The 55,783-nt window shown below is 63.6% G+C and carries 54 protein-coding genes, 1 other RNA gene and 1 pseudogene (2 of these 56 running past the window's edge); 22 read left to right on the plus strand and 34 right to left on the minus strand.

All coding sequences use genetic code 11. The features are described from left to right. From gcvP to ACFY9W_RS12820, 10 genes are all read right to left on the minus strand, one after another. Positions 1–1,168, minus strand: the start of a protein-coding gene (gene gcvP / locus ACFY9W_RS12775; protein ID WP_391130587.1) for an aminomethyl-transferring glycine dehydrogenase. Its footprint begins 1,706 nt before the window's first position; only the first 1,168 of its 2,874 coding nucleotides appear in the window; it begins with the start codon at positions 1,166–1,168; its stop codon lies off the left edge, out of view. 194 nt (positions 1,169–1,362) lie between these two features. Continuing rightward, on the minus strand, positions 1,363–1,746 hold the full coding sequence (gene gcvH / locus ACFY9W_RS12780; protein WP_391130590.1) for a glycine cleavage system protein GcvH: 384 nt from the start codon (positions 1,744–1,746) through the stop codon (positions 1,363–1,365). Between the two features lie 51 nt (positions 1,747–1,797). Continuing rightward, positions 1,798–2,880, minus strand: a complete 1,083-nt coding sequence (gene gcvT, locus ACFY9W_RS12785) for a glycine cleavage system aminomethyltransferase GcvT (RefSeq protein ID WP_391130593.1) — start codon at positions 2,878–2,880, stop codon at positions 1,798–1,800. 124 nt (positions 2,881–3,004) lie between these two features. After that, on the minus strand, positions 3,005–4,627 hold the full coding sequence (locus tag ACFY9W_RS12790; protein WP_391130596.1) for an ABC transporter permease subunit: 1,623 nt from the start codon (positions 4,625–4,627) through the stop codon (positions 3,005–3,007). 162 nt (positions 4,628–4,789) lie between these two features. After that, the gene (locus ACFY9W_RS12795) at positions 4,790–5,791 is read right to left on the minus strand and encodes an extracellular solute-binding protein (protein ID WP_016712606.1); all 1,002 of its coding nucleotides are present in this window, start codon (positions 5,789–5,791) and stop codon (positions 4,790–4,792) included. A gap of 212 nt (positions 5,792–6,003) precedes the next feature. Continuing rightward, the gene (locus tag ACFY9W_RS12800; RefSeq protein WP_391130598.1) at positions 6,004–7,221 is read right to left on the minus strand and encodes a 2-octaprenyl-3-methyl-6-methoxy-1,4-benzoquinol hydroxylase; all 1,218 of its coding nucleotides are present in this window, start codon (positions 7,219–7,221) and stop codon (positions 6,004–6,006) included. A 9-nt stretch (positions 7,222–7,230) separates the two neighbouring features. After that, entirely contained in the window at positions 7,231–7,713 is a 483-nt protein-coding gene (locus ACFY9W_RS12805; protein WP_391130601.1) for a DUF4442 domain-containing protein, read from the minus strand. After that, positions 7,710–8,909 carry a 2-octaprenyl-6-methoxyphenyl hydroxylase gene (gene ubiH, locus ACFY9W_RS12810; RefSeq protein ID WP_391130604.1) on the minus strand — a complete coding sequence of 400 codons (1,200 nt, stop codon included), beginning with the start codon at positions 8,907–8,909 and terminating at the stop codon, positions 7,710–7,712. Before ubiH ends, ACFY9W_RS12805 begins: the two co-directional genes overlap by 4 nt. Further along, a complete protein-coding gene (gene pepP / locus ACFY9W_RS12815) occupies positions 8,906–10,240 on the minus strand; it encodes a Xaa-Pro aminopeptidase (RefSeq protein ID WP_391130607.1) in 1,335 nt (444 codons plus the stop codon). The genes ubiH and pepP overlap by 4 nt, the downstream gene beginning before the upstream one ends. Before the next feature lie 21 nt (positions 10,241–10,261). After that, complete coding sequence (locus ACFY9W_RS12820) at positions 10,262–10,816, minus strand: UPF0149 family protein (protein ID WP_391130610.1); 555 nt, start codon at positions 10,814–10,816, stop codon at positions 10,262–10,264. 181 nt (positions 10,817–10,997) lie between these two features. Between ACFY9W_RS12820 and ACFY9W_RS12825 the strand changes: the two genes are divergently transcribed. From ACFY9W_RS12825 to ACFY9W_RS12840, 4 genes are all read left to right on the plus strand, one after another. Beyond that, positions 10,998–11,180, plus strand: coding sequence for a TIGR02449 family protein (locus ACFY9W_RS12825; RefSeq protein ID WP_029886233.1), 183 nt, complete (start codon positions 10,998–11,000; stop codon positions 11,178–11,180). Continuing rightward, positions 11,177–11,497, plus strand: a complete 321-nt coding sequence (locus ACFY9W_RS12830; protein ID WP_284353039.1) for a cell division protein ZapA — start codon at positions 11,177–11,179, stop codon at positions 11,495–11,497. Before ACFY9W_RS12825 ends, ACFY9W_RS12830 begins: the two co-directional genes overlap by 4 nt. A 17-nt stretch (positions 11,498–11,514) precedes the next feature. Continuing rightward, a non-coding RNA gene (ssrS, locus tag ACFY9W_RS12835) (6S RNA) lies at positions 11,515–11,694 on the plus strand. An 87-nt stretch (positions 11,695–11,781) separates the two neighbouring features. Continuing rightward, on the plus strand, positions 11,782–12,390 hold the full coding sequence (locus ACFY9W_RS12840; protein WP_391130614.1) for a 5-formyltetrahydrofolate cyclo-ligase: 609 nt from the start codon (positions 11,782–11,784) through the stop codon (positions 12,388–12,390). An 18-nt stretch (positions 12,391–12,408) separates the two neighbouring features. Here ACFY9W_RS12840 and ACFY9W_RS12845 read toward each other — a convergent pair whose 3' ends face one another. Continuing rightward, positions 12,409–12,561 carry a hypothetical protein gene (locus ACFY9W_RS12845; protein ID WP_391130617.1) on the minus strand — a complete coding sequence of 51 codons (153 nt, stop codon included), beginning with the start codon at positions 12,559–12,561 and terminating at the stop codon, positions 12,409–12,411. 180 nt (positions 12,562–12,741) lie between these two features. Between ACFY9W_RS12845 and ACFY9W_RS12850 the strand changes: the two genes are divergently transcribed. Then, positions 12,742–13,191: an EVE domain-containing protein gene (locus ACFY9W_RS12850; RefSeq protein WP_391130620.1), complete on the plus strand. Its 450-nt coding sequence runs from the start codon at positions 12,742–12,744 to the stop codon at positions 13,189–13,191. A gap of 166 nt (positions 13,192–13,357) precedes the next feature. On the opposite strand, the gene ACFY9W_RS12855 is transcribed toward ACFY9W_RS12850, so the two are convergent. After that, complete coding sequence (locus ACFY9W_RS12855; protein WP_016712618.1) at positions 13,358–13,762, minus strand: flagellar basal body-associated protein FliL; 405 nt, start codon at positions 13,760–13,762, stop codon at positions 13,358–13,360. A 168-nt stretch (positions 13,763–13,930) separates the two neighbouring features. On the opposite strand from ACFY9W_RS12855, the gene ACFY9W_RS12860 reads away from it, so the two are divergent. Then, entirely contained in the window at positions 13,931–14,908 is a 978-nt protein-coding gene (locus tag ACFY9W_RS12860) for a zinc-binding dehydrogenase (protein ID WP_391130623.1), read from the plus strand. A gap of 115 nt (positions 14,909–15,023) precedes the next feature. On the opposite strand, the gene ACFY9W_RS12865 is transcribed toward ACFY9W_RS12860, so the two are convergent. From ACFY9W_RS12865 to trxA, 7 genes are all read right to left on the minus strand, one after another. Then, positions 15,024–15,674: a gamma-glutamylcyclotransferase gene (locus ACFY9W_RS12865; RefSeq protein WP_391130626.1), complete on the minus strand. Its 651-nt coding sequence runs from the start codon at positions 15,672–15,674 to the stop codon at positions 15,024–15,026. 246 nt (positions 15,675–15,920) lie between these two features. Continuing rightward, on the minus strand, positions 15,921–16,889 hold the full coding sequence (locus ACFY9W_RS12870; protein WP_391130628.1) for a 2Fe-2S iron-sulfur cluster-binding protein: 969 nt from the start codon (positions 16,887–16,889) through the stop codon (positions 15,921–15,923). Beyond that, positions 16,889–18,355: a 4-hydroxy-3-polyprenylbenzoate decarboxylase gene (gene ubiD / locus ACFY9W_RS12875; RefSeq protein ID WP_016489755.1), complete on the minus strand. Its 1,467-nt coding sequence runs from the start codon at positions 18,353–18,355 to the stop codon at positions 16,889–16,891. The genes ACFY9W_RS12870 and ubiD overlap by 1 nt, the downstream gene beginning before the upstream one ends. A gap of 215 nt (positions 18,356–18,570) precedes the next feature. After that, positions 18,571–18,885: an addiction module antidote protein gene (locus ACFY9W_RS12880; protein ID WP_391130631.1), complete on the minus strand. Its 315-nt coding sequence runs from the start codon at positions 18,883–18,885 to the stop codon at positions 18,571–18,573. Next, positions 18,882–19,202 (minus strand): type II toxin-antitoxin system RelE/ParE family toxin, encoded by a 321-nt coding sequence (locus tag ACFY9W_RS12885; RefSeq protein WP_391130634.1) that lies wholly within the window; start codon positions 19,200–19,202, stop codon positions 18,882–18,884. The genes ACFY9W_RS12880 and ACFY9W_RS12885 overlap by 4 nt, the downstream gene beginning before the upstream one ends. A 206-nt stretch (positions 19,203–19,408) precedes the next feature. Next, complete coding sequence (rho, locus tag ACFY9W_RS12890) at positions 19,409–20,668, minus strand: transcription termination factor Rho (protein ID WP_003253661.1); 1,260 nt, start codon at positions 20,666–20,668, stop codon at positions 19,409–19,411. 227 nt (positions 20,669–20,895) lie between these two features. Beyond that, positions 20,896–21,225 carry a thioredoxin TrxA gene (gene trxA / locus ACFY9W_RS12895; RefSeq protein ID WP_086978520.1) on the minus strand — a complete coding sequence of 110 codons (330 nt, stop codon included), beginning with the start codon at positions 21,223–21,225 and terminating at the stop codon, positions 20,896–20,898. A 253-nt stretch (positions 21,226–21,478) separates the two neighbouring features. Here trxA and ppx point away from each other — a divergent pair, with 253 nt between their 5' ends. Next, entirely contained in the window at positions 21,479–22,981 is a 1,503-nt protein-coding gene (gene ppx, locus ACFY9W_RS12900; RefSeq protein WP_391130639.1) for an exopolyphosphatase, read from the plus strand. Here the strand turns inward: ppx and ppk1 are convergent. Next, positions 22,968–25,217, minus strand: coding sequence for a polyphosphate kinase 1 (gene ppk1, locus ACFY9W_RS12905; protein ID WP_391130643.1), 2,250 nt, complete (start codon positions 25,215–25,217; stop codon positions 22,968–22,970). The two genes, ppx and ppk1, sit on opposite strands and share 14 nt — an antisense overlap. Positions 25,218–25,430: 213 nt before the next feature. Between ppk1 and ACFY9W_RS12910 the strand changes: the two genes are divergently transcribed. Further along, entirely contained in the window at positions 25,431–26,075 is a 645-nt protein-coding gene (locus ACFY9W_RS12910; protein ID WP_391130646.1) for a VTT domain-containing protein, read from the plus strand. A gap of 501 nt (positions 26,076–26,576) precedes the next feature. Here ACFY9W_RS12910 and ACFY9W_RS12915 read toward each other — a convergent pair. Then, positions 26,577–27,203 (minus strand): annotated as a pseudogene (locus ACFY9W_RS12915) (sterol desaturase family protein); the annotation flags it as partial. A gap of 112 nt (positions 27,204–27,315) precedes the next feature. Here ACFY9W_RS12915 and elbB point away from each other — a divergent pair. Continuing rightward, positions 27,316–27,984, plus strand: coding sequence for an isoprenoid biosynthesis glyoxalase ElbB (elbB, locus tag ACFY9W_RS12920; protein ID WP_391130648.1), 669 nt, complete (start codon positions 27,316–27,318; stop codon positions 27,982–27,984). Positions 27,985–28,111: 127 nt separating this feature from the next. Here elbB and ACFY9W_RS12925 read toward each other — a convergent pair whose 3' ends face one another. Further along, the gene (locus tag ACFY9W_RS12925) at positions 28,112–28,564 is read right to left on the minus strand and encodes a YaiI/YqxD family protein (protein WP_391130651.1); all 453 of its coding nucleotides are present in this window, start codon (positions 28,562–28,564) and stop codon (positions 28,112–28,114) included. Positions 28,565–28,732: 168 nt separating this feature from the next. Between ACFY9W_RS12925 and ACFY9W_RS12930 the strand changes: the two genes are divergently transcribed. Further along, positions 28,733–31,588 carry a class I adenylate cyclase gene (locus tag ACFY9W_RS12930; RefSeq protein WP_391130654.1) on the plus strand — a complete coding sequence of 952 codons (2,856 nt, stop codon included), beginning with the start codon at positions 28,733–28,735 and terminating at the stop codon, positions 31,586–31,588. A 130-nt stretch (positions 31,589–31,718) separates the two neighbouring features. Here ACFY9W_RS12930 and rnk read toward each other — a convergent pair whose 3' ends face one another. The 3 genes from rnk to cyaY all read right to left on the minus strand — a co-directional run bounded on the left by rnk (position 31,719) and on the right by cyaY (position 32,834). After that, positions 31,719–32,129: a nucleoside diphosphate kinase regulator gene (gene rnk, locus ACFY9W_RS12935; RefSeq protein ID WP_391130657.1), complete on the minus strand. Its 411-nt coding sequence runs from the start codon at positions 32,127–32,129 to the stop codon at positions 31,719–31,721. A 146-nt stretch (positions 32,130–32,275) separates the two neighbouring features. After that, positions 32,276–32,500, minus strand: coding sequence for a DUF1289 domain-containing protein (locus ACFY9W_RS12940; protein WP_391130660.1), 225 nt, complete (start codon positions 32,498–32,500; stop codon positions 32,276–32,278). 1 nt (position 32,501) lies between these two features. Next, on the minus strand, positions 32,502–32,834 hold the full coding sequence (cyaY, locus tag ACFY9W_RS12945) for an iron donor protein CyaY (protein WP_012274777.1): 333 nt from the start codon (positions 32,832–32,834) through the stop codon (positions 32,502–32,504). A 306-nt stretch (positions 32,835–33,140) separates the two neighbouring features. On the opposite strand from cyaY, the gene ACFY9W_RS12950 reads away from it, so the two are divergent. From ACFY9W_RS12950 to ACFY9W_RS12975, 6 genes are read left to right on the plus strand one after another with little or no spacing between them, the layout of a single operon-like run. Further along, positions 33,141–33,353, plus strand: a complete 213-nt coding sequence (locus tag ACFY9W_RS12950; protein ID WP_391130663.1) for a lipoprotein — start codon at positions 33,141–33,143, stop codon at positions 33,351–33,353. A 9-nt stretch (positions 33,354–33,362) separates the two neighbouring features. Then, a complete protein-coding gene (lysA, locus tag ACFY9W_RS12955; RefSeq protein ID WP_391130666.1) occupies positions 33,363–34,610 on the plus strand; it encodes a diaminopimelate decarboxylase in 1,248 nt (415 codons plus the stop codon). 4 nt (positions 34,611–34,614) lie between these two features. Continuing rightward, the gene (gene dapF, locus ACFY9W_RS12960; protein WP_391130669.1) at positions 34,615–35,445 is read left to right on the plus strand and encodes a diaminopimelate epimerase; all 831 of its coding nucleotides are present in this window, start codon (positions 34,615–34,617) and stop codon (positions 35,443–35,445) included. 13 nt (positions 35,446–35,458) lie between these two features. Next, positions 35,459–36,169, plus strand: coding sequence for a DUF484 family protein (locus ACFY9W_RS12965; RefSeq protein WP_391130672.1), 711 nt, complete (start codon positions 35,459–35,461; stop codon positions 36,167–36,169). Further along, entirely contained in the window at positions 36,169–37,068 is a 900-nt protein-coding gene (gene xerC, locus ACFY9W_RS12970) for a tyrosine recombinase XerC (protein ID WP_391130675.1), read from the plus strand. The genes ACFY9W_RS12965 and xerC overlap by 1 nt, the downstream gene beginning before the upstream one ends. After that, positions 37,065–37,760 carry an HAD-IA family hydrolase gene (locus ACFY9W_RS12975; RefSeq protein WP_391130678.1) on the plus strand — a complete coding sequence of 232 codons (696 nt, stop codon included), beginning with the start codon at positions 37,065–37,067 and terminating at the stop codon, positions 37,758–37,760. Before xerC ends, ACFY9W_RS12975 begins: the two co-directional genes overlap by 4 nt. A 180-nt stretch (positions 37,761–37,940) precedes the next feature. Here ACFY9W_RS12975 and sutA read toward each other — a convergent pair whose 3' ends face one another. The 3 genes from sutA to glnK all read right to left on the minus strand — a co-directional run bounded on the left by sutA (position 37,941) and on the right by glnK (position 40,417). Next, positions 37,941–38,270 (minus strand): transcriptional regulator SutA, encoded by a 330-nt coding sequence (sutA, locus tag ACFY9W_RS12980; protein WP_201207493.1) that lies wholly within the window; start codon positions 38,268–38,270, stop codon positions 37,941–37,943. A 429-nt stretch (positions 38,271–38,699) separates the two neighbouring features. Then, the gene (locus ACFY9W_RS12985) at positions 38,700–40,031 is read right to left on the minus strand and encodes an ammonium transporter (protein ID WP_391130681.1); all 1,332 of its coding nucleotides are present in this window, start codon (positions 40,029–40,031) and stop codon (positions 38,700–38,702) included. A gap of 47 nt (positions 40,032–40,078) precedes the next feature. Beyond that, on the minus strand, positions 40,079–40,417 hold the full coding sequence (gene glnK, locus ACFY9W_RS12990) for a P-II family nitrogen regulator (RefSeq protein ID WP_002555808.1): 339 nt from the start codon (positions 40,415–40,417) through the stop codon (positions 40,079–40,081). A gap of 382 nt (positions 40,418–40,799) precedes the next feature. Between glnK and ACFY9W_RS12995 the strand changes: the two genes are divergently transcribed. After that, positions 40,800–41,060: an accessory factor UbiK family protein gene (locus tag ACFY9W_RS12995; RefSeq protein ID WP_391130684.1), complete on the plus strand. Its 261-nt coding sequence runs from the start codon at positions 40,800–40,802 to the stop codon at positions 41,058–41,060. A gap of 25 nt (positions 41,061–41,085) precedes the next feature. Then, on the plus strand, positions 41,086–41,514 hold the full coding sequence (locus tag ACFY9W_RS13000) for a TOBE domain-containing protein (RefSeq protein ID WP_391130687.1): 429 nt from the start codon (positions 41,086–41,088) through the stop codon (positions 41,512–41,514). A 118-nt stretch (positions 41,515–41,632) separates the two neighbouring features. On the opposite strand, the gene ACFY9W_RS13005 is transcribed toward ACFY9W_RS13000, so the two are convergent. Next, a complete protein-coding gene (locus ACFY9W_RS13005) occupies positions 41,633–43,627 on the minus strand; it encodes a DUF4034 domain-containing protein (protein WP_391130690.1) in 1,995 nt (664 codons plus the stop codon). A gap of 255 nt (positions 43,628–43,882) precedes the next feature. Here ACFY9W_RS13005 and ACFY9W_RS13010 point away from each other — a divergent pair, with 255 nt between their 5' ends. After that, on the plus strand, positions 43,883–45,373 hold the full coding sequence (locus ACFY9W_RS13010; RefSeq protein WP_391130693.1) for a YifB family Mg chelatase-like AAA ATPase: 1,491 nt from the start codon (positions 43,883–43,885) through the stop codon (positions 45,371–45,373). Here ACFY9W_RS13010 and ACFY9W_RS13015 read toward each other — a convergent pair. From ACFY9W_RS13015 to ACFY9W_RS13025, 3 genes are all read right to left on the minus strand, one after another. Next, positions 45,370–45,807 (minus strand): DoxX family membrane protein, encoded by a 438-nt coding sequence (locus ACFY9W_RS13015; protein ID WP_391130696.1) that lies wholly within the window; start codon positions 45,805–45,807, stop codon positions 45,370–45,372. The genes ACFY9W_RS13010 and ACFY9W_RS13015 overlap by 4 nt on opposite strands. Positions 45,808–46,131: 324 nt before the next feature. Then, positions 46,132–46,500, minus strand: a complete 369-nt coding sequence (locus tag ACFY9W_RS13020) for a response regulator (protein ID WP_391130699.1) — start codon at positions 46,498–46,500, stop codon at positions 46,132–46,134. Beyond that, positions 46,497–47,483: a response regulator gene (locus ACFY9W_RS13025; protein WP_391130701.1), complete on the minus strand. Its 987-nt coding sequence runs from the start codon at positions 47,481–47,483 to the stop codon at positions 46,497–46,499. The genes ACFY9W_RS13020 and ACFY9W_RS13025 overlap by 4 nt, the downstream gene beginning before the upstream one ends. A gap of 239 nt (positions 47,484–47,722) precedes the next feature. Between ACFY9W_RS13025 and ACFY9W_RS13030 the strand changes: the two genes are divergently transcribed. Beyond that, positions 47,723–52,774 carry an AAA family ATPase gene (locus tag ACFY9W_RS13030; RefSeq protein ID WP_391130704.1) on the plus strand — a complete coding sequence of 1,684 codons (5,052 nt, stop codon included), beginning with the start codon at positions 47,723–47,725 and terminating at the stop codon, positions 52,772–52,774. A gap of 116 nt (positions 52,775–52,890) precedes the next feature. On the opposite strand, the gene ycaC is transcribed toward ACFY9W_RS13030, so the two are convergent. Both ycaC and ACFY9W_RS13040 read right to left on the minus strand, forming a co-directional pair. Beyond that, a complete protein-coding gene (gene ycaC / locus ACFY9W_RS13035) occupies positions 52,891–53,517 on the minus strand; it encodes an isochorismate family cysteine hydrolase YcaC (protein WP_060498171.1) in 627 nt (208 codons plus the stop codon). A 72-nt stretch (positions 53,518–53,589) separates the two neighbouring features. Further along, positions 53,590–53,952, minus strand: a complete 363-nt coding sequence (locus tag ACFY9W_RS13040; protein WP_391130708.1) for a helix-turn-helix domain-containing protein — start codon at positions 53,950–53,952, stop codon at positions 53,590–53,592. A gap of 137 nt (positions 53,953–54,089) precedes the next feature. Between ACFY9W_RS13040 and ACFY9W_RS13045 the strand changes: the two genes are divergently transcribed. Continuing rightward, complete coding sequence (locus tag ACFY9W_RS13045) at positions 54,090–55,061, plus strand: DJ-1/PfpI family protein (protein WP_391130711.1); 972 nt, start codon at positions 54,090–54,092, stop codon at positions 55,059–55,061. Positions 55,062–55,330: 269 nt separating this feature from the next. Further along, positions 55,331–55,783 carry the 5' end (the start) of a monovalent cation:proton antiporter-2 (CPA2) family protein gene (locus ACFY9W_RS13050; protein WP_391130714.1) on the plus strand. Its footprint extends 1,335 nt past the window's final position, so the window shows 453 of its 1,788 coding nt (coding positions 1–453); the start codon lies at positions 55,331–55,333; its stop codon lies beyond the right edge, outside the window.

Genomic DNA, 55,783 nt, shown 5'->3' on the forward strand with positions numbered 1-55,783 from the left:
TGTCGAAAAAATGCTGGTTGATGCGTTTGATGCCTTTGGCCTCAAGGCCGGCAGCCAGAATGAAGGTCAGCCGATGCACCCGCTGGGCGATGCGTTGCAGGCCCTCCGGGCCGTGGTACACCGCGTAGAAGCCAGCAATGTTGGCCAGCAGAACCTGGGCCGTACAAATGTTGGAGTTGGCCTTCTCGCGGCGGATATGCTGCTCACGGGTCTGCAAGGCCATGCGCAGCGCCGTGTTGCCACGGGCATCACGCGACACACCAATGATGCGCCCAGGCATGGCCCGCTTGTAGTCGTCGCGACAGGCGAAATAGGCCGCGTGGGGGCCGCCGTAGCCCATCGGCACGCCAAAGCGCTGGGTAGAGCCCAGCACCACATCGGCGCCCAGCTCGCCAGGCGGCGTCAGCACTACCAGGCTGAGCAGGTCGGCGGCCACGCAGGCCAGTGCCTGCTGGCCATGCAACTGGTCGATCAGTGGGCGCAGGTCGCGCACCTCGCCATGGGTGTCAGGGTATTGCAGCAAAGCGCCAAATACCGAGTGTTTGCCAAGGTTGTCCACCGTGTCGACGATCAGCTCGAAGCCAAAGCCCTCGGCCCGGGTCTTCAGCACCGACAGGGTCTGCGGGTGGCAGTGCTCGTCGGCAAAGAAGGCGTTGCTCTTGTTGCGCGCCACCCGCTTGGCCAGGGCCATGGCTTCGGCAGCGGCGGTTGCTTCATCGAGCAGCGACGCATTGGCCAACGCCAGCCCGGTGAGGTCGATGACCATCTGCTGGAAGTTCAGCAGCGCCTCCAGCCGGCCTTGGGCGATTTCGGGTTGGTACGGCGTGTAGGCGGTGTACCAGCCGGGGTTTTCCAGCACGTTGCGCAGGATGACCGTAGGCGTGATGGTGCCGTGGTAGCCCATGCCGATCAGGCTGGTCCACACCTGGTTCTGTTCGGCATAACCGGCCAGCTTGGCCAGGGCAGCCTGTTCGTCCAGCGCTGGCGGCAGGTCGAGGGCGCGATTGAGGCGGATGTCGGGGGGAACGGTCTGCTCGATCAGCTCGCTGCGGCTGGCGACACCCAGCACGTTGAGCATGGCCTGCTGCTCGGAAGCATCCGGGCCCAGGTGGCGACGCAGGAAAGGGTTGAGCTCTTGCAGTTGATGCAGGGATGGCGACTGGGACATGTCGACGCTCTCTTCCTAGACCGGGTCTCATGGAGACTTATAAGTCTAGGAAGGATTGCCGATTCTGCGGGGAAACTTGCTTTGCCTGTACCGGCCTCTTCGCGGGCATGCCCGCTCCCACAGGTCAAGCACAGGCCCAAAGCTGGCGCTATCCCTGTGGGAGCGGGCGTGCCCGCGAAGCAGGCGACGCGGTCTTATTCGCCGATCGCAGCCTTGTAGGCAGCAGCATCCAGCAGCTTGTCCAGCTCGGCCTTGTCGCTTGGCTTGAGCTTGAAGATCCACGATTCATAAGGTTCTTCGTTAAGCAGTTCCGGGCTGTCAGCCAGCTCATCGTTCACCGCGATCACTTCGCCACCCACCGGGGCATAGATGTCCGAAGCGGCCTTCACCGACTCGACCACACCGGCTGCGTCGCCAGCGCCAAACACCTTGCCAACTTCGGCCAGTTCAACGAATACCACGTCACCCAGGGCTTGCTGGGCGTGGTCGCTGATGCCTACGGTCACAGTGCCATCGGCTTCCAGGCGAGCCCATTCATGGCTTTCGGCAAAACGCAGATCGGCGGGGATATTGCTCATGTCTTGAATTCCTCGATTGGCTCAGCGGTACGCCCGCCGGTTAAAAATTGTTCAGATCAAAATCTTGCCGTGGCGCACGAAGGTCGGCTTGACCACCCGCACCGGGTACCACTTGCCGCGGATTTCCACCTCGGCCCTGTCACCGGTAGCCATGGGCACGCGCGCCAGCGCAATGGACTTGCTCAGCGTAGGAGAGAAACTACCACTGGTGATCTCCCCTTCGCCAATGCCTGATACACGCACCACCTGATGGGCACGCAATACGCCGCGCTCCTCCAGCACCAGGCCGACCAGTTTTTCCTGCACGCCGTTCTCGATTTCCGCCAGCAGGCCGGCGCGCCCGATGAAGTCGCGCTCAGCCGGCTCCCAGGCGATGCTCCAGCCCAGGTTGGACGTCAACGGCGTGTGGGCTTCATCGATATCCTGACCGTACAGGTTCATGCCGGCTTCCAGCCGCAGGGTATCGCGGGCGCCAAGGCCACTGGGCGCGATGCCGGCGCCAACCAGGTCGTTGAAGAAGGCTACGGCCTGCTCACCCGGGAAGATGATTTCCAGGCCGTCTTCGCCGGTATAGCCCGTGCGGGCGATGAACCAGTCGCCTTCGTTGACGCCTTCGAACGGGCGCAACTCGCGGATCAGCGCAGCGCGGGCGGGGCTGAGCAGGGCCGCAACCTTTTCACGGGCATGCGGCCCCTGGATGGCAAGGATGGCAAGGTCGGGGCGGGGCTGGAAGGCCACGGCGAAACCGGCCCTCTGTTGCTGTAGCCAGTCGAGCACTTTGGCCCGGGTGGCAGCATTGGTAACCAGGCGGTAGCCGCCTTCTGTGCGGTAGACCAGCAAGTCGTCGATTACCCCACCCTGCGCGTGCAGCAGCGGGCTGTACAGTGCCTTGCCGACGTCGTCGAGGCGGGCCACGTCGTTGGCCAGCAAGCGCTGTAGCCAAACGCAGGCATCGGTGCCCTCGACGTCGATCACGGTCATGTGGGAAACATCGAAAACGCCGCAGTCTCTGCGCACCTGGTGGTGCTCCTCGACCTGCGAGCCATAGTGCAGGGGCATGTCCCAGCCACCGAAATCGACCGTCTTGGCGCCTAGCGCCAGGTGCAAGTCGTACAAAAGCGTGCGCTGTCCCATGGGTTTCTCCTTCCGGGCGTGGCGAAGCGGCGGCGGTCGATGACGTTGCTCGTCAGCTCTTCTTGTTTAACACCCGTCGCGCGAATGCCGCGCATTGTAGCCGCAAGGTGGCAAGCTGGCACCCTCAGTCACTGTGACCGGGTCGACGTGCCGAACGGCGGATCAGGCCGATGACCGGCAGCAACCCCACCAGCACCAGCGTCAACGCCGGCAGCGATGCGCGCGCCCATTCGCCCTCGCTGGTCATCTCGAACACCCGGACCGCCAGGGTGTCCCAGCCGAACGGTCGCATCAGCAAGGTGGCCGGCATTTCCTTGAGCACGTCGACGAACACCAGCAACGCAGCGCTCAGGGCGCCGGGCACCAGCAGCGGCAGATACACCTTGAAAAACAATCTCGCGCCACCGACACCCAGGCTGCGGGAAGCCTCGGGCAGTGACGGGCGGATACGCTCCAGGCTGTTCTCCAGCGGCCCATAGGCCACCGCGATGAAGCGCACCAGGTAGGCCAGCAGCAACGCCGAGAGGCTCCCCAGCAGCAGCGGCTTGCCTGCCCCACCCAACCAGCTGGACAGCGGGATGACCAGCTGGTTATCGAGGTGGCTGAAGGCCAGCATGATTGCCACCGCCAGCACCGAGCCTGGCAACGCATAGCCCAGGTTGGCTAGCCCGACACCGGCACGGATCGCGCCGGTCGGCGCCTGGCGCCGGGCAAAAGCCAGCAGCAGCGCCACGCACACGGTGACCAGCGCCGCCATGCCACCCAGGTACAAGGTGTGCAGCACCAGGCCGACATAACGCTCGTCCAGGTCATGCCGACCGCGTTGCCAGCACCACGCCAGCAACTGCAGCAGCGGGATGACGAAGGCGCAGGCGAACACCAGCAGGCACCAACCGCTGGCCAACAGTGCCTTGACCCCGCGCAGGTGGTACAACGCCTGCCCCCGCGGCCGCTCGTTGCCGCTGCGGCTGGCCCCCCGGGCACGGCGCTCGCCGTACAGCACCAGCATCACCGCCAGCAACAGCAGGCTGGCCAGCTGGGCGGCACTGGACAGGCTGAAGAAGCCGTACCAGGTCTTGTAGATGGCGGTGGTGAACGTGTCGAAGTTGAACACCGCCACCGCGCCGAAGTCGGCCAGGGTTTCCATCAGGGCCAGGGCGATACCGGCACCGATCGCAGGCCGCGCCATGGGCAGGGCCACACGCCAGAATGCTTGCAAGGGTGACAGCCCGAGTACCCGCGCTGCCTCCATCAGGCCCTTGCCCTGGGCCAGGAAGGCCGTGCGCGCCAGCAGGTAGACGTAGGGGTAGAACACCAGCACCAGAACGATGATCACCCCACCGGTGGAGCGCACCCGCGGCAGGCGCATGGGCCCGAACACTTCGCGCAGGGCACTTTGCACCGGGCCGGCGAAGTCCAGCAGGCCGACGAAGACAAACGCCAGCACGTAGGCCGGGATGGCGAACGGCAACATCAGCGCCCAGTCCAGCCAGCGTCGGCCGGGGAACTCGCAGAGGCTGGTGAGCCAGGCGAGACTGACCCCCAGCACGGTGACACCGATGCCGACGCCCACCACCAGGGTCAGGGTATTGCTGAGCAGGCGGCTCATCTGGGTGTCGAGCAGGTGCGACCAGATCTGCGTGTCGATCGACTGCCAGGACAACAGCAGCACGCTCAGGGGCAGGAGTACCAGGGCGGCGATCAGGGAGACCGGGAGGTACCAGCGGCGTTGGGGGGTGTGGGGCAAGTTGAGTGTCTCTGTGGCTGAATTGCGACCGCTTTGCGGTCGTTCGCGGGCATGCCCGCTCCCACAGGGCTCGCACAGTAATTGAATCCTGTGCAGTTCCTGTGGGAGCAGGCGAGCCCGCGAAAGGGCCCGTGCAGGCCCCAAAAGCTTAAAGCCTGACGCTTAGTTGTAGCCAGCCCGATCCATCAGGCGGATGGCTTCAGCCTGGCGCTTGCCGGCAATTTCCACTGGAATGGTGTCGGCCTTGAAGCTGCCCCACGCCGCCACTTCCTCCGAGGGCTTGACCTTCGGGTTGGCCGGGAATTCCTGGTTGATGTCGGCGAACAGCTTCTGCGCCTCCTCGCCAGTCATCCACTCCACCAGCTTTTTCGCCGCTTCCGGGTGCGGTGCGTGCTTGGTCAGGCCAATGCCCGACAGGTTCACGTGCACGCCACGGTCACCCTGGTTTGGCCAGAAAATCTTCACCGGCAGCTTCGGGTTCTGCTTGTGCAGGCGGCCGTAGTAGTAGGTATTGACCACGCCCACGTCGCACTGGCCGGCCTCGATGGCCTGGATCACCGCGTTGTCGTCGGAGAACACATCGGTAGACAAGTTGTTGACCCAGCCTTTGACGATTTGCTCGGTCTTGGCCTCGCCATGGGTTTCGATCAGGGTGGCGGTAAGCGACTGGTTGTACACCTTCTTCGCCGTGCGCAGGCACAGGCGGCCTTCCCACTGTTTGTCGGCCAGGGCTTCGTAGGTGCTCAGTTCTTCGGGTTTGACCCGCTCGGTGGAGTAGATGATGGTGCGCGCGCGCAGGCTCAGGCCGGTCCAGTCATGGGACGAGGCACGGTACTGCGACGGGATGTTCTGGTCGATGATGTCGGACTTGATCGGCTGCAGGATGCCCATTTGCTCGGCCTGCCACAGGTTGCCGGCGTCGACGGTCAGCAGCAGGTCGGCCACGCCGTTGTCGCCCTCGGCCTTGATGCGCTGCATCAGCGGGGCTTCCTTGTCGGTGATGAACTTGATCTTGACGCCGGTCTTGGCGGTATAGGCATCGAACACCGGCTTGATCAGCTCGTCGATGCGCGAGGAGTACACCACCACTTCGTCCGCCGCCTGGGCGGTGCCGCCGAACAGGGTCAGGGCCAGGGCGGCCAGTAGGGGCTTGCGTGGCAACATGTGAAGCACTCCTCGGATCGTTTGAGAGGTGCAAATGGTAGTGAATCCCATTTTCTGGCTCATCTACCTAGCCGTTACCGGATGTTGCAGAGGGTTAACAGCCGTAAGGTTCCTGTGGGAGCGGGCATGCCCGCGAAACAGGCGGCGCGGTGTATGGCACCGGCTTTGCCGGTGTTCGCGGGCATGCCCGCTCCCACAGGAACCCAGTTACCTCACGCCTTTGCCAGCTCCGGAAGGTCCCCGGTCAATCCGAGAGCCTGGCGCACGAACACCGCCTTGGCCTCCGGCATCTGCTCTACCAGTTTCAACCCACTGTTACGCAACCAGCGCAACGGCAACGGGTTAGCCTGGAACAACCGCTCAAAACCTTCCATTGCCGCCATCAGCGCCAGGTTGTGCGGCATGCGTCGCCGCTCGTAACGGCTCAACACTTTCACATCTGCCAGCCGTTCACCACGCTCGCAGGCATTGACCAGCACTTCGGCCAGCACTGCGGCATCGAGGAAGCCCAGGTTCACGCCCTGCCCGGCCAACGGGTGAATGGTGTGGGCCGCGTCGCCGATCAAAGCCAGGCCTTCATCCACATAGCGCTTCGCATGGCGCTGGCGCAGCGGCACACACACCCGCGGGTCGGCCTGCAACACATCGCCAAGGCGCCCTTCGAACGCCCGTTCCAGAGCCTTCAGGAAGGCTGCTTCATCCAGCGCCATCAACTGCTCAGCATGTTCCGGGGTAGTCGACCACACAATCGAGCACCAGTCCTGCTGGCCATCGCGGCTCAACGGCAGGAAGGCCAACGGCCCCTCATCGGTAAAGCGCTGCCAGGCCGTGGCCTGGTGCCCGGCACTGCAACGCACACTGGTGACGATGGCGTGGTGAAGGTAATCCCACTCGCGGGTCTCGCAACCGGCCAGGCGTCGCACGGCCGAGTTGGCGCCATCGGCCGCGATCACCAGCGGCGCACGCAACTGGCGGCCATCGGCCAGGGTCAGCAGCCATTCATCGCCGGAACGGCGCAGCTGCTCCAGCCGGGCATTGGGCAACAGGCCTATGTCACTGTCGTGCAGACGCTCCAGCAAGCCGTCCTGCACTACCCGGTTCTCGACGATATGGCCGAGCACCTGGGCATGCACGCTGGCCGCCGAGAAGTGAATCTGCCCGGTGCCGCTGCCATCCCACACATGCATGTCGGAGTACGGCGTGGCACGCCGCCGGGCAATACCATCCCAGGCGCCAAGGCGCTCCAGGATGCGCTGGCTGGCCGCAGACAGCGCGCTGACACGCGGCTCGAACGGGGCCTGGGCATCGAATGGCTTGACCGTGAGCGGCCCGCCATCGAGCAAGAGGATTTGCAGGCCACTGTGGCGCAACGCCAGGGCCAGTGCGCTGCCGACCATACCGGCACCGACAATCAACAGATCTGCGCGCATTTCCATGCCTTACGCCAGCCTCGCTTGCGGCTTGAGCCGCACGTATAGGGTTTTATCGACCCGCGCCACCAGCTCGCCGGCACCGTCGCGGATATCGACCTGCAAACGCGGCAGGCACTTCTTGCCGGTGGCGGTTTGCTGGCGGATGTCAGCCAGCAGCGCGTCATCGACGTGGAATTCGGCATACACCGGGCCTTTGCCAGGCGAGATGAAATCGATGCTGGCGGCTTTGTCCCAGACGATGTAGTCGCGGCCCAGTTGCTCGATCAGCAGCAACATGTAGAACGGGTCAACCATCGAATACAGGCTGCCACCAAACTGCGTACCAACATAGTTGCGGTTCCAGCGGGTCAGCTTCATCGCCACCTTGATGCTGCGCAGGTCCGGGCTGATGGACTGCACGCGGATGCCAGCGCCCAGGTACGGCGGGTAGAGGTTCAGTATCCAGCGCAACATGCGCGCACGGCGTGCCAGTTTACGCGGGTTGCTCATGCCTGGCCCCGCATGTCGGGACGGGTACCCAGGCCCATGGCCTGGCGAGCGAACCAGCTTTTGGCCGGCGGCAGCAGGTCGAGCCCGAGCAAGCCGAGGTTGCGCCCGACCGCCAGCAACGGCTGGTTGCTGCCGAACACCCGCGTGACCTGGTCGGAAAAACCGATGGTCATGGCCTGGTCCAGGCGCTGGCGCTGGTGATAGGCCTGCAACGTGGTCAGGTCACCGGGCTGCTGCGGGCCAGCCAGCAGCGCATCGGCCAGCGACTGCACATCGCGCAGCGACAGGTTGAAGCCCTGGCCGGCAATGGGGTGCAGGCTGTGTGCGGCATTGCCCAGTACGACCAGGTGCGGCCGCACCTGCTCCTGGGCCTCGATCAGTGAAAGCGGGTACAGGTGCCGTGCGCCGACCTGGCGCAAAGCGCCCAGGCGATAGCCAAACACGCCCTGCAGCTCACGCAGGAAGCTGCGTTCGTCGATGTCGGCGAGGCGCCGCGCATCCATGCCCTGGCGGGTCCACACCAGTGCACAGCGGTTATCCGGTAGCGGAAGCAGGGCCATGGGGCCTTCTTCGGTGAAACGCTCGAACGCCTGGCCGCCGTGGGCCTCACCTGGGGTGATGTTGGCGATCAACGCGCTCTGCTGGTAAGGCGTGTGACGCACGTGAATGCCCAGTTGCTCGCGCAGGCCGGAGCGGCCGCCATCGGCCAGTACCGCCAGGTCGCACTCCAGCTGGGTATCGTCGTTCAGGCGCAGGCGGTAACCACCTTCGATCGCCTGCATCGAGGTCACTTCTGCCGGGCAGCGCCAGCTCACTACCTCACTGTCCAGCCCTTGCCACAAGCATTGGCCCAACCAGGCGTTTTCCACCACGTAGCCCAACGCAGGCACACCCTCTTCCAGGGCATCCAGGCGGGTGGCGCCGAAGCGGCCACGGTCGGACACATGAATTTGCCGGATCGGTTCGGCGCGGCGGCCGATGGCCTGCCACAGGCCCAACTGCTGATAGATCTGCTGGGTACCGAACGACAACGCCGAAGAGCGCGCATCGTAGCTGGGCTGGAAGCTGTCGCCAGGGGCGAACGGCTCGATCAGCAGGATCTTCCAGCCGCGCGCCTTGGCCCCGGCCTGCAGGGCCAGCGCCAGGCTGGCACCCACCAGGCCACCGCCGATGATCGCCAGGTTTACCCGGTTCATGCCACATCCTTGCGGGCGGCCTGCATCAGCGCCTCGATCTCGGCGACCGTGCGCGGCACGCCTGAAGTCAGGATTTCACAACCTTGCCGGGTAACCACCACGTCGTCCTCGATCCTTACACCAATGCCGCGCCACTTTTTGGCCACAGCCTGATTGTCGGCACCAATGTAGATGCCCGGTTCGACGGTCAGCGCCATGCCGGGCTCCAGCACCCGCCACTCGCCGCCCACCTTGTACTCGCCCACATCGTGTACATCCATGCCCAGCCAGTGCCCGGCACGGTGCATGTAGAAGGCGCGATAGGCCTCGCTGTCGATCAGCGCCTGCACCTCACCGCTGAGCAGGCCCAGTTCCACAAGGCCTTCGGTAATCACCCTCACGGTCGCCTCATGGGCGTGATTCCAGTGCTTGCCCGGGGCGATTTCGGCAAAGGCCGCCGCCTGGGCCTTGAGTACCAGCTCGTAGATGGCCTTCTGCTCTGGCGAAAAGCGCCCGCTGACCGGGAACGTGCGAGTGATGTCGCTGGCGTAGCAGTCGATTTCGCAGCCGGCGTCGATCAGCACCAGGTCGCCATCCTTGAGCGGGGCGTCGTTCTGCTGATAGTGCAGGATGCAGCCATTGCGCCCGGCCGCGACGATCGAACCATAAGCCGGCATCTTCGCGCCGCCCTTGCGGAACTCGTAGTCCAGCTCGGCTTCCAGGCTGTATTCGTGCAGCCCGGCGCGACAGGCCTGCATGGCCCGCACATGGGCCCGCGCCGAAATGTCTGCAGCCGCGCGCATCACTTTCACTTCTGCTGCCGATTTATACAGGCGCATGTCGTGCAGCAGGTGATCCAGCGCAACGAACTCGTTCGGCGGCTGGGCGCCCAAACGGGCCTTGGAGCGGATCACGTTGATCCAGTCCATCAGCCGACGGTCGAACTCGGCATTGCTGCCCATGGCGCTATAAACCCGCTCGCGGCCTTCGATCAGGCCCGGCAGGATCTCGTCGATATCGGTGATGGGGAAGGCATCGTCGGCGCCGAAGTCGCGCACCGCGCCTTCCTGGCCGGCCCGCAGGCCGTCCCACAGCTCACGTTCGGGGTTGCGCTCCCGGCAGAACAGCACGTACTCACCGTGCTCGCGCCCGGGAATCAAGGCAATCACCGCCTCAGGTTCCGGGAAGCCGCTGAGGTACTGGAAGTCGCTGTCCTGGCGGTACACATGCTCGACGTCGCGGTTGCGGATGGCAACTGCGGCGGCGGGCAGGATGGCGATACTGTTGGGGACCATCTGCGCCATCAGCGCCTTGCGCCGACGGGCATACTCGCCCTTGGGAATGTGGCTCATGGGCAGACTACCCCCGGTTGATCAATGCAGCGATGGCTTGGGCGCGGCTTCGGCCGGTCTGGCCAGCTCGGAGAACAGCAGCAGAGGCGCCACACGCAGGTATTCCATGACTTCCATGTAGTCGCTCTCGCCGTCTTCGGATTCTTCGAGCGCTTCCTGCACCTGGGAAATGGCCACCAGGTCTTGCAGCACGTCCTTGGCCTCGTCGGACAAGTCCTTGCCGCCGGCATTCAGGCCGAAACCGGTGATGAAACCTTGGCACCACTGGCCCAGCGCGGTGGCGCGGTCGCTCAGTGCGGCGTCATCGGTAGGCAGCAGCAGGACGATGGCCATGTCGTCGCTGGTGAGCTCGCCCTTGACCATTTCCTGCAGGCCGACCAGGGCGTTGCGTACGGTGTCACCGGGCTCGGTTTCCAGCAGCTGGGCGGCATCGGCCAGCCAGCCGTCGGCGTCAAAGCCGGCACCGGCGCAGCTGCGGCCGATCAGCAGGCCGTGCAGTTCGGCCGGGGTGACAGGGTGGCCATTGCTCGAAAGCAGCATGGCGAAGGCAATGTAAGGCGATTGGGTATTGGGCATGGGCAGCTAGGCGCCAGACGGCGCAATGACTAGAATGGAGGCCTTGTATCCTAGCACCGGCAGGCGCGCCAAGACCATCGGCACTGGCCGTCGGCAGCCAGGGAGAGGCATCATCGCCAGGTGACTCAACGACGGAGCGAATCGAGTGCAACCTACGCAAGAGAACGACCTGCAGGCACTGATGAGCCGATTCGAGTTGCTGATCGAACGCGTCGAGCAACTAAAACGGCAAAATGCACTCCTAGTAGCTCAGGAAAAATCCTGGCGCGAAGAGCGCGCCCACCTCATCGAAAAGAACGAGATCGCCAAGCGCAAAGTCGAGTCGATGATTTTACGCCTCAAGGCTCTGGAGCAAGACTCATGAGTTCAAGCAATAGCGTCACCGTGCAGATCCTCGACAAGGAATACTCGATCATCTGCCCGCCGGAAGAGCGCAACAACCTGGTCAGCGCCGCGCGCTACCTGGACGGCAAGATGCGCGAGATCCGCAGCAGCGGCAAGGTGATCGGCGCCGACCGCATCGCGGTGATGGCGGCATTGAACATTACCCACGAAATGCTGCACCGCCAGGAAGACCGCGCCGATGCCCCGGTCAGCGGCACCAACCGCGAACAGGTGCGCGACCTGCTGGATCGCGTGGACAAGGCTTTGTCCGACGACACGGATACCAAAATCGGTTGAGATTGGTATACTGGCGCCACTCCCTGGTGGATGCGCCAGTCGGTTATGTCCCTGAGCCGATACGCACAACCACGGGGGTTGCACGCTGGGGCCGGTGTGCATGTCCGCCCGACGGAAAGCCTTAACGCCCCCTGCAATCTCCACCTTGAACTTTCGGGTTCAAGGGCTACACCGACAGCGGTCTGATCGGGGAGCCTGAATTTTCTTGCCCGCCTGTTCCGGCGGGCAATTCGTTTTGGCCAACTGCCTTGAAGTTGGCCAGCACTCCTGGGATCGCCCGTGCCATGACCGACACCGCGCCGCTCACCCGCCCCCAGCTTCGTCGCCTGCTTCGCAATGCCCGCCGCGCCCTCAGCCCTGCCCAGCAACGCCAGGCAGCCCTTGGCCTGTACCGCCAGTTGGCACAGAACCCGCTGTTCCGCCGCGCCCGGCACATTGCCCTGTACTTACCCAACGACGGTGAAATCGACCCTTGCCTGCTGCTGCGCGAAGCCCAACGCCGCGGCAAGCGCACCTACCTGCCCGTGCTGCACGCCTGGCCGCGCACGCGCATGGTGTTCCAGCGCTTCGAGCAAGGTGAAAAGCTCAAGCCCAATCGCTTCCGCATTCCCGAGCCGGTCACCGACCGCAAGCGCCAACGGCCAGTATGGGCGCTGGATCTTATCCTGCTGCCGCTGGTCGGTTTTGATGAAGTGGGCGGGCGCTTGGGTATGGGCGGCGGTTTCTATGATCGCAGCCTGGCCTACCAGGGGCGTCGCAAAACCTGGAAGAAGCCTTTACTGATGGGGCTGGCCCATGAATGCCAGAAGGTCGAACGGCTGGCACAGGCCAGTTGGGATGTACCGCTGCAGGGGACGGTCTCGGACCGTGGCTGGTACCTGGCGCCGCGTTGAGCAGCACCAGAGGGGGCATCAACGTTGCGGCTGGCTGGCGTCGGCCGGCATCTGATAGGCGTTGTCCAGCTTGCGCTCCCAGAACCCCTGCGCATAACCGGTAGTGACCACACCCAGGCCAAAAATGAACACCAGGATCCACAGCAGATCCGGTTTTTTACGTTGATACATGGAAGATTGCCCCCCAAGGCAAACTGTTCAGTGCACGGCGACTTTCTGGGTGCCGCCGGCGCATTGCGCTTTAAACGGGGCGCATTTTCCGACAACCTGCGTCCGCACGCAAACCTTGACGCCAACCGGCTGTCGGTTTCGTGCAACAGGTTATTTCAAACCTTTTCAGGAGCAGCATCCATGGCCTACTGGCTGATGAAATCCGAGCCCGACGAGCTCTCCATCGAAGCCCTCGGCCGCCTGGGCGAAGCGCGCTGGGACGGCGTGCGCAACTATCAGGCGCGTAATTTCCTGCGGGCCATGAGCGTTGGCGACGAATTTTTCTTCTACCACTCCAGTTGCCCGCAACCGGGCATCGCCGGCATTGCCCGAATCATTCGCGCAGCCTACCCCGACCCGACCGCGCTGGACCCGCAAAGCCACTATTACGATGCCAAGGCCACGGCCGAGAAGAACCCGTGGAGCGCAGTGGATGTGGCCCATGTGCAAACCCTGCCACGGGTGCTTGAACTGGGCTGGCTGAAGCAGCAGTCCGGCCTGGCCGAGTTGCCATTGGTGCAGAAAGGCAGCCGCCTGTCGGTGATGCCGGTGACGCCGGAGCAATGGGCGGTGATTGTGGCGTTGCGCTGAAATAACAGAATAACGCGGCCTTGTGGGAGCGGCCTTGTGTCGCGAAAGGGCTGCAGAGCAGCCCCGGCAATTTATGCGGTGTGGCCGAAATCCCTGGGGCCGCTGCGCGGCCCTTTCGCGACACAAGGCCGCTCCCACAAGGACCGCGTTAACCTAGGTTGACGGGTTACTGCACAATCAGGTTATTGAACAGCAGGTCTTCAACAATCGGCTTGCCCTCTTCCGCTTCCAGCACCTGCTGCACCTGCTTCAGCGCTTCCTGGCGAAGGTGCTCCTTGGCCTCGACGTTGCTCATGCTGTCTACCGTCTGCTGGGTGAACAATGCCACCAGCTGGTTGCGAATCAGCGGTTCGTGGTGCTGCACTGCCTTGGCCGCTTCGTCCCCCGTCACCCTCAGGGCCACGTCGGCCTTGTACACGCGCAGCCGTGGGCCGCCGTCGAGGGCATAGTTGCCGACAAAGGGCGGGCTCAGGCTGATGTAGGCGACCTTGGGCGCCCCTTCCTTGGCTTCCTCGGCCATGGCCGCAGCCGGCAGCAGCAGCGCCAGTACCATCAAGATCCACGCTTTCACGAATTCGCTCCTCATTACAGTTGGCGCCAGCTTAACCAGCATGCTGCACAAACCCAAGCCCGGACTTGTGCCGCCACTTATGCCCCCACATCAGGGCGGGCCATGCTCGTTGACCCGGCAGGTGGCCCTCCTACACTTATCGGCCACTACCCGCAAAGGAATAGCCCGATGAAAGCTGTGTTGTGCAAAACCCTGGGCCCGGCGCGCAACCTGGTGCTGGAAGACGTGCCCAGCCCGCTGCCGAAGAAGAACGAGATCCTGCTGGATGTGCAGGCCGCCGGGGTCAACTTCCCCGACACCCTGATCATCGAAGGCAAGTACCAGTTCCAGCCGCCGCTGCCGTTTTCCCCTGGCGGCGAAGCCGCGGGCGTGGTGGCCGCAGTCGGGGAAAAGGCCGGCGCGTTCAAGGTGGGTGACCGAGTCATGGCGCTGACCGGCTGGGGCGCGTTCGCCGAGCAGGTGGCGGTGCCGTTCTACAACGTGCTGCCGATCCCGGCGAGCATGGACTTTACCACCGCGGCGGCGTTCGGCATGACCTACGGCACATCCATGCATGCCTTGCGGCAACGCGGCCAGCTGCAAGCGGGCGAGACATTACTGGTGCTGGGCGCTTCCGGTGGCGTCGGCCTGGCTGCGGTGGAAATCGGCAAAGCCATGGGCGCACGGGTGATCGCAGCGGCCAGCAGTGCCGAGAAACTGGCCGTGGCCAAAGCGGCCGGGGCGGATGAGCTGATCGACTATAGCCAGGCCAGCCTGCGCGAAGAGATCAAGCGGCTGACCGGTGGCCAGGGTGTGGACGTCATCTACGACCCGGTCGGTGGCGAGTTGTTCGAGCAGGCAGTGCGCGGGCTGGCCTGGAATGGCCGGCTGCTGGTAGTGGGCTTTGCCAGTGGGGCCATCCCGCAGTTGGCGGCCAACCTGGTGTTACTCAAGGGCGCAGCGGTGCTGGGAGTGTTCTGGGGGGCGTTTGCACAACGTCAGCCGGAAGATAACGCGGCCAACTTCAGGCAGCTGTTTGCCTGGCATGCCGAAGGCAAGTTGAGGCCGCTGGTGTCGCAGACTTATCCACTGGCTGAGGCCGGGGCTGCCATTGAAAAACTGGGGCAGCGGGAGGCTGTGGGCAAGTTGGTGGTGCTGGCGAAGTAAGACAGTTCTGGCCCTTTCGCGGGCAAGCCCGCTCCCACAGGGATCGCACCAACCTTGAGAAATGTGCAGTACCTGTGGGAGCGGGCTTGCCCGCGAAGAGGCCGGTACAGGTTACTCACACTTCGCGCAGGTTATGGCAACGGCGGAACCGCGCCTCCAGGTTGCGATCGGGCATCTGGTGGCTGCGCAGGGCATTCAAGGTCTGTTCAACATAATCGCGCGTGGTGCCATAGCGCCCCTTGGCACTGGCCAGGATCTGGCTGAGCAAGGTATCCGGCAGGTTCCCTGCATAGCAAGGCAAATGCCGCTCCAGCACAAAGCCCAGGGCCTGTACCTTGCTGCCATCGCCAAGGCGGCAGCTGAGCCAGTGCGGCCGGTAGGCCGGGTACGGCATCTCCCTCTGCCACAGGGCCATCAGTGAGTCATCCAGGTTGCTTTCATCCAACCGATAGGCAAAACCGCTGCAAGAGCCACCCCGGTCCAGGCCAAACACCAGCCCAGGCGTTTCCGGAGTGCCACGATGTTCGTGCGACCACAGGTACAAACCGCGGTGATAACCATGTACCCGCGCGCGCTGGCGTTCCACCGAGTTGCACTCGGGCCGCCAGATCAACGAACCATAGGCGAACAGCCACACTGGCCCACCCTGATGGCGTGACATCGTCGTTTTCACGGAGTTGTACAACTGGTCACGCGTGTGTTGCTGACCAAAGTCGAGTGCCGGAGGGTATGAAACTTCCCAAGACATACTTTCGAGTGCCGACATAAGCTGCCGCCATTATCCCTGTGAACTACGGATGTAGCGCGATTCGATTACCGTGCGGCTCAAGACCGCGGCGCCTCGGGCGCTTGCAGTAACCATAGGACAAATACGCAGAAATACTCAAGCCCTCGCGGCAGTGTTTCATGCGAGGTTCCGACGATTGGGAAGTACTGTTTCAGCAACAGTGAAAGTTATTAGCCAAGGCGGTAATAATTACCGCCTTATACCCACACCTTCAAACTTCGGTTATTAACCGCGTGGTGCGTAGGCAAACACATCCGCACGCATACGGTGCGCATCCATCCCGGCTTCAACCAAGGCATCGAGCGTGGCGTAGATCATGTTTGGCGAACCGCTGGCGTAAACATGCACGGTATTGAGGTCGGCGATGTCTTCACAAACCGCCTCATGCAGCATGCCGCAACGGCCTTCCCAACCGCACAGGTCGCTGACCACCTGATGCAGGAACAGGTTGGGCAGGCGCTGCCATTCGTCCCAGTGCTCGATCTGGTAGAAATCTTCGGGCCGGCGCACACCCCAGTACAGGTGCACCGGGTGCTTGAAGCCACTGGCCCGGCAATGTTCGACCAGGCTGTGCATCTGGCCCATGCCGGTGCCCGCCGCGATCAGCACCAGCGGGCCGTCGGGCAGCTCGGCCAGGTGGGTGTCGCCAAAGGGCATTTCGATGCGCGCCAAACCGTCACGCCTGAGTTGGTCGATCAGTTGCAGCGCACTGGGCTCACGCGCCAGCACATGCAGCTCCAGCTCACGCCCGGCATGGGGTGCGGAGGCCAACGAGAAGGCCGCCTGCTTGCCGCCCTCGCGCTCGATCATCAGGTACTGACCGGCGTGGTAGCGCGGTAGCTTGCCGGCAGGCGCACGCAGGCGCACCCGCCAGACGTCGCCACCGACGTCGACGCACTCACTGACGCTGCACGCCAGCTTGCGCACCGGCAGCTCGCCCAGGGCGAGCACACCATCCCAGAGCAACACACAGTCCTCCAGCGGTTCGGCAATGCAGGTGAACAACTCGCCATGGTCGCGGACTTGGCCGTCCTGGCGTACCCGGCCTTCAACCAACAACGCGGCGCAGACATGGCAATTGCCATTGCGGCAGCTGTTCGGGCAGTCATAGCCCAGCCGCCGCGCTCCATCCAGGATCCGTTCCCCGGGTTCGAGCGCCAGCACCGCCCCGGACGGCTGCAACGTTACCTGCATCAATCTATTCCCAACTGATCCCACAGCTCATCGATACGGCGGGTGACGGCTTCGTCCTTGACGATGACCCGCCCCCATTCGCGTGTAGTCTCGCCCGGCCACTTGTGCGTGGCATCCAGGCCCATCTTCGACCCCAACCCCGAAACCGGCGACGCGAAGTCGAGGTAATCGATCGGGGTGTTGTCGATCATCACCGTATCACGCTTGGGGTCCATGCGCGTGGTGATGGCCCAGATCACATCGTTCCAATCGCGGGCGTTGATATCGTCATCGGTGACAATAACGAACTTGGTGTACATGAACTGTCGCAGGAACGACCACACACCCAACATCACGCGCTTGGCGTGGCCCGGGTACTGCTTTTTCATGGTAACCACGGCCATGCGGTACGAACAGCCTTCCGGCGGCAGGTAGAAGTCGGTGATTTCCGGGAACTGCTTCTGCAGGATCGGCACGAACACTTCGTTCAGCGCCACACCCAGGATTGCCGGCTCATCTGGCGGCCGGCCGGTGTAGGTGCTGTGGTAGATCGGCTTTTGCCGGTGGGTGATGCGCTCGACGGTGAACACCGGGAAGCTGTCCACTTCGTTGTAGTAGCCGGTGTGGTCGCCATATGGCCCTTCCGGGGCCATTTCACCCGGGTGGATCACGCCTTCCAGAATGATTTCGGCGGTGGCTGGCACCTGCAGGTTGCTGCCACGACACTTGACCAGCTCGGTGCGGTTGCCACGCAGCAGGCCGGCGAAGGCATACTCGGAGAGGGTGTCCGGCACCGGGGTCACGGCACCGAGGATGGTCGCCGGGTCAGCGCCCAGGGCCACGGCCACCGGGAACGGCTGGCCAGGGTTTTTCTCGCACCACTCGCGGTAGTCCAAGGCACCGCCACGGTGGCTGAGCCAGCGCATGATGACCTTGTTGCGGCCGATGACCTGCTGACGGTAGATGCCCAGGTTCTGGCGATCCTTGTTCGGGCCGCGGGTCACGGTAAGGCCCCAGGTAATCAGGGGCGCCACGTCGCCTGGCCAGCAGTGCTGGATCGGCAGCGCGCCGAGGTCGACGTCGTCACCCTCGACCACCACTTCCTGGCACACCGCGTCCTTGACCACTTTCGGCGCCATCGACACGACCTTCTTGAAGATCGGCAGCTTCGACCACGCATCCTTCAGGCCCTTCGGCGGCTCCGGCTCCTTGAGAAAGGCCAGCAGCTTGCCGATTTCGCGCAGTTCATCGACCGATTCGGCGCCCATGCCCATGGCTACGCGTTCCGGGGTGCCGAACAGGTTGCCAAGCACCGGGATGTCGAAGCCGGTGGGCTTTTCGAACAGTAACGCCGGGCCCTTGGCACGCAGGGTGCGGTCGCAGACCTCGGTCATTTCCAGGACGGGGGAGATCGGAACCTGGATGCGCTTGAGCTCGCCGCGCTGTTCCAGGCCACGGATGAAGTCGCGCAAGTCGCGATACTGCATGCAGGAGCCTCGTGTTGGCCGTATCGGTCGGGGGTGCAGAGTGTAGCGCCGTTCGGGCTTTGTTTGGGGGCAAAAATGCATTGGGGCCGCTTCGCAGCCCTTCGCGGGCATGCCCGCTCCCACAAGGATCGCACTGAACCTGTGGGAGCGGGCATGCCCGCGAAGGGGCGCGAAGCGGCCCCAATCAATTCCGGCCTGAAACGCTTACTTGCGCTTCACCGATTATGCGAAACCACCTTCGACAGCCCGATGCCAAGCGCTTGCAGCACCTTCAACACGGTCGACAACTTAGGGTCGCCGTCCGCTGCCAATGCCCGATAAAGGTTGGGACGAGCAAGCCCTGTAGCCTGAGAAAGGTTGCCCATGCCGCCGCGCGCTTCAGCCACACGCCGAACCGCCGTCAGAAATCCTGCAGCGCCACCCGGCTCATCGATTTCCTCAAGCGCCACGGCGAGATAGTCGATAGCGAAAGACTCGTCGGTGCGGAGCATTTCGAGAACACTTTCTTCATGTGGGCGTGTGCCGGTCATAGCATTACCTTTTGACTGCGCCATAGTGATCTGGCTTGATCAATATCGGCCTGCTGGCGGTCTTTCGAACCACCACCTAGCAGGAAAATTATCCTCCGCCCAATGGTGGCGTAATAGACGCGGTAGCCTGGCCCGAAATTCAGTTTCATCTCGAACACGCCATCACCCACCGGCTCGGTCACGCCAAAATGGCCCTGCGCAGCCCGGTCGACCCTTGTCGTGATTCGGGCTTTCACCCTTGTGTCGCGAATAGTGTCCAACCAAGCCTGATAGAGATCCACACCATTGGTGGACAGAACGTGATGAACTGCGTACATCCATAATGTACCTTAAAAGAGACAAATCCGTGTCATTTTTATCCATCCGGGTATTGGAGCTGGTCTTAGGCGCAAGGCAGGGAGCAAAGGGGGATGGCTGCCCGCAGGCAGCATGGTGGCCTGCCTTCAGGGTGCTGGCGAACGGTGTTTTGTGACAAACAGCAAAAAGCCGGGTTTCCCCGGCTTTTTGCATGCCCCTGCGAAGCTTACTTACGCTTCATCGACAGGAAGAACTCGTCGTTGGTCTTGGTCTGCTTGAGCTTGTCGACCAGGAACTCGATGGCGGCAATTTCGTCCATCGGGTGCAGCAGCTTGCGCAGGATCCACATGCGCTGCAGTTCGTCATCGGCGGTCAGCAGCTCTTCGCGGCGGGTACCGGAGCGGTTGATGTTGATGGCCGGGAACACGCGCTTCTCGGCGATACGACGGTCCAGTGGCAGCTCCATGTTGCCGGTGCCCTTGAACTCTTCGTAGATCACTTCGTCCATCTTCGAGCCGGTTTCGACCAGCGCGGTGGCGATGATGGTCAGCGAGCCGCCTTCCTCGATGTTACGCGCAGCACCGAAGAAACGCTTTGGCTTCTCCAGGGCGTGGGCGTCGACACCACCGGTCAGCACCTTGCCGGAGCTCGGGATCACGGTGTTGTAGGCACGCGCCAGACGGGTGATGGAGTCCAGCAGGATCACCACGTCCTTCTTGTGCTCGACCAGGCGCTTGGCCTTCTCGATCACCATTTCGGCAACCTGCACGTGGCGGGTTGGCGGCTCGTCGAAGGTGGAGGCGACCACTTCGCCGCGCACGGTGCGCTGCATTTCGGTCACTTCTTCCGGGCGCTCGTCGATCAGCAGGACGATCAGGTGGCACTCGGGGTTGTTACGGGTGATGTTGGCCGCGATGTTCTGCAGCATGATCGTCTTACCGGCTTTCGGCGGAGCAACGATCAGGCCACGCTGGCCTTTGCCGATCGGGGCGCACAGGTCGATGACGCGGCCGGTCAGGTCTTCGGTGGAGCCGTTACCGGCTTCCATCTTCAGGCGCTTGTTCGGGAACAGCGGCGTCAGGTTTTCGAACAGGATCTTGTTCTTGGCGTTCTCCGGGCGGTCGAAGTTGATGGTATCAACCTTCAACAGGGCGAAGTAACGCTCCCCTTCCTTCGGCGGGCGGATCTTGCCAACGATGGTGTCGCCGGTACGCAGGTTGAAACGACGGATCTGGCTAGGCGAGACGTAGATATCGTCCGGGCCGGCCAGGTAGGAGGCATCAGCCGAGCGCAGGAAACCGAAACCATCCTGGAGAATCTCCAGCACGCCGTCACCCGAGATCTCTTCGCCGCTCTTCGCGTGCTTCTTCAGCAGGGCGAAAATCACGTCCTGTTTGCGCGAACGGGCCATGTTTTCGATGCCCATCTGTTCGGCCATTTCCAACAGATCGGTAATCGGCTTTTGCTTGAGTTCAGTCAGGTTCATAAGGGGAGTGACGTAATCATGTAAGAAGGGAGAATTAAGCTTCTGGCTTAATGAGGCCGCGCCGCTAGATGGCGACAGGATCGCGTACTGATTCGAATTAGGGATGCTTCGGCGACGGCGTGTAGAGGGCACTGGAAAAGCAGTGCGAGGCCGAATGTAACACTTGCTTTTTTCTGCGTCTAGTGCTCTGAAAAAGAAAAGCCCCGCATTTGCGGGGCTTTTTCACATCACAGGTGGGCGTCGAGGAACGCGGCCAGCTGCGATTTGGACAGTGCGCCAACCTTGGTGGCTTCGACGTTGCCGTTCTTGAACAGCATCAGCGTCGGGATACCACGCACGCCGTGCTTGGCCGGGGTTTCCTGGTTCTCGTCGATGTTCAGCTTGGCGACGGTCAGTTTGCCCTTGTAGGTTTCGGCGATGTCGTCCAGTACCGGAGCGATCATCTTGCATGGACCGCACCATTCAGCCCAGTAGTCAACCAGTACAGCACCTTCGGCCTTCAGTACATCGGCTTCGAAGGAGGCGTCGTTGACGTGTTTGATCAGATCGCTGCTCATGGATATCTCCAGGGTCGTAAGCAAAAAACGTGGCCCATCATAGCCGCACGCGCCGTCTACAGGAAGCCGCGGACGATTGAGTGTAACTATAGTTGTGCAAGACGCCGCGAATCGAAACTGTCACACAGCCGTCATAGAATCGAATGGCACATTGCCTTGCATCAAGGCCAGCACAACGGCTGTGTGTCACGCGTTGGCGACAGCCTGCTATCGTGGCACGATTGCCAGGTTAACGACCGAGAACAACCAGATCATGCCGCATACCATCGCGAAGAACCTGTCCCTGATCGCCGCCATCGACCTTGGCTCCAACAGCTTTCACATGGTCGTGGCCAAGGCCCACCATACCGAAATCCGCATCCTCGAGCGGCTCGGCGAGAAGGTTCAGCTGGCCGCCGGCATCGGCGAGGACCGCCTGCTTAGCGAAGAAGCCATGGAACGGGGGCTTGAATGCCTCAAGCGCTTCGCCCAGCTGATCAACGGCATGCCGGCAGGTGCCGTGCGCATCGTGGGCACCAACGCCCTGCGCGAAGCGCGCAACCGCAACGTATTCATCCAGCGCGCCGAAGCCATCCTCGGCCACCCGGTGGAGGTGATCTCCGGCCGTGAAGAAGCGCGCCTGATCTACCTGGGCGTGTCGCACACACTGGCGGATACCCCCGGCAAGCGCCTGGTGGCCGACATTGGCGGCGGCAGTACCGAATTCATCATCGGCCAGCGCTTCGAGCCGCTGCTGCGCGAAAGCCTGCAAATGGGCTGCGTCAGCTTCACCCAGCGCTATTTCCGCGACGGCAAGATCACCCCTGCCCGCTATGCCCAGGCCTACACCGCCGCCCGCCTGGAGCTGATGAGCATCGAGCATGCCCTGCACCGCCTGACCTGGGACGAGGCCATCGGCTCGTCAGGCACCATCCGCGCCATCGGCGCCGCCATCAAGGCCGGTGGTCTGGGCAATGGCGAGGTCAACGCCGAGGGCCTGGCCTGGGTCAAGCGCAAGCTGTTCAAGCTGGGTGAGGTCGACAAGATCGACTTTGACGGCATCAAGCCGGACCGCCGCACCATCTTCCCGGCGGGCCTGGCGATTCTCGAAGCCATCTTCGATGCCCTGGAACTGCAGCGCATGGACCACTGCGACGGCGCCCTGCGTGAAGGCGTGCTGTTCGACCTGCTGGGCCGCCACCACCACGAAGATGTGCGCGAGCGAACGCTCAATTCGCTGATGGAGCGCTACCACGTGGACCAGGGCCAGGCCGCACGCGTCGAGCGCAAGGCCCTGCACGCCTTTGACCAGGTGGCTGACACGTGGCAGCTGAAAGATGGCAACTGGCGCGATCTGCTGGGCTGGGCGGCGAAAGTGCACGAAGTGGGCCTGGATATCGCCCACTACCACTACCACAAGCACGGCGCCTACCTGATCGAGCACTCCGACCTGGCGGGCTTCTCCCGCGAGGACCAGCAGATGATGGCCTTGCTGGTGCGCGGCCACCGCCGCAATATCCCCAAGGACAGGTTCGCCGAGTTCGGCGATGAAGGCGTACAGCTGATCCGCCTGTGCGTGCTGCTGCGCTTCGCCATCCTGTTCCACCACATCCGCGGCAACCAGCAAATGCCAAAGGTGGAGCTAAAGGCCGGAGACGACAGCCTGGATGTGGCCTTCCCGGAAGGCTGGCTGGAGCAGAACCAGCTGACCCAGGCCGACTTCGCCAACGAGGCGGAGTGGCTGGCCCGGGTCGGCTTCGTCCTCAGCGTACGTTGAGCAGCGGGTTGCTCAGGCGCTCCAGCAGGGTCGCCTGGGCACTGCGCGGGTTCTGGTTGCCCGTCGGGGTGCTGCGCACGTAGCGCCCGTCTGGCTGCAAGGTCCAGGCGTGGGTGTTGTCGGTCAGGTAGCCTTCCAGCTCCTTCTTCACCCGCAGCAACAGCTTCTTGCCTTCCACCGGGAAGCAGGTCTCCACACGCTTGTCGAGGTTGCGCTCCATCCAGTCGGCGCTGGACAGGTAGATCTGCTCTTCGCCGCCATTGAGGAAGTAGAACACCCGGGTGTGCTCCAGGAAGCGGCCGATGATCGAGCGCACCTGGATGTTGTGGGAAACCCCCGGAATGCCTGGGCGCAGGCAGCACATGCCACGCACGACCAGGTCGATCTTCACGCCCGACTGGCTGGCCTTGTACAGCGCCTTGATGACCTTGGCGTCGGTCAGTGAGTTGAACTTGGCAATGATGTGCGCTGGCTTGCCATCGAGGGCGAACTGGGTTTCCCGCGCGATCATGTCGAGCATGCCCTTCTTCAGGGTGAACGGCGCGTGCAGCAGCTTTTTCATGCGCAGGGTCTTGCCCATGCCGATCAACTGGCTGAACAGCTTGCCGACGTCTTCGGTCAGGGCGTCGTCAGAGGTCAGCAGGCTGTAGTCGGTATACAGGCGGGCGTTGCCGGCGTGGTAGTTACCCGTGCCCAAGTGCGCGTAACGCACGATCTCACCCTGCTCGCGGCGCAGGATCAGCATCATCTTGGCGTGGGTCTTGAAGCCGACCACGCCGTAGATCACCACCGCACCGGCTGCCTGCAGGCGACTGGCCATCTGCAGGTTGGACTCTTCGTCGAAGCGTGCGCGCAATTCGATCACCGCGGTGACCTCCTTGCCGTTACGCGCTGCGTCCACCAGGGCATCGACGATTTCCGAGTTGGCCCCGGAGCGGTACAGCGTCTGGCGCACGGCCAGTACGTGCGGGTCCTTGGCAGCCTGGCGCAGCAGGTCGATCACCGGGGTGAAGGACTCGAACGGGTGCATCAGCAGGATGTCCTGCTTGCCGATCACGCTGAAGATGTTGTCGGCGTTCACCAGCAGCTTGGGAATCGCCGGGGTGAACGGCGTGTATTGCAGCTCCGGGTGGCTGTCCAGGCCGGTGATGCTGAACAGGCGGGTGAGGTTGACCGGGCCATTGACCTGGTACAACTCGCTTTCGCTGAGGCTGAACTGCTTGAGCAGGTAGTCCGACAGGTGTTTCGGGCAGGTGTCGGCCACTTCCAGGCGCACGGCGTCGCCGTAGCGGCGCGAGAACAGCTCGCCGCGCAGGGCGCGGGCCAGGTCGTCGACCTCTTCGGAGTCCAGCGCCAGGTCGGCGTTACGGGTGAGGCGGAACTGATAGCAGCCCTTCACCTTCATGCCCTGGAACAGGTCGTCGGCGTGCGCGTGGATCATCGACGACAAGAACACGTAGTTGGCGCCTGGGCCACCTACCTCTTCCGGCACGCGGATAACCCGCGGCAGCAGGCGCGGGGCCGGGATGATCGCCAGGCCCGAGTCGCGGCCGAAGGCGTCCACACCTTCAAGCTCGACGATGAAGTTGAGGCTCTTGTTCACCAGCAGCGGGAACGGGTGGGTCGGGTCGAGGCCGATCGGGGTGATGATCGGGGCGATTTCGTCGCGGAAATAGCGGCGCACCCAGGTCTTGAGCTTGGGCGTCCAGTAGCGGCGGCGGATGAAGCGGATCTGGTGTTTTTCCAGCTCCGGCAGCAGCACGTCGTTGAGGATCGCGTACTGGCGCTCTACCTCGATGTGCACAAGCTCGCTGATGCGGGCCAGCGCCTGGTGCGGCTGCAGGCCATCGGCACCGGCCTGTTCACGGGCGAAATTGATCTGCTTCTTCAGGCCGGCGACGCGGATCTCGAAGAATTCGTCGAGGTTGCTGGAGAAAATCAACAGGAACTTGAGGCGTTCGAGCAGCGGGTAGTTCTCGTCCAGTGCCTGTTCCAGCACGCGGATGTTGAACTGCAGCTGCGAGAGCTCGCGATGAATGTACAGGCTGCTGTCGTCCAGGCCAGGGACGGCGATTGCCGGAGCCGGCGCGGGTGCAGGGGCTGCGGGCTCGTTCGCCAGCTCCGCTACAGGCTCGGGCTCGGGTGCCGACGGCAGGTCTGGCGGGGTTTGCACAATCTCTTCGGGGAGCTCTTGAGCATCCTTGATCACGACAGGGGTGAGCACTTCATTATTCATCTGGCGTTCCTGAGGACGTTAACGCCCTATCATCTATTGAGCGGCAAGATAAGCGCCCATTATGACGCCTGTGTTACACACCAGGGCAAGCCATGGTGCGTGGCTTCTGGCATTGTCTGTGTAGGAATTGTTCACGTCGAGACACATTTGGACACTTTCACGAACGCGCGCGAAGGGGTAGGCTGCGCGTTCATTTCGCCAGCACCTCAGAAAATGCTTCAACAATTCCTGCAGGATTTCGGCTACTTCGCCCTTTTTCTAGGCACCTTCTTCGAAGGCGAGACCATCCTGGTGCTTGCGGGATTCCTTGCGTTCCGTGGTTACATGGACATCAAGCTGGTGTGCCTGGTGGCGTTCTTCGGCAGCTATGCCGGTGACCAGTTGTGGTACTTCATGGGCCGCCGCCACGGCCGCAGGATTCTGGCGCGCAAGCCGCGCTGGCAGGCGATGGGCGACCGGGCGCTGGACCATATCCGCCGCCACCCCGACATCTGGGTGCTGAGTTTCCGGTTCGTCTATGGCCTGCGCACGGTGATGCCGGTGGCCATTGGCCTGTCTGGCTACCCGCCGCGGCGTTACCTGCTGCTCAACGGGATGGGTGCGGCCATCTGGGCAATAGCCTTGGGCGCCGCCGCCTATCACTTCGGCGCCATTCTTGAAGGCCTGCTGGGCAACGTCAAGCGTTACGAGCTATGGGTGCTCGGTGGCCTGGTGGGGGTGGGCGCCCTGTTGTGGCTGCGCCGGCGCTTTCGCACCCTGCGCGCGGAGCGCAAGGCGGCGAACCAGGCCCAGGCCCCAGAGGCTGAGCAGGCTGTAGACCACGAGCAGGACCCAGCCCAGCGGCGCGACCACCGCTAGGCCCGATGCGCCGGCCAGGTACAGCGCCGGCGCACCCAGCACCAGCCGCGCCATTTCAAGGCGCGCACCCCAGGGCCGGTTTTCCAGCAACGCGCCCAGCACGAACAAGCCAAACGCCATGAGCGACCAGCCGAGCACCAAGGCGGCGGCCGGCACACGTTCGGCCACATCCATCAGGTAGCTGCCCAACGCCACGTAAAGCACGAACTGCACCGCCACGTAGGCTTGCTGGGCACGGCCCAGGGCAACCCCGAACTTGCGAAACAGCGCCAGGTCCTGCTTGGCCTGCGGGTAGCGTGCAGCCACATCGGCCGGGCGCCAGCCGGTGGGCATGAACCAGATGCGCAGCTTGTCCCACAGGCTGCTGGTGCGCCAGGCGTCATGCCAGAGCTGGGCATAGAACTGCAGGTTGGCCCACAGCGGGTTCCAGCTGGCCAGCGGTGTGGTCACCCCGAACACCACGGGTTCGGCAGGGTCTTCCTCCTTGAAGGTACCGAACAGGCGGTCCCAGAGAATGAACACGCCGCCGTAATTACGATCCAAGTAAGCAGGATTCTGCGCATGGTGGACACGATGGTTGGAGGGCGTGATCAACACCCACTCAAGCCAGCCAAGCTTGGGAATGTGCCGGGTGTGTACCCAGAACTGATACAGCAGGTTGAGCGAGGCCACAGTGATGAACACCAGTGGTGGCACGCCCAGCAGCGCCAACGGCAGGTAGAAGACCCACGAGAAGATGAACCCGCTGCTGGTCTGGCGCAACGCCGTAGTGAGGTTGTACTCCTCACTCTGATGGTGCACCGAATGCGCAGCCCACAGCACATTGCGTTCATGGCCCAGGCGGTGCAGCCAGTAATAGCAGAAGTCGTACAGCACGAAGGCCAGCAGCCACACCCACCAGGCCTCGGGCGGCAGGCGCAACAGCGCCAGGTGTTCGAATGCCAGGGCGTAGGTCACCAGCCCCACGCCTTTGGTCAGCAACCCGGTGCTGGTCGACAGCGCGCCGGTGCTAAGGCTGTTGATCGAGTCGGCCAGGGTGAAGTTGCGCTGACCGCGCACACGGTCGGCCACCAGCTCCACGGCGATCAGCACGAAGAAGAACGGCACGGCCAGCAGTATCAGGTCCATGGGTACGGCCTCAGGCGTTATCCACCAAGATTAGGCTGCGCCCGCAGCAACCCCTATGGCGACATCTGCCAAACTAGAGGACATTTAGCGCCTCGACACTGGAGTAGTGAACATGACAAAAAAAGTAGCGGTGATTCTTTCCGGCTGTGGCGTGTATGACGGCGCCGAAATCCACGAAAGCGTGATCACCCTGCTGCGCCTCGACCAGCGCGGTGCGCAGGTGCAGTGCTTCGCGCCGAACATTGCGCAGATGCATGTCATCAATCACCTGACCGGCGAAGAAATGCCGGAGTCGCGCAATGTGCTGGTGGAATCGGCGCGCATTGCCCGCGGGGAGGTCAAGGACATCCGCGAAGCCAAGGCAGAAGACTTCGATGCGTTGATCGTGCCGGGTGGTTTCGGGGCGGCGAAAAACCTGTCCAACTTTGCCGTGGAGGGCGCCAATTGCAGCGTCAACCCGGACGTACTGGCCTTGGCTGAAGCCTTTGCCGACGCCTGCAAGCCGGTGGGCCTGATCTGCATTTCACCTGCCCTGGCGGCGAAGATCTATGGGCCGGGGGTGGTTTGCACCATCGGTAGCGACGCAGGCACCGCAGCGGCCGTGGTGAAAATGGGTGGCACCCATGAAGAGTGCGATGTACACGACATTGTCGAAGACACCCAGCGCAAGCTGGTGACCACCCCGGCCTACATGGAGGCCAAGTCGATCAGCGAGGCGGCTGGCGGCATCTACAAGCTGGTCGACCGGGTGCTGGAACTGACCCACGCCGAGGACAAGTAGCACTTTGGGCCTGCTACGCAGGCCATCGCCGGCAAGCCAGCTCCCACCTGGACCGCGTTGAATTCAAGCCATGCGCTATCCCTGTGGGAGCTGGCTTGCCGGCGATGGGCTGCAAAGCAGCCCCGCTTCAGGCCTTGGACAGCCGGGCAATGATCCGGTCCAGCGCATTGGCAAACGCCTGCTTGTCGCGCTCGCCATAGGCCGCCTGCCCTCCCCCCACCTGGCCTTGCTCACGCAACTCGGTGAACAGGTTGCGCGCCGCCAGGCGGTCGCCCATGTTGCGCTCGTCGAATTCGCGGCCGCGTGGGTCCAGTGCCGCCACGCCCTTTTTCACCAGGCGGTCAGCCAGCGGCACATCACTACAGATCACCAGTTCGCCTGGCACTGCGTGTTCCACCAGGTAATCGTCAGCCGCATCCATGCCACTGGGCACAACAATCAGCCGCACAATCGCGAACGCCGGCTTGGCCACGGCCTGGCCCGCCACCATCACCACTTCGAACTTGCGCTTGAGGGCGAACTTGACGATCAGATCCTTGGCCGCCTTGGGACAGGCGTCGGCATCGATCCATACACGCATCGGGTTATCTCTTGGTGAACTCAAGGCCCCATCATGCCTCAAGCCAGGTGAAAGCTGGAGCCACCAGGCAGCGCTGGTAAAATGGCGCCAATAATTCAATTACCGCTTATCCGACCCCGCCACTCAGGCTAAACTCGCCACAGCTTTACTGGCCTGCCCGAGCGCGTAATGAACCACCCCCACGAAATCCGCCCAGACCTGGACGAAGGTATCGACCGCAAGGTGCTGTCGACACTGCGCGCGCGCTTCCTGCAACTGAACCAAGGGCGACTGCAGCGGGCAATGGAAGGCCTGTCGACGCGCCAGCAACAGGTTCTGACGCTGCTGCCGCTGCTGTTCCACGTGAACCACCCGCTGTTGCCGGGTTACGTCTCGGGCAGCACCCCAGCCGGTGTATCGGGCTACGAGCCAGGCACCGAGCTGGTTATCGAGGCCCAGCGCCTGGCCCGTTCGTTCACCTACAAGGCCCGCCTCGGCAACCCACCCCGCCCGATCCACGGCCTGTTCCTGATGGGCAGCCTGGGCTCGCTGGCCCAGGCCGAGCACAGTGACATGGACCTGTGGGTGTGCCACGCGCCCGGCTTGCCTGAGCCATTGCTGGATGAGCTGCGTCGCAAATGCCAATTGCTGGAGGACTGGGCGGCCAGCCTGGGCGCCGAGGCGCACTTCTTCCTGATCGACACGCAAGGCTTTGCCCAGGGTCGGCGCGATGGCCAGCTGGGCTCCGACGACTGCGGCACCACCCAGCACTACCTGCTGCTGGACGAGTTCTACCGCACCACCCTCTGGCTGGCCGGACGCACGCCGCTCTGGTGGCTGGTCCCCGCCTACCAGGAACACAACTACCACGCCTACACCCAGACCCTGCTGACCAAACGCTTCATCCGCAGCCAGGACGCGCTCGACCTCGGCAACCTCGCGCATATACCGCCGGGCGAGTTCGTCGGTGCCGGCCTGTGGCAACTGTTCAAGGGTATCGATTCACCCTACAAGTCGCTGCTCAAGCTGCTGCTGACCGAAGCCTATGCCAGCGAACACCCCGCCGTGCAATGCCTGAGCCTGGACTACAAGCAGGCAGTGTTTGCCAACCAGCTCGACCTCGACGAGCTGGACCCGTATGTGATGGTGTACCGGCGCATCGAGCGCTACTTGCTGCAACGTGGGGAGCACGCGCGCCTGGAGCTGGTTCGGCGCAGCCTGTACCTGAAGGTGAACAAGAAACTCAGCGACCAGGGCCGTAATCAGGGCTGGCAGCGCCGCCTGTTGCAGCGCCTGGCTGACGAGTGGGGCTGGGACGAACGTCAGTTAGCGCTGCTGGACAGCCGCAGCCAATGGAAAGTGCAGCAGGTGGCAGCCGAACGCCGCGAACTGGTGGCGGAGCTGAACCATAGCTATCGCTTCCTCAGCGAGTTTGCGCGCACCCAGAACGCCAGCAGCCGCGCCGACCAGCGCGACCTCAATGTGCTGGGCCGGCGTTTGTATGCGGCCTTCGAGCGCCGTGCAGGCAAGGTGGAAGTGATCAACCCCGGTATTGCCCCGGACCTTGCCGAAGGCACCCTCACCCTGGTCCAGGCGCCCAACCGCAAGGAACCCGGCGGTTACCACTGGGAGCTCTACACCGGCAACCTGAATACCCACGAGGTAGACCACTTCAGCCCGATCAAACGCTGCCGCGAGCTGCTTGAACTGCTGGCCTGGGCGCATCGCAATGGCGTGATCGACAGCAGCACGCGCCTGGCGCTGCACCCGGGCATCAGCGACCTCACCGAGTACGAGCTGTTCAACCTGCTGGGCTGCCTGCAACAAAGCATCCCCCTGCCCTTGCCGATTGTCAGCGAAGTGCGCCTGCTGCAACCCAGTGTTGCCGACGAGGTGCTGTTGCTGGTCAATGTCGCCGTCGACCCACTGCGCCACCACCGCGACCTGAACATCCTGATGACCACCGAGCGTACCGACGCGCTGAGCTATGCCGGCGTGCGCGAGAACCTGGTGCTGACCCTGGACCAGGTCACGCTGAACAGCTGGAACGAGGTGCTGGTGCAGCGCTACGACGGCGAGCACGCGCTGCTGCGTTGCCTGCGCGACTTCCTCAACGGCCCGGTACTGCGCGGCCACCGCCCCCGGGTGCGGGTGGGTTGTTTCTGCCAGAGCCGCGCCCAGGCCATCGGCCAGCGTGTCGAGGAAATTTTCGACACCGTGCAGCTGCTGCTGGACCAGGGCCTGAACCACCGCTACCTGTTGCAGGTGGCCCAGCACACGCATGTGCTGGAGCTATTGGCCGGGCATGTCAGCCTGACCACCCTGGCCGACCATGACGCGCTGCTGGAGCACCTGGGCGAAGAGCGCACGGCCTACAGCCCGCTTTACCTGGATGCCAACGCCCTGCTGGACCACGACCTGCGCCTGGTCCTGGAGCAAGGCCGCCCGGCGTGCATCCAGGTGTTCTATCGCCTGCAAGGTGGCTGGGCCGAACTGTATGTGCTGGATGAATACAATGCCTTGTGGCAGCAGCGCCTGCCCCTGCATGACGAAGCGCACCTGCTGCTGCCGCTGCAGCGTTTTCTGCGTTCGGTGGTGATGCGCCGTGATGCGCGGTTGCCGCTGGACAACCAGCGCGCAGCCTCACTGGACATCCATTACGCACAGCTGGTGCCATCCGGCCCTGGCAAGGCCCGCAGCATCGAGCCGTGCCTGGCCCCGGCCGAGGGTAGCAACCAGCCTTATTACGAGGTGCAGGCCATCATTCAGGCCGGTGTGGCGGGTGCGGCACATGTGACGCTGTACTGCGACCAGCAGGAGTATTCCGAACTGGAGCATGGTGAGCAGTTGTACGCGGTGGTGGCCCGGCAGATCATCGGCCAGCGCCGTGGTGCCGGGCGGTACCGGTGCTACATCACCGACCTGGACTTGTCCGAACTGCTGGATGACCGGCTGGGGGCGACGCAGGTGTACCTGAGCTACAAGCGGGTGCTGGAGCAGGCGTTGAATGAGGGGTTGGAGCAGGTTCTGGCAGAAGGGTCCTGAATTGCCGGAGGTGCTTTGCACCTCATCGCCGGCAAGCCAGCTCCCACATGGATTGCACAAGGCCCAAGGGCAACGCTGTACCTGTGGGAGCTGGCTTGCCGGCGATGGGCCGCAAAGCGGCCCCAAAATCTCACAGGTCGAAATCGCCAGCGGCTTCCGGCTGGTATTCGACCTCCAGCAGCTTCAGCTTGAGGGTCTTGCCCCCCGGCGCCGGCCAGTCGATCTGCTCGCCCACCGACAGCCCCAACAGTGCACAACCAATCGGCGCCAAAATCGAAACCTTGCCTTCCGGCCCGGCATCCTTCGGGTACACCAACGTCAGGTGGTAATCCTTGCCGCTGGCTTCCTCGCGGCAATGCACGCGCGAATTCATGGTCACCACGCCCGCTGGCACTTCCTCATGACCCACTACCTGCCCGGCGCGGTCCAGCTCCTCCTGCAAGGCGAGCACACCCGGCGTACTCTCGTCGAGGCTGTCGATCAGACGCTCCAGACGCTGTACGTCCAATCGGGTGAGGATGAGGGAAGGCTTGGTGCTCATGATCCAGTCAGACTCCTTTGAACAGGCGGTTTTCGTCGGGCAGATAAAGCAAAACCCCGCCCAAGGGCGGGGTTTGTGAAGGCTTTGGCGTCACCGACGCAGAACCCGACACTACCACAGCCGGGCAAATACTCAAGCCCCTGCGCTTAGTGTGCCTTAGCCTGATCGCGCAGGGCCTGGGCCTCGCGGCAGATCTGCCGGCGCCGCTCGTCATCGGCCGACCGCCATTCGCGGATATGCTCCACGTGCCGGTGGCAGCCAGTGCATACCCGCTGCTCGTCCAGCCGGCAAACGCTGATGCACGGCGATGGCACCGCAGGGCTGACATTGCTGTAGAGCGGCTTGGGCGGCCGGGGTTGCACACTGCTCATGTCAGATCTCGTCGAAGTCCAGCTTCTCGCCGGCCCGCTCCCAGACGATGCGCTCAAGCATTTCGCCCAGCAGTTCTTCGCTCTTCTCGCACACCCACTTCTTGCTTTCTTCGTCGTAGTCGAAGTGGAAACCACCGGAACGGTCGGCCAGCCACAGTTGGCGTAGCGGCTCCTGACGGCTGAAGATCAGCTGGGCGCCGCCTTCGAACTTGACGGTGAGGACACCGGCGGAGTTCTCCATGTCCAGGTCCATGCCGCTCTCGTCGAACAGGTCTTCCAGGGCCTGTTGGGTCGCGTCGACCAAGTCATGGAAACGCGCTTCACTCAAACTCATTGCAGGAACCTCGAAATTGGCTGCGTTACAGGCAAGCCGGGCAAGATACGGGCGCTGGGCGCCGAATGCAAAGGTTTAGCCGTTGCCTTCACCGACATGAACCCGAAGCCAGCGCAGTACCGGTGGGAGCGGGCACCGCGGTGGTTGGCACGGGCTACGCCCGTGTTCGCGGGCGCGCCCGCTCCCACAGGGGGCCTTCGCAGGCGGTAAGCATAGCCCGCCCGGCGGACCGGCCCTTGCATAGGCAAGCCGCCGGTCGCTCGGTATACTCGGGCGCAATACTGCATTTTTCTAAGGATTTCACCCATGAAGCGCCTGATTTCCTCCTTCGCGGCGCTGGTCGCTGTTGCCTGCCTCGTTTCTGCCTGCGGCCAGAAAGGCCCGCTGTATCTGCCTGAAGACGGCGATAACGGTAAAGCGCACAAGGCTCACCAGCACCAGCCAAAAGCCAAGCCGGCCCCGGTACAAGAGCAGCAGCCCGAGCTGCAGACCGAGCCCGAGCAGTCGCCTGCGCAGTAAGGAAACCAGATGAACGCTTTCAACTACCGCGACGGTGAGCTGTTCGCGGAGGGCGTGGCCCTGTCGGCTATCGCCGAACAGTTCGGCACCCCGACCTACGTGTACTCGCGCGCCCACATCGAGGCCCAGTACCGCAGCTATACCGACGCCCTGCAAGGCACCGAGCACCTGGTGTGCTTCGCGGTCAAGGCCAACTCCAACCTGGGTGTGCTGAACGTACTGGCACGCCTTGGCGCAGGTTTCGACATTGTCTCCGGCGGTGAGTTGGAGCGCGTGCTGGCCGCCGGCGGGCGCGCCGACCGCGTGGTGTTCTCCGGCGTCGGCAAAACCCGCGAAGACATGCGCCGCGCCCTGGAAGTGGGTGTGCACTGCTTCAACGTCGAATCCAGCGACGAACTGGAGCGCCTGCAAGTCGTGGCCGCCGAGATGGGCAAGGTGGCCCCGGTGTCACTGCGGGTCAACCCGGACGTTGACGCAGGTACCCACCCGTACATCTCCACCGGCCTTAAGGAAAACAAGTTCGGCATCGCCATCGCCGACGCCGAGGCCATCTACGTGCGCGCCGCGCAGTTGCCGAACCTGGAAGTGGTCGGCGTCGACTGCCACATCGGCTCGCAGCTGACCACCGTCGAGCCTTTCCTCGATGCCCTCGACCGCCTGCTGGACCTGGTCGACCGCCTCGCCGACTGCGGCATCCACCTGCGCCACCTGGACCTGGGCGGCGGCGTTGGCGTGCGCTACCGCGATGAAGAACCACCGCTGGTGGCCGATTACATCAAGGCCATCCGCGAGCGTGTAGGCAAGCGCGACCTGGCCCTGGTGTTCGAGCCAGGCCGCTACATCGTGGCCAACGCCGGCGTGCTGCTGACCCGCGTGGAATACCTCAAGCACACCGAACACAAAGACTTCGCCATCATCGATGCGGCCATGAACGACCTGATCCGCCCGGCCCTGTACCAGGCCTGGATGGGTGTAAGCGCGGTAACGCCCCGCGAGGGCGAAGGCCGTGCCTACGACCTGGTCGGCCCCATCTGCGAGACCGGCGACTTCCTGGGCAAGGACCGCGTGCTGAACCTGGCCGAAGGTGATCTGCTGGCCGTAGCGTCTGCGGGCGCCTATGGGTTTGTCATGAGCTCCAACTACAACACCCGTGGCCGTTGCGCTGAAATCCTGGTCGACGGCGACCAGGCGTTCGAAGTACGCCGCCGCGAGACCATCGCCGAACTGTACGCTGGCGAAAGCCTGCTGCCGGAGTAAGCCCATGCTGCTGCGTTTTACCAAGATGCATGGGCTGGGCAACGACTTCATGGTCCTCGACCTGGTCAGCCAGCACGCGCACATCCAGCCCAAGCACGCCAAGCAATGGGGTGACCGCCACACCGGCATCGGCTTCGACCAGTTGCTGATCGTCGAGGCGCCCAACAACCCGGAAGTGGACTTCCGCTACCGTATCTTCAACGCCGACGGCTCCGAAGTGGAGCAGTGCGGCAACGGTGCGCGCTGCTTCGCCCGCTTCGTGCTGGACAAACGCCTGACCGCGAAAAAGCGCATCCGCGTGGAAACCAAAAGCGGCATCATCGTGCTGGACGTGCAGAACGACGGCCAGGTGAGTGTCGACATGGGCCCACCGCGCTTCATCCCTGCCGATATCCCCTTCATCGCTGACGAGCAGGCGCTGAACTACCCACTGGAAGTCGACGGCCAGCTGCATTCGGTTGCCGCCGTGTCCATGGGTAACCCGCATGCCGTGCTGCGCGTCGACGACGTGCATACTGCACCCGTGCATGAGCTGGGCCCGAAGATCGAAAACCACCCACGTTTCCCGCAGCGGGTGAATGCCGGCTTCCTCCAGGTCATCGACCGCCACCGCGCCAACCTGCGCGTGTGGGAACGCGGCGCGGGCGAAACCCAGGCCTGCGGCACCGGCGCCTGCGCCGCGGCCGTGGCAGCGATCAGCCAGGGCTGGATGGATTCCCCGGTATCCCTCGATCTGCCCGGTGGCCGCCTGCACATCGAATGGGCCGGCCCCGGCAAGCCCGTGGTGATGACCGGCCCGGCCGTACGCGTCTACGAAGGACAGGTTCGTCTCTAAACGAGTAACCGCCATGACCGATCAGCCCCAGGTTGTACCCCAGCAGTCCGCCGAGCTCGATGCCGAAGCGGTGGTCGCCTACCTGCGCGCCCACCCCACCTTCTTCGCCGAGCACGACGAGCTGCTGCTTGAACAGCGCATCCCGCACCAGCGTGGCGACAGCGTGTCGCTGGTGGAGCGCCAGCTCAAGCTGCTGCGCGACCGCAACATCGAGATGCGCCATCGCCTGTCACAACTGATGGACGTGGCCCGCGACAACGACCGGCTGTTCGACAAGACCCGGCGGCTGATCCTCGACCTGCTCGATGCCGGCAGCCTGGAAGAGGTGGTGATGGCAGTCGAAGACAGCCTGCGCCAGGAGTTCCAGGTGCCCTTCGTCAGCCTGATCCTGTTCGGCGACAACGTCGCACCGGTCGGGCGCTGGGTCAGCAACAGCGAGGCGCAACAAGCCATCGGTGCCCTGCTGGGTGGCGGCAAAACGGTCAGCGGCAACTTGCGCGAACACGAACTGGCCTTCCTGTTCGGTGAAGAACAACGCCGGGAAGTGGGCTCCAGCGCCGTGGCCACCCTTGAGTACCAAGGGCTGCATGGGGTATTGGCGATCGGCAGCCGCGACCCGCAACATTACAAGAGCAGCGTCGGCACCCTGTTCCTCGGCTACATCGCCGAAGTGCTCGGCCGCGTTGTGCCACGCGTTACCCAGACCCTGCGCTCGGTGCGCTGATGGAAAGCCAGCTGGAGGCTTATTGCGCACACCTGCGCAACGAGCGCCAGGTGTCGGAGCACACCTTGCTGGGTTACCGTCGAGACCTGGACAAGGTCGTCGCCTACTGCAAGGAACACACTATCCCCAGTTGGCAGGCGCTGCAGATCCAGCAGCTGCGCCAGCTGATCGCCCGCCTGCACCACCATGGGCAGTCCTCCCGTAGCCTGGCACGGCTGCTGTCGGCGGTGCGTGGCCTGTACCGTTACCTCGTCCGTGAGGGCCTGTGCCAACACGACCCGGCCAACGGCCTGAGTGCGCCCAAGGGTGAACGACGGCTGCCCAAGGTGCTGGATACCGACCGCGCCTTGCAGCTGCTCGATGGCGGCGTGGACGACGACTTCATCGCCCGCCGCGACCAGGCGATTCTGGAGCTGTTCTACTCGTCAGGCCTGCGCCTGTCCGAGCTGACCAACCTCGACCTCGATCACCTCGACATCGCCGCCGGCCTGGTGCAGGTGCTGGGCAAAGGCGGCAAGGCACGCGTGCTGCCGGTTGGCCGCAAGGCCCGCGAAGCGCTGCAGGCCTGGTACCGCTTGCGCGGCATCGGCAACCCGCGTGACCGTGCAGTGTTCATTACCCGCCAGGGCAACCGCATCAGCCCTCGGACCGTCCAGCAACGGGTAAAGGCTGCCGGTGAGCGCGAGCTGGGCCAGCACCTGCACCCGCACATGCTTCGCCATTCCTTCGCCAGCCATGTGCTGGAATCGTCCCAGGACCTGCGCGCCGTGCAAGAGCTGCTCGGCCATGCCGACATCAGCACCACGCAGATCTACACCCACCTGGACTTCCAGCACCTGGCCGCGGTGTACGACAGCGCCCACCCCCGGGCCAAACGCAGCAAAGGCACAGACTCATGAGCATCAAGCTGATCACCTTCGACCTCGACGACACCCTGTGGGACACCGCGCCGGTCATTGCCAGCGCAGAAGTCGTGCTGCGCGACTGGCTCGAAGCCAACGCCCCGGTCCTGGGCGGCGTGCCGGTGGAGCACCTGTTCGCCATCCGCGAACGCCTGGTACAGGCCGAGCCCGGCCTCAAGCACCGCATCAGCGCCCTGCGCCGGCGCGTGCTGTTCCATGCCCTGGAAGAAGTCGGCTACAGCGAGAAACATGCGCAGGCGCTAGCCAACGAAGGCTTTGAAGTGTTCCTGCATGCCCGCCACCAGGTGGAGATCTTCCCCGAGGTACAGCCGGTGCTGGAGATCTTGCGCCATCACTACATCCTGGGTGTGGTCACCAATGGCAATGCCGACGTGAGCCGGCTGGGGCTGGCGGACTACTTCCGCTTTGCACTGTGCGCCGAAGACCTCGGCATCGGCAAGCCGGACCCGGCGCCCTTCCTGGAAGCCCTGCGCCGCGGCGAGGTGGGGGCCAGTGCGGCGGTTCACATCGGTGACCACCCCGGCGACGACATTGCCGGTGCCCAGCGCGCCGGATTGCGGGCGGTGTGGTTCAACCCGCAGGGCAAGCCCTGGGCGGGCGAACAGGCGCCGGATGCCGAGATCCAGCGCCTGTCGCAGCTGCCCGACGTACTCTCGCGCTGGCGCTGACAGGGGCCGCTTTGCGGCCCATTCGCGGGCACGCCCGCTCCCACAGTGACCGTGCAGGGCTCAGGCCTGCGGTGATCCTGTGGGAGCGGGCATGCCCGCGAAGAGGCCGGCAAGGGCAACACAAAACCCACAGGCACAAAAAAGCCCGCAGCGACGGCGGGCTTTTTTGCGTTCAGCCACTCAGATAGGGCGGCTGCCGTATTTGTTGTCCGGCTTCTTGGGCGGGTCGGCGACCACGTTGGCCTCGACTTCCTGCACCTTGCCACCGCGCGAAAGGAATTCTTCCATCGCCTTGGCCAGCGCATCACGCTCTTTCTGCTTGGCTTCCATGCTCGGCATCTCGTCTACCGAGACAGCCGCCTTGGATTTGCCCTTGGCAGCGGGTGCCGGGCTGCTGTCGTCGTCGCCAGCGTCTTCAGCGCCGTCGTCAGCTGCCGCTTCGAGGCCTTCATCACCCTCGTCTTCGTCGCCTACTTCGAGGTCGTCGTTTTCCAGATCGTCGTCGCTCATGTTCTACCTCATGACTTGCGAAAAGCAGGTTAGTTATAGACCAGTGCAGCCGTAGACCGGCAGCCACCAGTGAAAATTCAACTGGCCGTGGGTTAGGCCACTGCCCTTGGGTCGGCGCTCCTGATGGGAGGCGGCACCCAGCAGGCCCTGCTCCTGGCAGGACCTGACAAATCCATTAGCCCCTGCTGGCCACACGCTATTGGCAAGCCTAGCAAAGGCTGGAGAAGTGTGTGGACTACTCTTGAAACACCCCTCGGCGCGCATTCTAGCGCGCCCGTGGAAAAAGCAAAGCTCCATAAATGCCCCACGACTTGTAAGTTTTCTACCTACGTCGCGAACGTGCCGGATAAACCGTTTGCCGTGCGGGAAATGCTAAAAATCTGGCAAAAAAATGCCCGGCAAGCCGGGCAAATTTTTACAGCGTCGCAGTTACAGGTTGTAGCCGCGTTCGTTGTGTTGAGCCAGGTCGAGGCCGACCGACTCTTCTTCTTCGTTGACCCGCAGCCCCATTACCACATCCAGCACCTTGAGGATCACGTAGGTGACGATGGCGGTGTAGACCACGGTGAAAATCACGCCTTTGGCCTGGATCCAGACCTGCATGCCGATGTCGGTGACGGCACCGAAGCCGCCCAGCGCCGGGGCTGCGAACACACCGGTGAGGATGGCACCGATGATGCCGCCAACACCGTGCACGCCGAAGGCGTCCAGCGAGTCGTCATAGCCCAGCTTGCGCTTGAGGGTAGTGGCGCAGAAGTAGCAGATCACACCCGAGGCCAGGCCGATCACCAGGGCGCCCATCGGGCCCACGGTGCCTGCTGCCGGGGTAATGGCGACCAGGCCGGCAACCACACCCGAGGCAATGCCCAGGGCACTTGGCTTACCGTGGCCGATCCACTCGGCGAACATCCAGCCCAGGGCTGCTGCTGCGGTGGCGATCTGGGTGACCAGCATGGCCATACCGGCAGTGCCGTTGGCGGCAGCCGCGGAACCTGCGTTGAAGCCGAACCAGCCGATCCACAGCATGGCGGCGCCCATCAGGGTGTAGCCCAGGTTGTGCGGGGCCATCGGGGTGGTCGGGTAGCCCTTGCGCTTGCCCAGCACCAGGCAGCAGACCAGGCCTGCGATACCGGCGTTGATGTGCACCACGGTGCCGCCCGCGAAGTCCAGCACGCCCCAGTCCCACATCAGTGCACCGTCACCGCTCCACACCATGTGCGCGATCGGCGCATACACCAGGGTGAACCAGATGCCCATGAACACCAGCATCGCGGAGAACTTCATGCGCTCGGCGAAGGCACCCACGATCAGCGCCGGGGTGATGATGGCGAAGGTCATCTGGAAGGTGATGAATACCGCTTCAGGGAACAGCGCGGTAGCCGACGTCAGGTTTTCGGGCGTAACGCCGCTGAGGAAGGCCTTGGAGAAGCCGCCGACGAAGGAGTTGAAGTTGAGCACGCCCTTTTCCATACCGGTGGTATCGAAGGCCATGCTGTAGCCGTAGACGACCCAGAGAATGCTCATCAGGCCGGTGATTGCAAAGCATTGCATCATCACCGACAGCACGTTCTTGGAACGCACCATGCCGCCATAGAACAGGGCCAGGCCCGGAATAGTCATGAACAGCACCAGCGCCGTTGCGGTCAGCATCCAGGCGGTGTCGCCGGAGTTCAGCGCTGGGGCAGCTTCCTCTGCCAGGGCAAGCCCGGGCATTACGAGGGACAATAGGGCTCCTAGCCCTGCGATCTTACGCAGAGTCATGTTGTTTTCTCCTGGGGCGTTGGGTTTGGTGAGGCTTTTTTTGCTGCTTAGATCGCGTCGGTATCGGTTTCGCCGGTACGGATACGGATTGCCTGCTCCAGATTCACCACGAAAATCTTGCCGTCACCGATCTTGCCGGTGTTGGCTGCCTTGGTGATGGCTTCGATTACCCGATCAAGGTCCTTGTCATCGATGGCGACATCGATCTTCACCTTGGGCAGGAAGTCGACCACATATTCAGCACCGCGATACAGCTCGGTGTGGCCCTTCTGCCGACCGAAGCCTTTCACTTCAGTGACGGTGATGCCCTGCACGCCGATTTCCGACAGCGACTCGCGCACGTCGTCCAGCTTGAACGGCTTGATGATGGCTGTGACTAGCTTCATGAAACTCTCTCCCGATTTGGTGGACTTGCCCCAGGAAAACAAACCCGTCTCAAGTCTAAGCGCAGCGCTTGGCTTTGTAACGCGTCGTCGGCATCCGGCTCCGCGTGCGCACTGCCTGGTCACAAGGAACCGCATCAGTGCATGGCTCGTAGAGGTCTTTGCAGAAACCTTGCCAGTTACGGCAAAACGCCAAAAAACAGTGAGTTATGCGAAATGCTCGGGATTGGCCAGTCGCCAGCATGGAAAACATGCACAGTTTCGGTGCGCAGCGACAGGGCGCATTGCGCGAAAAATGTGCAATCGCGTGCGGCCTTCGTGTACTCAGGAGTCAGGTTCGTGCGTGCTACACTGCCGGCCATTCTCAGTTTCATTGGACAGCCCCATGCTCGCGCCCAAAGCCCTTCTCGATGCCCTGAGCGACCAGGCCTCACGCCTGTTCAGCAACGATACCGCCCAGCCCCGCGCAGAACTCGAAAGCCAGTTCAAGGTGCTGATGCAAGGTGCCTTCAGCAAGCTGGACCTGGTCAGCCGTGACGAATTCGACAGCCAGATGGTCGTGCTGGCGCGCACCCGTGCACGCCTCGAAGCCCTGGAAAAACAAGTAGCCGAGCTGGAAGCACGACTGGCTCCCACGCAGGAATAACAATCGGCACACGGAGCGTTTCCCCATGAAAGTCAGCGCACGCAATGTTTTCGAAGGCAAAGTCACCAACGTTCAACCCGGTGCGGTCAATGCCGAAGTCGAACTGACCCTGGGTGGCGGCGAAAAACTGGTGGCAGTGGTCACCATGGCCAGCCTGCATAACCTCAACATCAATGTCGGCAAAGAGGCCGTGGCACTGGTGAAGGCGCCTTGGGTGGTGCTGCTGACCGACGCGGCCGGCTACAAGCTGTCGGCCCGCAACGCACTGGAAGGTGAAGTGGTACGGGTGGGTGATGGCGCAGTGAACGCCGAAGTGGTGCTCAAGCTGGCCGGGGGCACCGAAGTGTATGCCATCGTGACCCGCGAAGCCGTGCAGGAACTGGGCCTGGCTCCGGGCGTAAAAGCAACCGCGCTGATCAAGGCCTCGCACATCATCCTCGGCGCCAAGCCCTGAGCCTGAAGATTAACCTGTGGGAGCGGGCATGCCCGCGAACACCGGCGCAGCCGGTGCCATCCACCGCGTTGCCTGCTTCGCGGGCTTGCCCGCTGCCACAGGGGCTCGCGCAAGCCTGCTAGCTCGCGCAGAGCTGTTTCGGCGGCAACTCGCTGGCATGCAAGGTGCCGCGAAACAGGGCCGCACCACACTGGGTAACCAGGGTTTTTACCCGATTGTGCGAGTTGAGAATTTCGGCCTGGATATCTTCGATGGCCGAATCCCCCGGCTGCAAGGTAACCGCACGATTGGCCCATTCGATGGCCGCAAACCGGCTCTGCTTGCGGGTGCCGCGCCCCTGCATCCAGGCCAGCCCCAGTTCGGCGCTGGCTCGGCCGGCGATCCACGGGTCGGGGTGCTCGACCAGGCTCGACAGGTAGGCGACCGCCTCTGCCCGTTCCTGCGCTTCGCCAAACTGGCGCAACAGTATCCCCAGGTGCAAGCGCGCACGCGCATTGGTCTGCGCATTACCCAACGCATCGACCAACAGGTGCCTGACGGCCAGCATGGCACTGCGCTCGCTCAAGTCCTCATCGCCACCCATGCGCAGGCAGGCCAGGTTGTACTTGGCCTGTCGGCTGCCCGCTTCCACCGCGCGCTGCAGCCAGTGCTCTGCCGCCTCCTCATCCAGATAGTGCCCCGGCGTGTTGTCCAGGCCGCCGCTGTGCAGCTCGTACAGGCCAAGGGCAGCACCCGACAGGTTCAGTTCGGCACAACGCTCATACAGGTAGCAGGCCACTTCATGGCGGTTGGCAACCCACAACAGCCGCGCCACAGCAAGCACCTCGAAGCCCGGTGCCTGGCCAGCGCGCTGGCGCGTGACCGCCGCCTGAGCCCATATCCTTGCCTGCTCGGCCGAGCGTGGCAGCCCCCACAGGCCGAAGCGATGGCCGACAGCGCGCATTGCACAGGCGCCAGCATGCGAGCGGCCATCACAGAGGCCCTCGATGGCGGTACGCAGTAGCTGCTGCCCATCTGCCATGCCATCGCGCAATACCACTTCAGCCAGACAACGAAATGGCACGCCCATGGCCCGGATGGCGCCGTGATCGGCGTTGCACGCCAAGCTCGCAGCGAAGTCGCGCAGAGCGCCGGCATGGTCTTGCAAGGCACTGCTGCGCAGCGCACCACGCCAAGCCAGCACGATGGCGCTTTCCCTTGGCCTAAGCGGCCGTTTCAACCAGCCATCGAACAGCTGCTGCCAGTCGGCGACGGCCTGCAACTGGTCAGCGTGGGGCAGCTTCAGCCGGTCCTCGACGACCATCCAGCGCAACGCATTGCGCAGCGTTTCGTCCCAGGCCTCGCACAACGGCCCATTGGCCAACAGTTCCAGCGCATCGAAGCTGGCGCCCCAACGGGGTAGCAGGTAAACGGCGAGGGCCTGAATCGCTTCAAAGCAGCCAGGGCGGGCAACCAGCGCATGGCGCAACCAGTAATAGCGGGGTGCTTCGTTTTCATGACCGGCCCGCCTGCTCAGGCTCGCAGGCAACGCGTGTGGCAACTCGGCGAGGGGCTGCAGCCCATGCTTTACCAACAAAGGCGCCGCAGCCTCCTGCACTTCCACATCGGCATGGGCACTTGGCCTGTAGCGTGCGGGCTGCCCCTGGAACAGTTCGGCCAACCAGCCGGGCTCGCGAAACTGCGCGCTGATACGCAGCATGCCGATGGCCGCGGCCACGGGCTGGGCAGAGCGCTCCATGGCGCGCAGCAGGTGGGCAGTGGCACGTTCGCAAATCTGCTCGACGGCCAGCGAGCGTGCAGCACTGCGTTGGCCGCCGCCCTGTACCTGACACGCCCGGTGGAAGCAGTGCAGGCCCATCACCACCTGCGGATGGTAGGCCTTGGGGCAGGCATCGATCCAGGCTTTGAGTACCTGGCTCAGGGCCCTGTCGCCCTGGCAATCCGGGTCGACCAGCAGGTGCCCTTCAATGGCCATCATGTAGGCGGGAAACTCGCCAGGCGGGGCCTGGTGCCATTGCGCCTGGAGGCTATCGAAAAAACGGGTGAGTTCAACGAATGAATTGGCCTGCACCAGTTCGCGGATGACCTGGCGCGTGCGGGCGAGCGTTTGCACGGAGCAATACCTCAAGTCCATTTGAAAGAAGACGCTGTGCCATTCCATGGCAACGGCAGTGGCCCGATAACACTAAGCCATGGCGGGCACCTGCGCAAAGTCAATTGGATCCATTTTTGTCGATTTGCGTGAAAACGCAGGGAAATACCCTGCCCTGAAAAACCCCGACGCATACTTGTTGCGCTTACGTTGCCCGCGCTGGCTATCCTTGGCCTGCCGCAGGAAGCGGCCCTTTTCAGCGACAACGGAGCGTCCATGTCCCTAGCCCTCGTCCATAGCCGCGCCCAGGTAGGCGTACAGGCACCGGCAGTAAGCGTTGAAACCCACCTGGCCAATGGCTTGCCCCACCTCACCCTGGTCGGCCTGCCGGAAACCACGGTCAAGGAAAGCAAGGACCGGGTGCGCAGTGCCATCGTCAACTCCGGGCTGAACTACCCGCAGCGGCGCATTACCCAGAACCTCGCCCCCGCCGACCTGCCCAAGGATGGCGGCCGTTATGACCTGGCCATTGCCTTGGGCATCCTTGCCGCCGACGGCCAAGTGCCCATGGCCACCCTCACCGAGGTCGAATGCCTGGGCGAACTGGCGCTGTCTGGCAAGCTGCGCCCGGTACAGGGGGTGTTGCCGGCGGCACTGGCGGCGCGCGAGGCAGGCCGGGCGCTGGTGGTACCACGGGAAAATGCCGAGGAAGCCAGCCTGGCAGGCGGGCTGGTGGTTTATGCGGTGGGGCACCTGCTGGAGCTGGTCGCCCACCTGAATGGCCAGGTACCGCTGCCGCCGTACGCTGCCAATGGCTTGATCCTGCATCAACGCCCGTACCCGGACCTGAGCGAGGTGCAAGGCCAACTGGCAGCCAAGCGGGCCTTGTTGCTGGCAGCGGCCGGAGCACACAACCTGTTGTTCACTGGCCCCCCGGGCACCGGGAAGACCTTGCTCGCCAGCCGCCTGCCCGGGCTGCTGCCACCGCTGGACGAACATGAAGCACTGGAGGTGGCGGCCATCCAGTCAGTCAGCGGGCATGCACCCTTGAACAGCTGGCCGCAGCGGCCTTTTCGCCACCCTCACCATTCCGCCTCCGGCCCGGCGCTGGTCGGGGGCAGCAGCCGGCCGCAACCGGGCGAAATCACCCTGGCCCACCATGGCGTACTGTTTCTGGATGAGCTGCCAGAGTTCGAACGGCGCGTGCTGGAAGTACTGCGCGAGCCGCTGGAGTCGGGCGAGATCGTGATTGCGCGGGCTCGCGACAAGGTACGTTTCCCGGCACGTTTTCAGCTGGTGGCGGCCATGAACCCCTGCCCCTGTGGCTACCTGGGCGACCCCACGGGCCGTTGCCGGTGCAGCACCGAGCAGATCGCACGCTACCGCAACAAGCTGTCCGGGCCCTTGCTGGACCGGATCGACCTGCACCTGACCGTGGCCCGTGAGAGCACCACGCTGAACAACCAGCCCTGCGGCGAGACCAGCGCCGATGTGGCAGCGAGGGTGGCTGAGGCACGGGAACTGCAACACCGGCGGCAAGGGTGCGCGAATGCGTTTCTCAACCTGGAGGGGTTGCGCCGCCATTGCCCATTGGCCCCGGCGGACCAGGCCTGGCTGGAGGGTGCCTGCGAGCGGCTGACCTTGTCATTGAGGGCGGCGCACCGGTTGTTGAAGGTGGCGCGGACGCTGGCGGACCTGGAGGGGTGCGAGGCGATTGGCCGTGCGCATCTGGCCGAGGCCCTGCAGTACCGGCCGGGGAGCAGTTAGATTGCCGGGGCTGCCTTGATCTGCCGGATAAGCGCAGACAATGAATATGATCCCGGCCCGGTCAACGCCAATCCGCCATAAAGCGCCACCAGCAACCAGGCGAACTGCCCCTGCTCCAGCGTCCAGTCCGGGTGCACCACCACCAGCGCTACCAACAACACTGCCAGCACCGGCAGGCAAGCCAGGCGCGCGGCAACACCCAACAGCAGCAACAGCGGGCAAACTACCTCGGCAAAAACCGCCACCCCCAAGGTCAGCGGCGCGCCTAGCCCGAATGGGTCCTCGATAAGCTGCAATTCCCCGTTCCAGTTCAGCAGCTTGGGTAGCCCATGGATAAACAGCAATAGCAAGGCGGCCGTTACCCGCATGAACAGCAGGCCGGTGGCGGTCAGTATTGGGGATTGAGGGTCGAGGAAGGTTTTCAGGCGGGGCATGGCAAGGGGCTCACTAATCGGTAAACCCGGCGAGCATTGCCCAGCAGCAAACAGATTGATTGCGCAGGTGTGCTGAATTTGCTGTCAATGCTACTGGCCTCTTCGCGGCGGTTCGACGCCTCGATAAACCCGCTGCTATTTTTAAGACTTGCGCAGGACCTGTGGGAGCGGGCATGCCCGCGAAGAATCCAGCGCGGTGCATGGCACCGGCTGCGCCGGTGTTCGCGGGCTTGCCCGCTCCCACAGGGTCCCTGCTGAATCAGTAAGTGATGTGCGTTCCATGAGAGCGGGTTTACAAGCGAAAGGGCCAGCACAGGTGACACATCAATGCCTGCCAGCCAAAGCCTCTTCAACCCCCCTCAACAGCACCTCTTCAGAAAAGGGCTTGCCCAGGCAGGCCAATGCCCCGAGGCTCATCGCAGCATGCACTGCGTCATCATCCCAATGCGCCGACATGCAGATCACCGGTATCAGCCACTGCTGCCGCGCCAGTTCACGTAGCACCGCCAACCCACTCACGCCCGGCATCTTCAGGTCGAGCAGCACACAGCCTGCCTGCCGCGCCAGCTCCGACGCCAGGAACACATCCCCGGCTGCGAACGACAACGTCTCGAACCCGGCCGAACGCAGCAGGTTGGCCAGGCTTTTGCGCACCGAAGCATCGTCGTCGACGATGCACACCCATCTGCTCATGCGCCGCCCAGGCCCTCTGACCGCGCCCCGATAACAGTGTGCATGGCCACCAACTCCACCAGCGAGCGGGACTGCATCTTGTTCATGATGTTCTTCTTGTGCACCTTCGTGGTCACCTCGCTGGTGCCGATCTGCCTGGCGATCTGCTTGTGCGACAAGCCGTCAACCACCAGCGAAAACACCTGCCGCTCACGCTGGGTCAGGCGCTGGTACTTTTCCTCAACCTGCCGCGCATGGCGCCATTTGCGGCCATCCGCCACGGCCCGCATACGCACGGCCTGCAGCAGCGTCAGCAACTGGTCTTCATCAAAAGGCTTGGTCAGGAACTCCACAGCACCGGCACGCATGGCCTGTACCGTCATAGGGATGGTGCCAAAGCCGGTCATGAACACGATGGGCCAGGGCAGCGCCAGGCGGCGCAAGGCGGCCTGTACCTCCAGGCCGGTGGTATCGGGCAGGTGCATGTCCAGCAGCAGGCAGGCGTAGGGGGTTTCCAGGCGCGCTGCAAACAATGCTTCGGCACTGGCAAACAACTGATGCGGGATATCCTGCGAGCGCAGCAGGCGGCCCAGCGCCGTGCGCACCGAGGGGTCGTCGTCCACCACCAGCACCGGCACGTTCGTGCTGTCGTCAAAGGGCTCAAGGCTTTCGGCCATGGCGCACAGCGGCGAGGGGCCCAGGCAAGGGACATCAAGGCTGATCTCGGCAGCCAGGCGGTAACCCCGGCGTGGCACGGTCTGTATCAGCCCCCGGTCACCAAAGGCCTTGCGCAGCAACGACACCTGCACCTGCAGGTTGTTGTCCTCGACCACCGTACCGGCCCATACCTGGCTGAACAGCTCGTCCTTGCCGACCACCCGGCCCTTGGCCTTGATCAGCGTGGCCAGCACCTCGAATGCGCGGCCGCCCAGCGGGATCGGCTTGCCGTCGAGAAACACTTCCCGCCGCTCCAGCGACACCTGGGCATTGCCTATTCGGATCATGGCTTCCTCGTACGGGCACGGGCGTTTACGCAGCCCCGGGCAGCCTAGGCCAGCGCACGCGTTGAAACAATTATCCCGAGGGATAGGTTGCCCTGGGACTATACAAAAGCCCGCCAGCCACCAGGGTGCGATAACGGACAACGGTGTGCCCGTTCCTGCCAACCAGCCTGTAACCCGCATCCTCACAGGGCCCGCTGCGTATACTCGCGCCTCTGGATGTCGCTAGCAGGGGGTGCTTTATGCTCGATGAACGCCTTGCCCACAGGCCCATCGATTTCGACCAGTCGGCCGACGAGGGCTGGCTGAACCGGTGTGACATCAGCGCGCTGGGCCAGGAAGGCGAACTCAGCTACTTCCACCTGCGCGACCCTGCCACCGACCAGGCCTGGATCGCCGTGCGCGCGCCGCTCGAAGCCCCCGCTGCCTGCCAGCGCCTGGAACGCGACTACCGCCTGCGACTGGACCCGCAGTGGGCGGTGATCCCCTCGGCGTTGGTACGTTCGGCCGAAGGCCCGCTGCTGGTGTACCCGGCCGGCCACTCCATCGCCGACCTGATCGCCGAAGGCCCCGCATGCCTGGTGCCCTTTCTCGACATTGCGGTCAACGCGGCCAATGCCCTGGCTCAGGCCCACGAACACAATGTGCTGCATGGCGCGCTGCAGCCCGAGCATGTGTGCCTGTACGCCAACCAGCGGGTGCGGATAGGCTGCTTTCGCGCCGACCCCGCCGAACAGATCAGCGAACAGGGCACCCCACTCGGTAACTGGTCGTACCTGGCGCCTGAGCAGGTCTGCCCGCATGGCAGCAACACTGACCGGCGCAGCGACGTCTATGCCCTGGGTGCGATCCTGTACCAGTTGCTGCTGGGCGAACTGCCTCTGGCCGGGCGCGACACTCAGCACTGGCGCCAACTGCATGCCGGCGTGCAACCACGGGCGGCCTGCGAAGTGGACAACACAGTGCCGCAGCCGCTCAGCCGGGTGCTGGCCAAAGCCCTGGCCAAGGAGCCCGACGCCCGCTACCAGAGCGCCCATGCCCTGGCAGTAGACCTTGCCCACTGCCAACGGCAATGGGCGGGCAGCAAGGCCATGCAAGCCTTCGAGCCAGGCTGCGCCGACCCCGCCGCCCCCAGCCGCGTTCGCCTGTACGGGCGCAGTGCCGAGCAAAAGGCCATTACCCTGCTGCTCAAGGGGTTGCGCCGCGACAGCAAGCCCCAGGCACTGCTCATCAACGGCGCCGCTGGCATGGGCAAATCGAGCCTCGTACAGGCTGCACTCAAGGCCAGTGCCGAAGGCTACTGGGCCGTCGGCAAGTGCAACAGCCTGGCCCAGGCCGTGCCTTATGCACCCTGGGTGGAAATCCTCGGCGCGCTTACCACCCAACTGCTGGCCAAGAACAGCCAGGACCTCGACACGCTGCGGCGGGAAATTCTGCGCCGCATCAAAGGTCACGGCCGTCTGCTGGGCAAGCTTGCGCCACAACTGCAACTGATCCTCGGCCCCCTGCCCGACCTGCCGGCAAAGCCCACACGGCTGGTATTGCAGAAAGAGCTACGGGCTGTGGTCGAATTTCTTCAGGTGTTCAGCCGCCCGGGGCGCCCGTTGGTGCTGTTCCTTGATGACATGCAATGGGCTGACGACACCACGCAGAGCCTGTTGGAGCAACTGCTCGCCCAATCGCCCGACAATTTGCTGCTGATCATTGCCCGGCGCAACGATGCGCAAACCGGCGGCCCTGCGCTGGCCATACCCGCCAGTGTCCGCACCACCACGCTGAACCTGCGCCCGCTGGCCGTTGCTGCCGTGACCGAGCTGATCAGCGAGCGCTACCACGTCAGCCCCGACCAGGCATTGCCGGTGGCCGAGCTGGTGCATGACAAGACCGCGGGCAACCCGTTCTTCATCAACCAGATCCTCAGGGCGATGGTCGAGGACCAGTTGTTCACCTTCGACACCCAGGCCATGCGTTGGTCGTGGTGCCTGAAAGCCGTGGCCCGGCACCGCTATTCCGACAACGTCGCCGACCTGATGATCCACCGCCTGGCACGCCTGCCAGCCCCCCAGCGCGATGTGATGCGGGTCGCCAGCGCGGCGGGCAACCGCTGTGACGAGCACGTACTGCGCCAGGTGCTAGGCGCACCATCGGAAGATGCGCTGAGGGCCTTGGTTGCCGCGGGCTTCCTGCTGCAAACCCGCAAAGGCCTGGCCTTTGCCCACGGCCGAGTGATGGAGGCCGCCTACGAACTCACGCCCGTGCGCAACCGCACCCAACTGCACGCGCAGATTGCCTTGGCCCTTTACCAGGCCTGGCAAGAGGACTTGCACGAGGTGACATTTGACGTTGCCAATCAGCTGCAAAGCGCCGCCCCATGCGGGTTTGCAACGAATGACTGCGCACTGTTCCTGCCACTGTTACATGAAGCCGCAGTGCGCGCGCGCGACAGCGGCGCCGTAGAGCAGGCCGCAGACTACCTGAATACTGCCGAACACCTGCTGAGCCGGTGTGAAACGCTTGAAAGCCACGCCACACAAGGGTTTGCCATGAGTTGCATGGCGGCAGAATGTGCCATGCAACTGTCGCGCATGGCCGAAGCCGAAGCCTGGGTGATTGCCAGCCGCCAGCGCGCATGCACGGCACTGGACCAGGCACAGGTGTGCAGGTTGCAGGCGCGCCTGCACACCTTGCACTGCGATTACCAGGCAGCCATCACTACCGCCCTGGCCGGCCTCGACCTGCTGGGCATCCGCCTGCCCACCGGCGTTGACAACCAGAAAGTCGAAGCCTGCTACGCCAATGTTCAGACGCTGGTCGAGCAAAAAGGCCGCCACTGCCTGGAGTCTTTGCCACGCACCGACTCGGAAGAAGTGGCCATTGCGGTAGGGCTGCTGGCAACGCTGTCGTCATCGTTTTATGTGCGGGACGACATTTGCTTCCTGCACCTGGCCAAGCTCGTGGAGCTGTCGCTGCTGCAGGGTGTCGCGCCGGGCAGTACCTATGGCCTGGCCTGGTTCGGGGTGATGATCGCCGAGCGTTTCGGCGCTTACCACGATGGCCATGCCTTTTGCCTGGCCGCGCTGAAGCTGATCGAGCGGCACGGTTTCGAGGCCGACCTTACCAGCGCGCTGCTGGCCCTGGACCAGGTCAGCGCCTGGACCTCGCCGATGGAGGCCGCCCGCCGCACCGCGCTGGAGGCCGTCGACTCGGCACGCCTGAGCGGCGACCTGGCGATGAGCTGCCATGCCTGTAACCACCTGGTTTCCGACTCGCTGTTCATGGGCCGCTACCTCCCGGATGTGGCCGGCGAAGTGGCACAGGGCCTTGCCACCGTGCGTAGCCATGGCTACAGCGATGTCGAACAGATCCTGCTGGCCCAGCGGGCATTCATCGCCAACCTGAGCGGCGTACCCGGCCCGGCGGCCGTTACAACCCCGGTGAACTCGCCCATCACACTGTTCTTCTGGCATCTGTTCAGCGGCATGAGCGCGTTCTACCTGGGCGATATCCCGCAGGCCGTGCGCAACCTGACCCAGGCCGGTGACAACGCCTGGGCAGTACCCGCGCACATCAACCTGGCCGATTACCATCTGTTCCGCGGCCTGACCCTGGGCAGCCCGGAGGCCACCGGCAGCCTGGCCGGCAAGCTGACCGAACTGCAAGTGCTGCGCGAGCGTTTCGGCCACTGGGCCAGCTTCAACCCCGCCACCTTCCGCAACAAGTTGCTGCTGATCGAAGGCGTCATCGCCAAGCTTGAGGGCGACGGCCTGGCCGCTATCCGCTGCTTCGACCAGGCGCAGATCGCCGCTGCGGCTGCCGGCTTCATCCACGAACAGGCCCTGGCCCACGAACAGCTGGCCGAGGTGTGCATCCCCAGCGGTCTTATCTCCGGGGCCAACCTGCACCTGCGCATTGCCCGCGACTGTTTCCATCTGTGGGGCGCGACCGGCAAAGTGCATCAGCTGGAGGCTTTGCACCCCTTCTTGCGCACCCAGCCCATCCAGGAAACCTGCCACGCCAACCAGCAGGCCAAGCTGGACCTGGAGGCCGGTATAGAAGCGGCGCGCGCATTGTCTGAAGAAGTCCTGCTCGAAGGGCTGATCGAAACCCTGATGGGCCATTTGACCCAGCATTCCGGGGCCGACCATGGCGCCCTGTTGATCGTCAGTGGTGCTGAATTCCAGATGGCCGCCCTCGCCTACATCGACGATGCAGGGCTGCACGTGAGCATGGACAACTGCCAGAAGTTCATGACCCAGGCGCCGCTTTCAGTCATCAACGCCACCATGCGAACCCGCAAGCCGCTGGTGCTCAACGACGCCCAAAGCGATTGCCCCGAAGCCTTCCGCCACGAGCTGCAGGCGCGCAACGCCCGTTCGGTGCTGTGCCTGCCGCTGGTTATCCAGGGCGTGCTGATCGGCCTGGTGTACCTGGAAAACCGCCTGGTGCCCAACCTGTTTGGCAGCCAGCGCCTGGCCATGCTGGAAATCCTCGCCTCGCAGGCAGCGGTATCGCTGCAAACTGCCAAGTTCTATACGCGCTTGGCCGAAGACAACCAGAGCCGCGCACAGATGGAGGCCGAACTACGCCGCTCCCGTGCGGAGCTGGCGCGCAGTGCACACCTGCAAGTGATGAACGAGCTGTCGGCGTCCATCGCCCACGAGATCAGCCAGCCGCTGCTGGGCATCACCTCCAACGCTGCTGCCAGCCTGCGCTGGTTGAAGCGCGCCAAGCCCGACCTGGACGAGGCGATTGCCGGCCTGGAAGACATCCGCAACGACAGCGAACGTGCGGCCAATATCGTGCGCGCACTGCGTTCGCTGGCCAAGCAATCGCCGATGCAGCTGAAGGCCGTGAAGCTGGACGAACTGATCCGCGAGGTCGTGCGCCTGACCTCGGCCGATGCCGCCAAGGGCACGGTGGACGTGCAGACACGGTTGCAAGCCGGGGTGAGCGTGATGGCCGACCCGGTGCAGTTGCAGCAACTGGTGTTCAACCTGATTACCAATGGGCTGGAGGCGCTGGCGGGGTATCGCAACGACGGCGTACTGCGGATTGCTTCGGCAGTGATCGGGGATGCGGTGGAAATCTGCGTGGACGACAACGGGCCGGGGATTGCGCCTGAGGAGCGGGAGCACGTGTTTGGGGCGTTCTACACCACCAAGCGTAGTGGCATGGGGATGGGCCTGGCGATCTGCAGTTCGGTGGTGCAAGCCCATGGCGGGCAGTTGCAGGCGCTGGTTTCAGAGCTGGGTGGGTGCCGGATTCGTTTCACCCTGCCTCTGGATATTTCATAGCCTGTTCTGGCCCCTTCGCGGGCTTGCCCGCTCCCACAGGGATTGCACGAGCCTGACAGGCACCGCTGTCACTGTGGGAGCGGGCAAGCCCGCGAAGAGGCCAGAACAGGTTTACATCAACGCGAGGTCAACGCCGCATAGCTGTTCATCAGGTTGCGGTAGTTGGGAATACGCTGCGACAGCAGGTTACCCAAACCTTCAATATCGTTGCGCCAGTCACGGTGCAGCTCACAGGCCACCGAGAACCAGTTCATCATCTGCGCGCCAGCCTGGGTCATGCGCACCCACGCCGCCTGCTGCACGGTTTCGTTGAAGGTACCCGAGGCGTCCGTCACCACGAACACTTCAAAGCCTTCAGCCAGCGCCGACAAGGTCGGGAACGCCACGCACACATCGGTTACCACGCCAGCAATGATCAGCTGCTTGCGGCCGGTGGCCTTGATTGCCTTGACGAAATCTTCGTTGTCCCAGGCGTTGATCTGGCCTGGGCGGGCGATGTAGGGCGCATCCGGGAACATTTCTTTCAGCTCGGGCACCAGCGGGCCGTTCGGGCCTTGCTCGAAGCTGGTGGTGAGAATGGTCGGCAGGCCGAAGAACTTGGCCAGGTCACCCAGGGCCAGCACATTGTTCTTGAACTCGTTGGGCGAAAAGTCCTGCACCAGCGAGATCAGGCCAGTCTGGTGATCCACCAGAAGAACCACGGCGTCGTCTTTGTTCAGGCGCTTGTAATCGGGTTGGCTCATGGGGTGACTCCTTGGGTTGGGAAAACGGGCCGGCACTGTCCGTAAGGGGCTATACCGGTGGGTAGATTCTGCTTAAGGAATGGCCTGCGCCTGGCGCCAGGCCTTGGGCGGCTGGCCAACCAGGCGGCTGAAGGCGCGGGTGAAATGGGCCTGGTCGCAAAAGCCGCACTCCAGGCTCACGTGGGTGATCGGTGCTTCGGTGGCAAGCAGGCGCTTGGCCTTTTCCATGCGCGCCAGCAGGCGCCAGGCCTGGGGTGAAAGGCCGGTGTTGACCTTGAAGGCACGGGAGAAATGGCTGCGGGTGAGGTTGCACACGCTGGCGATCTCGATGATCGACAGCGAGCTGCGCAGCATCAGTTCCTTGGCCTGGCGCAGCCGCGCGGGCGTCAACGCGCCGGGGGTTTGCAGCGGCTCTTGGGGGGTGCCGGAATGCATGGCGACTCTCCTGTTGAATGCAGAAAGTCTCGCCCCCGGCACATGACAAAGTCCTGAGCCAAACCTGAATTGTTCTTAATTGTGTGCAGCGGTATACCGTAAGATGCACGCTGTACTCAGCTACCGAGCGAAGAAGCATGCAGGTAAACGCTCACCGCACCGTGGCCATGGTGCTGTTCAACGATGTGCTGTTGCTGGACGTCACTGGCCCCATGGATGCATTCGCCATCGCCAACCGGTTTTTACCTGCCGAGCGGCAATACCGCCTGCTGACCCTGGCCGAAGGGCAAGCTGCTGTGCGCGGCTCATGCGGGCTGAAAGTGGTGGCTGACCTGCGCCTGGAGGATTTGCCGGAGGCCGTGGACCTGTTGCTGGTACCCGGCGGCCCTGGCGCGTATGACATTGCCGTGCCAGCGCTGGAGCGCTGGTTGCCACAGGCGGTGCGCAGTGCCAGGCGCTTTGGTGCCATCTGCACCGGGGTGTTCCTGCTGGGCCGGGCCGGGCTGCTGGACGGCTACCGCTGCACCACCCACTGGAACTACGTGGAGCGCCTGGCGCGAGCGTTTCCCGAGGCCAAGGTCGAGACCGAACAGATTTACGTGATCGACCGCTGCCTGATTACCTCGGGCGGGATTACGGCGGGTATCGACCTGGCACTGGCGGTGGTGGCCGAAGACCACGGCAAGGCGCTGGCCCTGGAAGTGGCCAAGGTGCTGCTGGTCGCCCGCCATCGCCAAGGTGGGCAGACGCCTTACGGGCCGTTGCTGGCGGCGGTGCCGCGTGATGATTCGCCGATTGCCCGGGTGCAGGCGTACATCGTGGACCATATCGAGCAGGCGTTCACCGTGCAGAAAATGGCCGACCTGGTGGCCATGAGCGGGCGTAATTTCGCCCGCACGTTTCAGCGTGAGGTGGGGATTACACCGCTGCAGTACTTGCAGAACGCGCGCATCGACCGGGCACGCAAGCTGCTCGAATGCGGCGACCTGCCGTTGAAGGTGGTGGCAGCGCAGTGCGGGTTTGGCAGTGACCGGCATATGCGCAAGGTGTTCTGTGAGCGGATCGGCATGACCCCGGCGCAGTATCGGGCGCAGTTTGGCGGGGCCTGAACGCGGTCCTTGTGGGAGCGGCCTTGCGTCGCGAAAGGGCTGCGCAGCGGCCCCGGGATCTTGAGGTAAAGCTACAATTTCCGGGGCTGCTTTGCAGCCCTTTCGCGACACAAGGCCGCTCCCACAACTGAACGCAGCCCGCAGCTACTGTCTCTTTTTTCAGGACAATCTTACTTTCCAACAGCAGATTGTCTAACGCCACCCCAGCCCCCAGAATCGTCGGCCAAACTGTTCAAACGCTGCCCCGGCAGCTCATGGAGTACGAGCCAATGCCACACGAAGGCAGCCTTCTGCAAACCGCGGTGATCTTCCTGCTCGCCGCCGTCCTCGCCGTCCCGCTGGCCAAACGCCTGCAACTGGGTGCCGTGCTCGGTTACCTGCTGGCCGGCGTGGTCATCGGCCCGCAAGCGCTGGGCCTGATCCGCGACACCGAGAGCGTGGCGCACATTTCCGAGCTGGGCGTGGTGCTGCTGCTGTTCATCATCGGTCTGGAACTGTCACCCAAGCGCCTGTGGCTGATGCGCAAATCAGTGTTCGGCGTCGGCACCGCCCAGGTGCTGCTGACCGGTGCACTGATCGGCGCCATCGCCCTGTTCGGCTTCAGCCAGTCGCTACCGGCAGCCATCGTGCTCGGCCTGGGCCTGGCGTTGTCGTCCACCGCCCTTGGCCTGCAGAGCCTGGCCGAGAGCAAGCAGCTGAACGCCCCGCACGGTCGCCTGGCC

The organism is Pseudomonas sp. NPDC008258 (assembly GCF_042956345.1).
GTDB lineage: Bacteria > Pseudomonadota > Gammaproteobacteria > Pseudomonadales > Pseudomonadaceae > Aquipseudomonas.

Coding starts and splice junctions, on each gene's coding strand:
- gcvH (WP_391130590.1), bottom strand. CDS start 1,746: ATGAGCAATATCCCCGCCGATCTGCGTTTTGCCGAAAGCCATGAATGG.
- gcvT (WP_391130593.1), bottom strand. CDS start 2,880: ATGGGACAGCGCACGCTTTTGTACGACTTGCACCTGGCGCTAGGCGCC.
- ACFY9W_RS12795 (WP_016712606.1), bottom strand. CDS start 5,791: ATGTTGCCACGCAAGCCCCTACTGGCCGCCCTGGCCCTGACCCTGTTC.
- ACFY9W_RS12800 (WP_391130598.1), bottom strand. CDS start 7,221: ATGCGCGCAGATCTGTTGATTGTCGGTGCCGGTATGGTCGGCAGCGCA.
- ACFY9W_RS12805 (WP_391130601.1), bottom strand. CDS start 7,713: ATGAGCAACCCGCGTAAACTGGCACGCCGTGCGCGCATGTTGCGCTGG.
- ubiH (WP_391130604.1), bottom strand. CDS start 8,909: ATGAACCGGGTAAACCTGGCGATCATCGGCGGTGGCCTGGTGGGTGCC.
- pepP (WP_391130607.1), bottom strand. CDS start 10,240: ATGAGCCACATTCCCAAGGGCGAGTATGCCCGTCGGCGCAAGGCGCTG.
- ACFY9W_RS12820 (WP_391130610.1), bottom strand. CDS start 10,816: ATGCCCAATACCCAATCGCCTTACATTGCCTTCGCCATGCTGCTTTCG.
- ACFY9W_RS12825 (WP_029886233.1), top strand. CDS start 10,998: ATGAGCCGATTCGAGTTGCTGATCGAACGCGTCGAGCAACTAAAACGG.
- ACFY9W_RS12830 (WP_284353039.1), top strand. CDS start 11,177: ATGAGTTCAAGCAATAGCGTCACCGTGCAGATCCTCGACAAGGAATAC.
- ACFY9W_RS12840 (WP_391130614.1), top strand. CDS start 11,782: ATGACCGACACCGCGCCGCTCACCCGCCCCCAGCTTCGTCGCCTGCTT.
- ACFY9W_RS12845 (WP_391130617.1), bottom strand. CDS start 12,561: ATGTATCAACGTAAAAAACCGGATCTGCTGTGGATCCTGGTGTTCATT.
- ACFY9W_RS12850 (WP_391130620.1), top strand. CDS start 12,742: ATGGCCTACTGGCTGATGAAATCCGAGCCCGACGAGCTCTCCATCGAA.
- ACFY9W_RS12860 (WP_391130623.1), top strand. CDS start 13,931: ATGAAAGCTGTGTTGTGCAAAACCCTGGGCCCGGCGCGCAACCTGGTG.
- ACFY9W_RS12865 (WP_391130626.1), bottom strand. CDS start 15,674: ATGTCGGCACTCGAAAGTATGTCTTGGGAAGTTTCATACCCTCCGGCA.
- ACFY9W_RS12870 (WP_391130628.1), bottom strand. CDS start 16,889: ATGCAGGTAACGTTGCAGCCGTCCGGGGCGGTGCTGGCGCTCGAACCC.
- ubiD (WP_016489755.1), bottom strand. CDS start 18,355: ATGCAGTATCGCGACTTGCGCGACTTCATCCGTGGCCTGGAACAGCGC.
- ACFY9W_RS12880 (WP_391130631.1), bottom strand. CDS start 18,885: ATGACCGGCACACGCCCACATGAAGAAAGTGTTCTCGAAATGCTCCGC.
- ACFY9W_RS12885 (WP_391130634.1), bottom strand. CDS start 19,202: ATGTACGCAGTTCATCACGTTCTGTCCACCAATGGTGTGGATCTCTAT.
- rho (WP_003253661.1), bottom strand. CDS start 20,668: ATGAACCTGACTGAACTCAAGCAAAAGCCGATTACCGATCTGTTGGAA.
- trxA (WP_086978520.1), bottom strand. CDS start 21,225: ATGAGCAGCGATCTGATCAAACACGTCAACGACGCCTCCTTCGAAGCC.
- ppx (WP_391130639.1), top strand. CDS start 21,479: ATGCCGCATACCATCGCGAAGAACCTGTCCCTGATCGCCGCCATCGAC.
- ppk1 (WP_391130643.1), bottom strand. CDS start 25,217: ATGAATAATGAAGTGCTCACCCCTGTCGTGATCAAGGATGCTCAAGAG.
- ACFY9W_RS12910 (WP_391130646.1), top strand. CDS start 25,431: ATGCTTCAACAATTCCTGCAGGATTTCGGCTACTTCGCCCTTTTTCTA.
- elbB (WP_391130648.1), top strand. CDS start 27,316: ATGACAAAAAAAGTAGCGGTGATTCTTTCCGGCTGTGGCGTGTATGAC.
- ACFY9W_RS12925 (WP_391130651.1), bottom strand. CDS start 28,564: ATGCGTGTATGGATCGATGCCGACGCCTGTCCCAAGGCGGCCAAGGAT.
- ACFY9W_RS12930 (WP_391130654.1), top strand. CDS start 28,733: ATGAACCACCCCCACGAAATCCGCCCAGACCTGGACGAAGGTATCGAC.
- rnk (WP_391130657.1), bottom strand. CDS start 32,129: ATGAGCACCAAGCCTTCCCTCATCCTCACCCGATTGGACGTACAGCGT.
- ACFY9W_RS12940 (WP_391130660.1), bottom strand. CDS start 32,500: ATGAGCAGTGTGCAACCCCGGCCGCCCAAGCCGCTCTACAGCAATGTC.
- cyaY (WP_012274777.1), bottom strand. CDS start 32,834: ATGAGTTTGAGTGAAGCGCGTTTCCATGACTTGGTCGACGCGACCCAA.
- ACFY9W_RS12950 (WP_391130663.1), top strand. CDS start 33,141: ATGAAGCGCCTGATTTCCTCCTTCGCGGCGCTGGTCGCTGTTGCCTGC.
- lysA (WP_391130666.1), top strand. CDS start 33,363: ATGAACGCTTTCAACTACCGCGACGGTGAGCTGTTCGCGGAGGGCGTG.
- dapF (WP_391130669.1), top strand. CDS start 34,615: ATGCTGCTGCGTTTTACCAAGATGCATGGGCTGGGCAACGACTTCATG.
- ACFY9W_RS12965 (WP_391130672.1), top strand. CDS start 35,459: ATGACCGATCAGCCCCAGGTTGTACCCCAGCAGTCCGCCGAGCTCGAT.
- xerC (WP_391130675.1), top strand. CDS start 36,169: ATGGAAAGCCAGCTGGAGGCTTATTGCGCACACCTGCGCAACGAGCGC.
- ACFY9W_RS12975 (WP_391130678.1), top strand. CDS start 37,065: ATGAGCATCAAGCTGATCACCTTCGACCTCGACGACACCCTGTGGGAC.
- sutA (WP_201207493.1), bottom strand. CDS start 38,270: ATGAGCGACGACGATCTGGAAAACGACGACCTCGAAGTAGGCGACGAA.
- ACFY9W_RS12985 (WP_391130681.1), bottom strand. CDS start 40,031: ATGACTCTGCGTAAGATCGCAGGGCTAGGAGCCCTATTGTCCCTCGTA.
- glnK (WP_002555808.1), bottom strand. CDS start 40,417: ATGAAGCTAGTCACAGCCATCATCAAGCCGTTCAAGCTGGACGACGTG.
- ACFY9W_RS12995 (WP_391130684.1), top strand. CDS start 40,800: ATGCTCGCGCCCAAAGCCCTTCTCGATGCCCTGAGCGACCAGGCCTCA.
- ACFY9W_RS13000 (WP_391130687.1), top strand. CDS start 41,086: ATGAAAGTCAGCGCACGCAATGTTTTCGAAGGCAAAGTCACCAACGTT.
- ACFY9W_RS13010 (WP_391130693.1), top strand. CDS start 43,883: ATGTCCCTAGCCCTCGTCCATAGCCGCGCCCAGGTAGGCGTACAGGCA.
- ACFY9W_RS13015 (WP_391130696.1), bottom strand. CDS start 45,807: ATGCCCCGCCTGAAAACCTTCCTCGACCCTCAATCCCCAATACTGACC.
- ACFY9W_RS13020 (WP_391130699.1), bottom strand. CDS start 46,500: ATGAGCAGATGGGTGTGCATCGTCGACGACGATGCTTCGGTGCGCAAA.
- ACFY9W_RS13025 (WP_391130701.1), bottom strand. CDS start 47,483: ATGATCCGAATAGGCAATGCCCAGGTGTCGCTGGAGCGGCGGGAAGTG.
- ACFY9W_RS13030 (WP_391130704.1), top strand. CDS start 47,723: ATGCTCGATGAACGCCTTGCCCACAGGCCCATCGATTTCGACCAGTCG.
- ycaC (WP_060498171.1), bottom strand. CDS start 53,517: ATGAGCCAACCCGATTACAAGCGCCTGAACAAAGACGACGCCGTGGTT.
- ACFY9W_RS13040 (WP_391130708.1), bottom strand. CDS start 53,952: ATGCATTCCGGCACCCCCCAAGAGCCGCTGCAAACCCCCGGCGCGTTG.
- ACFY9W_RS13045 (WP_391130711.1), top strand. CDS start 54,090: ATGCAGGTAAACGCTCACCGCACCGTGGCCATGGTGCTGTTCAACGAT.